The sequence below is a fragment of the Falsiruegeria mediterranea M17 genome, assembly GCF_900302455.1.
Classification (GTDB): Bacteria; Pseudomonadota; Alphaproteobacteria; order Rhodobacterales; family Rhodobacteraceae; genus Falsiruegeria; species Falsiruegeria mediterranea.
Window position 1 is genome coordinate 1 of the sequence record NZ_ONZG01000002.1, and the last position, 56,186, is coordinate 56,186.

Consider the following 56,186-nt stretch of genomic DNA (forward strand, 5'->3'; position numbering starts at 1 on the left):
CGAAGCACAAATCCTGATCGAACAATGGAGAAAAAACTACAACACGAAACGTCCACATAGTGCCCTAGGTTATCGCCCGCCAGCGCCCGAAACCATCGTCCAGATGGACCAAAGGCCAATCATGCACTAACAATCAAACCGGACCACTCAGGTGGGGCTGATCAGCACCACAAGATCGATTAGGCAACTTTTTGGTGATTGCCCTCACCTGCCCCACAAAAGTTTTGACCAGCTCGTTGGCTTACAATGGTTTGGGGGGCTCTCAAAATCCAGTTCCCTTGCCGCAAATCGGCAAGGGAACCTTCTTTTTCAAGACAGTTGCATTAGAGGAGAAGGGACCCATCCGAACATTCACTGAACCCACCAAGCGTCGTTGCAATGAGCCAAGTTACCTGGTCGCGACGCTGCGAGGGTTCAACCACTCGTAAACCCGCAATCCGGACGGCTCAGTTCTTCCCTCTCTTGTTGCCTGCTCAGCTACTCGCTTTCTACGGCACACGAATGTCGCGTTTTGGAAACACTTGGGATCTCAAGATTGCCAGCAACAACAACCTGATTTCGCCCCTTGTGTTTCGCCATGTAAAGCAGCTCATCCGCCTGCTTAAGCAGAGATGCCCCATCGACAGAAACTGCGCCGAGTGCCGACAGCCCGATACTCACCGTCAGGTGTATCCTGTGGGCATCTGCTTTGATTTCCTGCTGCATAACGTTTTTGCGCAGGCGCTCGCACGCGATGAAAGCACCGGAAAGATCGGTTTCAGGGAAGACAAGAGCAAACTCCTCACCGCCGAGCCGACCAACAAGGTCAATTGTTCGGAACTCTCTGATCAGCATCCTGGACAACTGTTGCAGAACCTTGTCCCCCGCATCGTGGCCATAGGTGTCATTGATGCGTTTGAAATGGTCCACGTCCAGCATCGCAACGGAAAGTGGCTGCCCAATTTCGACGGCCCTCTGAAAATTCGCCTCAAGCGTTTTCAGAAATGGCCTGCGGTTTGAAACTTGGGTCAGAGGGTCGGTGTTCGCTTCGATCTGCAGAAGATCATAAGCCTTTGTTAATTCGCGGATGCTCAGTATTCCAACAAGCTTCTTGTCCTCAAGTACTGGCATGTGCCGGAACGAATGGTCGTTCATCAACCGCAGCACAAAAGCTACCTCGTCCTCGGGGCTGCAAGAAACGACCGATTTGGTCATCACCTCCGAGACAAGTTGTTCCCCCGCCAACGGATCCGTGCTGGCGACAACTGGGACCAAATCCCGCTCAGAGACTATTCCAATCATCTCGTTGTCGTCATCGGTAACAACCAAGGCGCCAAGTTTGTGCTCAAGTAAAAGCTGAGCGGTGTCCCTCAATGTGAAATCAGGACCGACGCCCTTAACGTCAGTTGATCTCTTAGACAGCAATAATGTTTCGACTTTCACGTTCCACTCCTAGCTAACCCAGGAGGCAGGATAGCGGGAAACCGTAAACTACAGCTGAAGACGCTCGGGGTGAGAACAGAGGATGTGTCGAACAGAGGCAGCGGCAAGCACAGTTCCGTCTTTCCGACGAATCCGCCAAGGTCTTGCGCCACCACCAGCCGGGCGCAATACCGCCACTTTCGATTGATCAAGTGCATGACTTTACCAGCCATGCCCATACCCATTTGCAACCGAAGCTTCACCCTTGGAACGGATCAATACCGCTGTATTACAAGGTTTTTTTAGACACCAAAGAGATAGGATGGTGGGTGATAAGAGATTTGAACTCCTGACATCTTCGATGTGAACGAAGCGCTCTACCACTGAGCTAATCACCCATTGGGCGGGGGTTTAACCCTACTCCGCCGCCTCTGCAAGAGGTTCTTTTTCGTCCGGACCGGTCGAATTGCTCTGGCGCAGTTTGCACACGATCACGCGGCCATTGTCCTTCTCTTCAACCCGGTTGATGCGCAGTTTGCCCAGCGGTTGCAGGTTCAATTCGCGCCCCGACGCAATCGCTTCGCCCAAAACGGCCAAGGCGGCTTCGATCGCCGGTTTTGCGTCTTTTTTCTTGATACCGGCTCTGTCCACCACCAGGTCGATCAGCTCGCGCTTTTTCATCTCGGGGCCATCGATGGAGGGCACCTCGACATCAGCGGCGGTGGGCTTGATGACCTTGGGCAATTCCGTTTCTGCAACAGACGCCGTCTCGGTGACTGGGGCCTTGGGGGCGCCCGATTTGGTGGTTGTGGTTTTGGGGGTTGCAGCCTTGGTCGGGGTACGGCGCGCGGGCGTTTTGCGCGGCGTGCGCGTGGTTGTTGTGGTGCTCTTAGCCATGGGATGCCTCATACCTGCGTTTTTATTTTCTGTTGCCAGCATAGCGACAAAAACCCTTAAAAACCAGAAAACATAGGCGAAAGTTTCCAATCCGTCACATATCGGCCCCAGAGCGCTGTTCAAAATGACACCAACGAAAAAGGGCGGACCGTGTAGACCCGCCCCTTGCCAAACCTTTCACGCCGGTCAGTGCGCCGTGGCCGAGGCACCGTCACCGCTGATGATCGACGCTTTGGCGGCGGCAGCCTCTTCGGCGGCCTCGTCCCAATCGATGGGCTCCGGCTCGGCCGTCAGCGCGTGTTTCAGAACTTCGGACACATGGCTGACCGGAATGATCTCCAGCCCCTCTTTCACATTGTCCGGGATCTCGGGCAGATCCTTTTCGTTCTCTTGCGGGATCAGCACCGTCTTGACGCCGCCCCGCAGGGCTGCCAGCAGCTTTTCTTTCAGCCCACCGATGGCGCTTGCATTACCCCGCAGCGTGACCTCACCCGTCATGGCGATGTCCTTGCGCACCGGAATGCCGGTCAGCACCGACACGATGGCCGTGACCATGGCCAGACCGGCGCTTGGCCCGTCCTTGGGCGTGGCACCATCGGGCACGTGGACGTGGATGTCCAGTTTGTCGAACTGTGGTGGCTTGACGCCGATCTGCGGGCTGATCGAGCGCACATAGCTTGACGCCGCCTCGATCGACTCCTTCATCACATCGCCCAGCTTGCCGGTGGTCTTCATCCGACCCTTGCCCGGCAGGCGCAGCGCCTCGATGCTCAGCAATTCACCACCAACCGAGGTATAGGCCAGACCGGTGACAACACCCACCTGATCCTCTTTCTCGGCCAGACCATAGCGGAACTTCTTCACGCCCAGGAAATCGTCAAGATTTTCAGCAGTTACCGTGACTTCTTCAGCCTCTTTCTTGACGATCTTGGTCAGCGATTTCCGCGCCACCTTGGCGATCTCACGCTCCAGGTTCCGCACGCCCGCCTCGCGGGTATAGGTGCGGATGATCTCGGTCAGCGCCTCGTCGGTCAGCTCAAATTCCTTGGCCTTCAGACCGTGGTTCTTGACCTGTTTGCCGATCAAATGCTGCTTGGCGATCTCACGCTTTTCATCCTCGGTGTAACCCGACAGCGGAATGATCTCCATTCGGTCGAGCAGCGGCCCGGGCATGTTGTAGCTGTTGGATGTGGTCAGGAACATCACGTTCGAAAGGTCATATTCGACCTCAAGATAGTGATCCATGAACGTGTTGTTCTGTTCCGGATCCAGCACTTCGAGCATCGCCGACGCCGGATCACCCCGGAAGTCCTGCCCCATCTTGTCGATCTCATCCAGCAGGATCAGCGGGTTCGTGGTCTTGGCCTTTTTCAAAGCCTGGATGATCTTGCCGGGCATCGAGCCGATGTAAGTCCGACGGTGACCGCGGATCTCACTCTCGTCACGCACGCCACCCAAGGAAATGCGAATGAACTCGCGCCCCGTCGCCCTGGCAACAGACTTGCCAAGCGAGGTCTTGCCCACACCCGGAGGGCCCACAAGGCACAGGATCGGCCCTTTGAGCTTCTTTGAGCGCTGTTGCACCGCAAGGTACTCGACAATGCGCTCCTTGACCTTCTCCAGACCATAATGGTCGGCGTCCAGAATATCCTGAGCCCGGACCAAGTCCTTTTTCACGCGGGATTTGGTGCCCCACGGGATCGACAGCATCCAGTCCAGATAGTTGCGCACCACCGTGGCTTCGGCCGACATGGGCGACATGTTTTTCAGCTTCTTCAGCTCGGCATCAGCCTTTTCGCGAGCCTCTTTGCTCAGCTTGGTCTCGGCGATTTTGGCTTCCAGCTCGGCAACTTCGTTGCCACCGTCCTCGCCATCGCCCAGCTCCTTCTGAATGGCCTTCATCTGCTCATTCAGATAATATTCGCGCTGCGTCTTCTCCATCTGGGATTTGACGCGGGTTTTGATCTTTTTCTCGACCTGCAGAACCGACATTTCGCCCTGCATCAGGCCATAGACTTTTTCCAGCCGCTCGCTGACGGAAAGCGTCTCCAGCAGCTCTTGCTTCTGCTCCACTTCCAGCCCCAAATGGCCCGACACCAGATCGGCCAGCTTGGCGGGCTCCGTGGCCTCGCCGACGGCGGCAAGGGCTTCTTCGGGGATGTTTTTGCGCACCTTGGCATAGCGCTCGAATTCATCACCCACCGAACGCAACAGTGCCTCGGTGGTGGTCACATCGCCCGGCATCTCGGTCAGATACTCGGCGCGGGCCTCGAAAAAGTTGTCATTTTCCAGGAAATCGGTAATCCGCACCCGCGCCTGACCTTCGACCAGCACCTTGACGGTGCCATCGGGCAGCTTCAGCAGTTGCAAAACATTGGCGAGGACACCGGCCTTGAAAATCCCGTCCTGTTCAGGGTCGTCGACCGAGGGGTCGATCTGGCTCGACAGCAGGATCTGCTTGTCGTCCTGCATCACCTCTTCCAGTGCGCGCACCGATTTCTCGCGGCCCACAAACAGGGGCACGATCATATGCGGAAACACGACAATGTCGCGCAGCGGCAGAACGGGGTAAGAGGAGTTGAGAGGCTCTTGCATGCTCTTTCCTTATCGTTGGCAAGACGGCACCGGTCCCTGATACAGGCAACACTCGGCCATCTCCGGTCATGGATTGATTAGGTGGGGCGATCTGCCCCCCATTTCAACCTCACGGTTCAATTCGTGACCAAGACAATGACCCGCCAGGCAACGGGCCGCAAGGCACGAATGACCCAAAGGTGAATTTTCAATGAAACGGGACGGTGGGCGGGGCGATGTGCTTGCACGAGCGACGTCCCGCCGTCCCCAAGTCACAATGGCTCAATATCCCCCTGCGCCCGCTGCGCATGGAATTCGGCCTGCCAGTCCTCAAATGTTCCGGCACCAATCGCATCACGCATACCCTGCATGATCTCCTGAAAATAATGCAGATTGTGCCAGGTCAGTAGCATGCCCGAGATCATCTCGTTCGAGCGATACACATGATGCAGATAGGCACGGGAATAATTCGAACACGCCGGGCACGAACACGCCTCATCCAGAGGTCGCGGATCATCCGCATGACGTGCGTTCTTGATGTTGACCACGCCACGCCGGGTGAACACCTGCCCCGTCCGGCCCGAGCGTGACGGCAACACGCAGTCCATCATGTCTATGCCGCGGGCCACCGCGCCCACGATGTCGTCGGGCTTGCCGACCCCCATCAGGTACCGCGGCTTGTCCTTGGGCAGATGATCTGGTGCATGGTCCAGACAGCCAAACATGGCCTCCTGCCCTTCGCCCACAGCCAGCCCACCGACGGCATAGCCATCAAACCCGATTTCCTTCAGAGCCTCCGCACTCTCTTCGCGGAAATCCGCCTCCAGTCCACCCTGCTGAATACCGAACAGGGCATGACCGGGCCGATCGCCAAACGCCTCTTTCGAGCGAGCGGCCCAGCGCATCGACAGGCGCATGCTCTCGGCAATCCGGTCGCGGTCTGCCGGCAAGGCAGGGCATTCGTCAAAACACATGACAATATCACTGCCCAAAAGCTTCTGAATTTCCATCGAACGTTCAGGCGTCAGCTCATGCTTGGACCCGTCTATGTGGCTCTTGAAGGTCACGCCCTTCTCGGTCAACTTGCGCAGCCCCGCCAGCGACATAACCTGAAACCCGCCGCTGTCTGTCAAGATCGGTCGGTCCCAGTTCATGAACTTGTGCAAACCGCCCAGCCGGTCGATCCGCTCGGCCGTGGGCCGCAGCATCAGGTGATAAGTATTGCCCAGCAGAATGTCCGCACCCGTGGCCCGCACGCTTTCCGGCATCATCGCCTTGACCGTGGCCGCCGTCCCCACCGGCATGAAGGCCGGCGTGCGGATTTCACCGCGCGGCGTGTTGATCACGCCGGTGCGAGCCTTGCCATCAGTGGCTTTCAACTCGAATGAAAAACGCTCGGTCATCATGGGTCCTTAGAGCTATTGCAGGCAGATACGCTCAGCCAGCAGGGTTTGCCCCATCGCCCCTGTCAATGCAAGCGATCAAGGCAGGCTGGCCACCTGCGCGGTAAACAAGTCCACAACGGCCGGACCATCGATGTCTCGGCACACGCGTACCTTGGCCCCAACGTCCACGGCCCGCGTCGCGCCAACGGCATCGCCGATCACATCAACCTGTACGCCCGTCTCGGTCATTTCGAACAAATGCGGATGGGTGCAGGCAATGACCGCTGTTGAATCATGCAGGCCACAGCCATCCTCTCCGGCGACGTTCTGGTAGAACTCCAGATAGAATCGCGAGATTTCCTGCAAGAACCCTCCCGTGGCCTTGGACACCTGGGCCAAAGCGTCAAAATCCTGGGCCTGATAGAGCGTCTGCAACGTCACATCGAGCCCCACCAGAACAATATTGCCCTCCGCGTTCAGAACCTCGGCCGCCGCCTGGGGATCATGATAGATGTTGGCTTCGGCATGCGCGGTGATGTTGCCCGGACAGAACACCGCCCCGCCCATGATCACCAACTGCGCCAAGTTCCCGAGGAACTCAGAATCCAGACGGATCGCATCGGCTATGTTTGTCAGAGGCCCAATCGCACAGACCGACAGGTCGCCACGATGCGCGCGGGCCATTTCGACCAGATACGCGGCGGCAGGCAAATGATGATCCGATCCGATCTGTGGCACATCCGTGAAATGCCCAAACCCCTCGTCCCCATGTACGTAAGCCGAGGGCCGATAGGTTTCGGCGCCATAAGGCAAGGCCGCCCCCGTCGCCACAGGCAGCTCTGCCCCCAACAGGTTCAGCAGATAGCGGGCATTTCGACTCGATTGTGCTACATGGGTGTTGCCGAACACCGTGGTCAGACCCAGCAGGTCAATGTCAGGGGCCGCATGGGCATAGGCAATCGCCATGGCATCATCAATGCCGGGATCGGTGTCGATAATCAGTTTCATGCGCGCCCTTTACGCCCATCAACACGGCCACACCAGCCCCGTTGGCTGCCAACGCACAGGTCAATTCCCCTTGTCAGCCGGGTCATTCCCCTCATACCTGTCTTGAAAATGGGCGACTCAACCCCCAAATGTATACCATTGTACACCAATAACTTAAGGAGCAGCTATGACCGAAGACCAGATCCTTGGCTTGATCACGCAGAACATCGTTCTGGTGCTGGGCGCCATCTTTATCGTGGTGGTCATCCTAAAAGGCATTAAGATCGTGCCGCAGTCCGAAAAATACGTTGTCGAACGCTTCGGCCGCCTGCACTCGGTGCTTGGACCCGGCATCAACTTCATCGTGCCATTCCTGGATGTGGCCCGTCACAAGATCTCGATCCTGGAACGCCAGCTGCCCAACGCGACGCAAGACGCCATTACCAAGGACAACGTGCTAGTGCAGATCGACACATCCGTGTTCTATCGCATCCTTGAGCCGGAAAAGACCGTCTACCGCATCCGCGACGTCGATGGTGCCATCGCCACCACCGTGGCCGGTATCGTGCGCGCCGAGATCGGCAAGATGGACCTGGACGAGGTACAGTCGAACCGCGCCCAACTGATCGGGCAGATCCAACACTCGGTCGAAACCGCCGTCGACGATTGGGGCATCGAAGTGACCCGCGCCGAGATCTTGGACGTGAACCTCGACCAGGCCACCCGCGACGCCATGCTGCAACAGCTCAACGCCGAGCGCGCCCGCCGCGCGCAAGTGACCGAGGCCGAGGGCATGAAACGCTCGGTCGAACTGCAAGCCGACGCCGAGCTTTATGCGGCCGAACAAACCGCCAAGGCCCGCCGTATTCAGGCGGACGCCGAAGCCTATGCAACGCAAGTCGTCGCCAAGGCCATCTCCGAAAACGGCATCGAGGCGGCGCAATATCAGGTCGCCCTGAAGCAGGTGGAATCGCTCAACGCGCTCGGCAATGGCAGCGGCAAACAGACCATCGTCCTGCCCGCCAACGCGATCGAGGCGTTTGGCGACGCCTTCAAGATGCTGAAAGGGGGAAAATGATGACCGATCTCTGGTCCGTCTGGTGGGTCTGGATGGCCGCCGCGCTGGCACTCGCGATCATCGAGGTGCTGGCGCCCGGTTTCATCTTTCTGGGCTTCGCCATCGGCGCAGCCCTCACCGGACTCTTGCTACTGATCCTGCCCGGCATAGGGTGGACCATCCCCATCCTCGCCTTGATCTTTGCCGCACTTTCCCTGGCCGCCTGGCTGATCCTGCGCCGCAGCTTTGCCCTGCGCACCGGTCAGGTGAAACACTTCGAGGATGACATCAACGGGTGACCCCTTTTGCCATCTGGCCTGCGGGCCGTCCATTTGGGCGGCCCTTTTACTTCCCCCCCTGCCTCTTCAATAAACTCCCGGGGTACTCCCGCGCCCGCGCCAACCTGACTGCGTCAGCTCAGCGAACGGCCTTGGGCCGGGCGCCGCGAGGCCCGGCCCAACGGGAGGAGGTTTTTCGTCAGAAAAATTGACGACGGGCGGGAGTACCCCTTTCATCCGACTTTTCGTCAAGGAACCGGCTCACGGTTGTTTCGTCCCACCCCACAAAATCCCGGTTCAGAAAAAAAAGCCCAAAGTTGCGTGTTGGCTCCATTCCCCATGCCATCCGGACCCGCCTACTCCCATCCACTCACCCATTGCCTGTGCCCGGGCATACATCCATCAGCCCCTGCACCTCATCCCGCTGTGTCAGAGCTTCGACCCATTCAACAGGTATCCCTCGGTCTCCGCCCATTCCATAGCAGGCCCCCAGGATCGCTCCCAGTACAATGGCTCGTCCACAGCTGTCGCCGCCTGCCAGAATGTTCTGCCGCACCGCCTCGGCATAGCTGCCTGTAACCAATAGGGAATGCATCACACTCGGAACGCCAAAGGCCAACTCACACGCCATCCCCACCTGGGCCGTGAACGCAGGCACGCTCTGATCCGTCGCCTGAACCGCTCGCGCCAGCCCCTCGGCAATCTCTGGCGTGGCCGCAGTTTGACCCGCCTGAACCACCTGGGCAGGCGCCGCGCCCTGGACCGCCGCCTGCAGCATCGCCGCCACGACCCGGCCATACGCCTCTGCGTGATCCGAATTGTTGGTCACCCGAATGGCCGACACGGCCTCATCCACCTGTCCAGCCGCGACCAGCGGCGGCAGTTTGGCGACCGCAGGCAGTTGCGTGTCGTCTGAGCCATAGAACGCCGCGGCCTCGACCCCACCCGTGCGCTCGGCCTGAGCCAGATTGTCAAGCGTGTCCCGCGTGGCCCGATCGACATAGCCCACATAAGCCCCGCCATACCCAAAATGCGCCCGAAACGTGGCCTCATAGGCCGCTTTGTCATAGATCCCGGTGGCTGCCAAAGACCGCAACATCACCAACATCTGCTCGCCATACTGCGATTGCATGCCCCTGGTCCGACCGCCATGAGCGAAATACCCCTTGGCGCCCTCAAAATCCGCGGCATCCGGCCCATGAAACTCTGGCCGCTCTCCGGCAACTGCAGCAATTCGCGCCTGATCATAAAGCCAATGCAATCCCATCGAAGCCGCATCCGCCACCAGCGCGCCCCAAATCATCGCCCGCGCCCGTTCGTGCCGCTCAGCCATACCGCAACCCTCCTGTGCTTTGCCCCAAACACCTAGAGAGCACACAAGCCCCTCGCAAGAGTTCAACTAAACCCTGAGCTGCACAAGCACGCTTTCATCAGCAACACTTTCGACAAGTCAATTTTCAGGACCAACGCATGATCGAAAGCATTGAACTCACCTGCGGCCCCACGCCGAAAGCAGACCCCATCAAATGGACCGAAAGCCCCGGAGTGACGATCTTTGTCGGGCCGAACAACTCAGGTAAAAGTGCGCTTTTGCAGGAGATATCGGAGAGTTTTACAAGCGAACGGCGAAGCAATCGTTCTGCCTTGAAGACACTGGAAATCAGCGCGTTCAATCAGGCAATGTTCGATGACCACCCGTAGTTCATTGGTAAGAAAGACGACGAAACGATCCCACTGGAGAACCAACAAACGAGTAAAGAAAACTGGTTCAGAAACCTTTCTGCAAACTGGGATCACGGTGGCCTTAGTTTTCGCCGCAGTCGCTTTCTTTGGATGGGTGGCTCCAATCGATTGCACATGCTTCAACAAAAGCGAAACGCAAACCTTTTGCACCCTACAGGTCCTCTGTCCCGGCTTCACGTAAATGACGAGGATCGCACCGCTTTTCAGTGCGCGGTATTCTCAGGCCTCAAAATCTATCCCGTAATAGACAACTTGACCTCATACGGGTCTCTCGAACTGGCGTTTTCTCGAAAACAGCCAAACCCTTCGGCTGAGCGATCAACTAACGATGACCAACGTACGTTTCTAAGTGAAACTCTCCGCGACAAAGAGGTCAGCGATGGATGCAGAGCTTACACAGGGATATTGGGCGCACTCTATTCCGGCCCTTACAAAGTGGTACTGATCGACGAACCCGAGGCTTTTCTGCATCCACCTCTCGCGCGCCTTGGGCAAGCAAATTGCTGAGCAGGCTCGAGCGCGGAACATCTATGTCGCCACCCACAGCGCCGATTTCCTGATGGGCGCCGTTGAATCCGGCGTCTCAGTCCGAATTGTCCGCTTGCAATATCAAGACGGCGTCGCTACCGCTTGCATGCTTGACAGCGATGATCTGAAACAGTTCATGACCGCCCCCCTCTTGCGATCCGCAAACGTTTTGTCTGGCCTCTTTGCCCAATCCGTCGTTGTAACCGAAGCCGACACCGATCGCGCCTTTTACCAAGAGATCAACACCCGCCTATTGACGGAAGGCAAAGGCCGAGGGGTCGAGAACGCTGTTTTCCTCAATGCGCAGAACAAGCAGACGGTACCACGCATCGTCGGCCTGTTGCGTAAAATGGGCGTTCCTGCAGCCGGGATCGTCGACTTGGACGTTGTTGCGGAAGGCCGCACGCCATGGGTCAATCAAATGGAGGGAATTGGGGTTCCAAGTGCCCTGCGATTACCATTCGAGTCGCTGCACAAGACAACCTTTGACCACCTGAAGAACGCCAGCACTAACCCCGACAAAAAGGGGTACAAAACCGAGGGTGGCACTGCTCTACTGTCGGGCCAGAACAAAGAAGCCGCTGACTCCTTGTTCTCTCAACTCGCCACCTAGGGCCTCTTCGTCGTTCCGAATGGAGAAGTCGAGGCATGGCTGAGTACTCTCGACATACCGCGTTCCAAACATTCCTGGCTCCGTCAGATCTTTGGCAAAATGGGAAGCGATCCGACCTCCCCAGACTATATCCACCCCGCGCACGGCGACGTCTGGGACTTTATCGCCGCTTGCAACGCGTGGCTGACCAACCCTACCCGCAAAGGGATGATTCCCCCTCAATAGGCCCGCTTCATGCAGCAGCGCAGCGCATTTTGTCGGTGCACGGGTAGTGCAAGCGTTGTGCACCTCGGGTTTCGCCCATTCCTTTGCACCTGCGGCATAAAACACGCGACCTCTGGACGGCCCATAGTGCTTTCCCTATATAATCACTCAGGAAGCAGATCGAGGCCCTGATGACCCATTCGACCGAACCCATGGAAGGCGCACCGCTGATTGCGCCGTCCTCTGTCAGCCACCCGCTCTATGACGCCGTGGTGGATGCCTGCCGGAGTGTTTATGACCCGGAGATTCCGGTCAACATTTATGAACTTGGCCTAATCTATACCATTGATATCAATGCCGAAAACGAGGTCCGGGTGATCATGACACTGACCGCGCCTGGATGCCCTGTCGCCGGTGAAATGCCCGGTTGGGTTGCAGATGCCGTTGACCCGCTGCCCGGTGTCAAACAAGTCGACGTCGAGCTCACCTGGGAGCCGCCCTGGGGGATGGAAATGATGTCGGACGAGGCCCGGTTGGAACTGGGCTTCATGTAAACCGCATTAGGGTACACCCGAATTTATCCACAGAAATCAACGGGCTGTCACAAAACCTTTGTGCGCCCGTTACCTTTCCGACGGATCGCTGTCATACTTGCCGAGCAAGGTCTTGACCATCAATGACCGTCGGAGATGACCCCATGCGCCACACCCTGGCCTGCGCCGCATTGCTGCTGTGCCCCACCGTCGCCCTTGCCGTTGGCGGCGACCAACCTCATGTGGGTGAACCCGCCCTCAGCTATGGCGACCGCCCCGCCTACCTGGTCGACAAGCTCCCTGAGGGTGCGCTAAAGACCAAGCTACAGTCCTGCGAAGGCCAAGCCCCCAAGCGCAGCCTGTTTTCGATTGGCCACCGAGGCGCGCCGCTGCTCTACCCCGAGCACACAGTAGAATCGAACATCGCTGCCGCCCGCATGGGGGCCGGCATCCTGGAATGCGATGTGACTTTCACCAAGGATCACGAGCTGGTCTGCCGCCACGCCCAAAACGATCTGCACACCACCACAAACATCCTGACCAGCGATCTGTCCGAGACCTGCACCGTACCGTTCTCGCCCGCCTCTGACAGCACGCCCGCAACCGCCGAGTGCCGGACGTCCGAGTTGACGCTGCAGCAGTTTCGCACCCTCAAACCCAAGATGGACAGCGCTGACAAGACCGCGACCACGGCAGAGGACTATCAGGGCGGCGTCGCACCTTGGCGGACCACGCTTTACACCGATGGCGCACGCAGCATGACCCATGCCGAATCCATCGCGCTGTTCCGCGATCTGGGCGCCAAGTTCACCCCCGAGCTGAAATCGCCCGTCGTCGAGATGCCTCATGACGGCTTCACTCAGGCTGATTATGCGCAGAAGATGATCGACGAATATAAGGTCGCCGGTGTGCCAGCCGAGGACGTCTGGGCGCAGTCTTTCAACCTTGAGGACGTGTTGTATTGGATTGAAAATGAACCGGAATTTGGCAAACAGGCGGTGTTCCTGGATGCCTCTTACCGGGTCAAGGGGTTTGACCATACCGATCCAGCAACCTTTCTGCATGACTTCGCCGCGTTAAAGGCAAAAGGCGTCAACTACATCGCGCCACCTCTGTGGATGCTGCTGAGTGTAGAGGGCGGCAAGATGGTGCCCTCGGCCTGGGCCAAGGCCGCCAAGGAGGCCGATCTGAAGATCATCACTTGGACCCTGGAACGGTCTGGCCCGCTGGCAAATGGCGGCGGGTGGTACTTTCAGTCGGTCAAGGACCTGACCAACAACGATGCCATGTATCTCCAGGTCCTGGATGCACTGGCACAGGACGTGGGCGTCGATGGCGTGTTTTCGGATTGGCCCGCCACGGTGACCTATTACGCCAATTGCATGGGCCTCTGATCCCCCACCCCCATCAGGCCCGTCACCGGAACCGTTCCCGCCCCCCAGGGAACGGTTCCTTTTTTGTTGAACCGCTGCCCCTTGAGCCCAGAGCGAGGCCGTCCTAGATTAGGGACAACGCGCAAACGGAGATCAACATGTTCGGCATTCCCGGCAAACAGGCTGTCACGATGACACCCAAGGCGGCGGCCCAGATCGCAAAGCTCATGGCCAAGGATGGCCACTCGGGCCTGCGCATCGGCGTCAAGAAGGGCGGCTGTGCGGGCATGGAATACACCATGGAATATGTGACAGAAACCGATCCGCTGGACGAAGTGGTCGAGCAGGACGGCGCACGCGTGATGATTGCGCCAATGGCGCAGATGTTCCTGTTTGGCACTCAGATCGATTATGAGGTCTCGTTGCTCGAGGCTGGGTTCAAGTTCAGCAACCCCAATGTTGTGGATGCCTGCGGCTGCGGTGAATCGATCAAGTTCAAGGATGTCGACGAACTGCAACAGGACGCCTGACGCGCTGTTCTTTTCCTGAAACGGGGCGCTCCCGCCCGTCGTCAATGCCCCTGGCGGGGCATCTCCTCCCGTTGGGCCAGGCTCATGTGGGCTTTGCCCGCATGAGCCTGGCCCCCGCCGTCCGCAGGACGCAAGGCCGATAGGCCGCGCAGCGGAGCAATGTCATGCGTTCTGATTTTGCAGATGCACATAGGTCTCGTCATAGCGCCGGGTCAGGTGCGCGCCCGCGGTGATCACCTCGCCGGATCCCGGTGGGGCGACGTTGGTGTCAAAGGACGGGTTGAAGAACAGCGGCACCGACAGGCGTTCATCCGCGCTTCCCACCACACGGTGCTCTGTGGCCTTGACCTGCCCCGCCGTCCAGAACTCCAGCATCTCGCCAAAGTTGATCACATACTCACCCGGCTGCGTGGTCACCGCATCCCAGGTGCCATCCGCCCTCTTCACCTCGAGCCCCGGCACTCCGTCGGTGGCCAGCAGGGTCAGGCAGCCATAGTCGGTATGGGCCGCGATCCCGAAATCCCGGGCCCCAGCCCAAGCCGGCCGTTCCGGATAATAGTTGCCCCTGAGCAGCGCCATCGGTGGATCGAATGCCGCGTCAAAGGCCGCCGCGTTCTGACCGACCACATGCGCAATCGCCCGCAACACTTCCATCGCCACACCTGAGGCCTCCTGGAAGTAAAGCTGAATGTCCTCGCGAAACCCCTTTGGCGCGTCCGGCCACTGATTTGGCGCATAAACGCTCAGGTTTCGGGCATGGACCGGGTGGTCTGGCACCAATTCATAGCCGCAGTCAAACACCTGTTTGTAGTCAGGATTGGCCTTGGGATCGACCTGCTCGGATTGCCCACCGCCCCAACCCCGGTTGGAGCCGGTGTGCGCCATGTCTACCGCGCTTTTGGCGGCCTCGGGCAGGACAAAGAACGCGCGATACATCTCGATCACCTGCATCACGCGCGCGGCGCTGATCCCTGTGTTGGTGATCTTTAGAAACCCAACCCCCCGCACAGCTTGCGACAGCCGGTCAAGCTCGGCTTCGTCCCGGGCCTTGAGCAACTGCAGATCCAGGTTTTCGAGCATCGCGTACCTCCCGCCGCCTTGAAAAGCCTGACGCGGCCTCTATCGGGTGCCCTTCTCGGGAGCAACCGGAATTGTCACCCCGCCCGGGCGATGCTATCGGGGGTGGGATAGAACCACAGAATATTGAGGCGAGGGCATCACATGCGGCGCAAACTGGCGGCAGGCAATTGGAAAATGAACGGTATCAGCGCGAGCCTCACCGAGTTGGAGAGCCTGGCCACGGTCCATGCAAACGCCGGTGTCGACATCCTGATTTGCCCGCCTGCCACCCTGATACACCGCGCTGCAGAGACCACCAAAGATACCGGCATCCGGATCGGCGGGCAGGACTGCCATGCCAACGCCGCTGGCGCGCACACCGGCGATATCGGCGCGCAGATGTTGAAGGATGCCGGCGCCACCGCCGTGATCGTCGGCCATTCAGAGCGGCGCGAGGATCATGACGAGCGAAACGAGGACGTGCGCGCCAAGGCCAAAGCCGCCATCGACGCCGGGTTGACGGCCTTGATCTGTCTGGGCGAGAGCCTGGCACAGCGCGAGGCAGCCAACACCCTCGACATTATCGCAGGTCAGATGTCCGGCTCGATCCCCGATCTCGCGACGGGCGAAAACATGGTGATCGCCTATGAACCGATCTGGGCCATAGGCACCGGTAAAGTGCCCACGCTGGAACAGATCGGCGAAGTGCATGACTTCATCCGCACCCGTCTGGAACGCCGCTTTGGCGAAGGCGTGGGCCGCTCGATCCGCCTGCTTTATGGCGGATCGGTCAAACCCGCTAACGCGGCAGAAATATTTGCGGTGCCAAACGTGGATGGCGCTCTGGTCGGCGGTGCCAGCCTGAAGACCGCAGATTTCTCGCCAATTATCTCCGCTCTTGAGACATCCTGAGGGACTGACGAACACCACCTCTGGTAAGAGGCCAAACGGATACCATGTTTGATGTGATCGTTGGAGACATCAGACATGGACCATCCGCTTGAAACACTGATCGACAGGATTGTTGCAAACTCCGCCCGACGTGGAGACCTGGACAACCTGCCTGGGGCCGGCAAACCGCTGACCGATGCGCATCTTGGCAAGGACGCTGTGCTCAACCGCATCATGACGGAACATCAGGCGAAACCTCAGGCCGTTGTGCTGAACGAGCAAATCCGCCAATCCCGCGCCCGCCTTCAGACATTGACCGACCCAGATGAGCGCAAGGCGGAAATGAAGACGCTCGCCGATCTTCAGACGCGCTATGCGTTGGAACTCGAAGCCACGCGCAAATACGGCTGAGCAACAAAAAAGGCGCCGAGGAACCCCGGCGCCTTTGAAGACGAAATCTGCCTCTACTTCGTTATGATCTCGGGGCCCATCACAGCGTTCGGGATGACCGTGCTGAGCCATGGGATGTAGGTGATCATGATCAGGAAGACGAAGAGCACCGCCAGGAACGGCAGGGCCGCCCGCACAACGCTCATCATCGGCATGCCTGCCACGCCAGAGGTCACGAAAAGGTTCAGACCCACCGGCGGGGTGATCATCCCGATTTCCATGTTCACCACCATGATGATGCCCAGATGGATCGGATCGATGCCCAGTTCGATGGCAATCGGGAAGACCAGCGGCGCAACGATCACCAAAAGACCCGAGGGCTCCATGAACTGACCACCAATCAGCAGGATCACGTTCACCACGACCAGGAACATCACCGGACCAAAGCCCGCCGACAGCATCGCATTGGCGATATGCTGCGGGATCTGCTCGTCCGTCAGCACGTGCTTTAGGATCAACGCGTTGGCGATGACGAAGAGCAGCGTGACGGTCAGTTTGCCCGCCTCGAACAGCGTGTGCTTGGTATCCGCGTGGAAGAAGGCCGTGACCAGAGCAATTGGCTTGCGCAGCAATGCGGTCTTGGGCGCATCTTCTCCATTCGATAGCGGGCCCATGTCCTTGTAGACAAAGCACGCGATGAAAAAGGCATAGACAGCCGCCACCGCAGCAGCCTCGGTCGGGGTAAAGATACCGCCATAGATGCCGCCGAGAATGATCACGATCAGGAACAGACCCCAGCCCGCATCGCGCGCCGACTGGAAAATCTCGCCCCAGCCCTGCCATTCGCCCTTGGGCAAGTTCTTGACCTTGGCCATGACATAGATAGTCACCATCAGCATGATGCCCGCCATCAGGCCCGGGATGATGCCCGCCAGGAACATGCGTCCAACCGAAACCTCGACCGCCGCCGCATAGACCACCATCACGATGGACGGCGGGATCAGAATGCCAAGCGTACCGGCGTTACAAATGACGCCTGCTGCAAATTCCTTGGTGTAGCCTACCTGCCGCATGCCCGCGATCACGATGGAACCGATGGCCACAACCGTCGCCGGAGAAGATCCGGACAGGGCCGCAAAGAGCATACAAGCAAAGACACCGGCAATTGCCAGACCACCGGGCAGATGACCCACACAGGCGATCGAGAAGCGGATGATCCGCCGCGCTACGCCGCCCGTCGTCATGAAGGACGAGGCCAGAATGAAGAATGGGATCGCCAGAAGGGTAAAGTGACCCTCGAACGCTTCGAACAGAGTACCCGCGACCGAGGCCAGCGAACTGTCGGAATAGACCAGCAGGAACAGGGTGGAACTCAGGCCAAGTGATACCGCAATCGGCACACCGATCAGCAACAGGCCGATCACCATCGAAAACAGAAGAACGACGTCCATCACTCATGCTCCCCTTGCTGAGCACGGACGGCTTCCAGCTCGTCCTCTACTTCGTGGCTGGCGACCAGCCGGTCGGTTTCGCCACGCAAGATCTGCATCGCGGCTTGCGCAAAGCGATAAACCAGCAGCAGCATCGACAATGGCAACACCAGGTAAGGCACCACTTTGGGCATCTTTTCATAGGCGTCGCCGTAGTTGATCAGATCCTCGAGAAACCGCAGCATTCCGATCATCGGCACGTCCTGCACCTCATAGAACGACTGGCTGCGCGCCTTCATGTCGAACCCGGTCGGGAACCAGCGGCCCGAAGTGGGCGGCAGGTCCGCAAAGACGGCCCAATAGTCATAGGCGCCCTTGAGCATCAGCAGCGAGAAGATCAAGCAGGCCGCGACCGCGATCAAGGCCAGCGCGCGTCGCGCGGCTGGCGCCAGCATGTTCACAATGGCGTCGACACCAAGGTGTGCGTGTTTCTTGACCGCGTACGAGGCGCCCAGCAGAACCAGCCATGCGAACAGAAACACCGTCGCTTCCAGCGCCCACAGAATGTTCGAGTTGAAAGCAAAGCGCGCAACGACGTTTGCGAAGGTGATAATCGTCATCAGCCCTAGAAGCGCCGCAATCACGGTCTCCTCAAGCCGGTCGACAAACCCGGGTGACCCGGTGGTCTGACCAGACATCTCACTGTCCTCATTTTGTTTTGGATTTTTGGGTTTGAGGCGGGCCGATCAACCGGCCCGCCCGCGCGCGCATCCAACACTCCCCAGCTTCGGACGCGGCGCTATCTGATGAGATCAGAAACCGGCGTTGATCGCCTGTGCTGCGTCGATCTTGTCCTGACCCACGTCGCCTGCAAATTTGTCCCAAACCGGCTTCATTGTGTCGACCCAGGCCTGACGCTGCGTGGCGTCCAGCTGACGGATGGTGCCGCCTGCATCAATGATTGCCTGCTTGGCCCCTTCGTTTACGGCAAAGGCTTCGCTGTTGCGGGTCTCTGTAACTTCGCTCAGGATGGTGGTGAACTGATCGCGCACGGCAGGATCCAGGCTGTCCAGCCAGTCGACCGAAGTCACGACCAGATAGTCGATGATGCCGTGGTTGGTTTCGGTCACACCGTCCTGAACCTCAAAGAACTTCTTGCCGTAGATGTTCGACCAGGTGTTCTCCTGCCCGTCCACAACGCCCTGCTGCAGCGCGCCATACACTTCCGAGAAGGCCATCTTCTGCGGCGAACCACCGATAGCTTCCATCTGGGCCACCAGAACGTCCGACGACTGAACCCGGAACTTCAGGCCGTTTGCATCGGTCGGCGCGACCAGCGGCTTGTTGGCCGACATCTGCTTCATGCCGTTGTGCCAGAACGCCAGTCCCTGCAGACCGCGGCGCTGCATGCTGTCGAGCATAGCCTGACCGTCATCCGAGGATTGGAACGCATCCACGGCTTCGATGTTCTTGAACATGAACGGCAGGTCGAACAGGCGGAACTGCTTGGTGAACTTTTCAAACTTCGACAGCGATGGCGCGGCAAGCTGCACGTCGCCCTGCAACATGGCTTCGAGCACTTTGTTGTCGTTATAGAGCGTGGAGTTCGGATAGACTTCCATGCACATGGTGCCGTTCATCTCGTCGTTGACGCGTTGCTCCAGCAGCGAAGCAGCGATCCCCTTGGGGTGCTTGTCGGTGTTGGTGACATGCGCAAACTTGACGACGATCTCGCCGTCATCACAGGCGGCGAAGCCAGCGGTGGCGGTGACGCTCAAGGCCAGTGCCGTCGCGGCGGTTGTTAGAAATTTCATCTGCTCTCTCCCTACAGATTGTCTGAACCAGATTGGCAAACGCCGAAGAACGGCGTGCTGAACGAAGTGAACCGACTCACGGGCAACAGCTCAACGATTTGTAGGGAACTGGCACAGCTACAGAGTTTTACCTTTTATTTTCATATCACTGCGAGAAAACCTGACGACTTCGAAAAACGCCGCTTTTTCCTGATGTGCGAATTTCCGCACATCCCGCCCGCCACTTGTGCGAAAAACCGCACAGGCAGACGAATCACCTTTCCGAATCACGGTGCCACAGGCCGGGCCCGACAGGGGTCGGCCTGCCCAGACAAAGTAGATATGCCCAAGTCTGTTCGGGCACATCTTTGATGTGATCCGCAGACGCGGGAGCGCCCCCTCTACCGGCGATAGTCCTCGGGCCGGATCCCATAACGGGTCAGCTTGTCATAAAACGTCTTGCGCGGCAGTTTCAGCACCTTGGCCGCCTCGGACGCCTTGCCGTTGTTGCGCCCAAGGGCAGACACCAGCAACGCCCGCTCAACCCGCGCCAACTGCTCCGCCAGACCCAGCTCTGCCGCCTGCGCCACATCCTCGGGCATGCCCAGAACAAAGCGCATCGCAGCTGACATCAGCGAGCGCGCGTTGCCAGGCCAATCCTGCGCCATGAGCGAGGCCAGATGGTCCGGCGTGATCTCGGGCGCGTCGATGCCCGCCTGCTCGGCGGCCTGCGCCACGTAATGTCGGAACAGGACCGGTATATCCTCGGGCCGCTCGGCGAGGGATGGGATGCGCACCCGCATCACATCCAGGCGATAAAAGAGATCGGCATTGAACACCCCCTGCGCCGCCAAGGCGCCCAGATCTGCAGTGGTCCCAGCCAAAATGCGCGCGCCTGCGCCCTGCTCGATCAACTCAAGCGCGGCGTATTGCGTCGCCTCGGGCATGGCCGAGACCTCATCAAGGAACAATGACCCACCCGAAGCCTCGTCACACAGCCGCGCAAACTCCTGTGCGCTCAGCCCGGCGGCGGGACGTTTGACAAAAGGACCCTGGCCTGCAGGCGACATCAGGTGCACCACCTCGGCCACCTTTGAAATGCCGCTCCCAGCCGGTCCGGTCACCAGCACCTCGGCCCCCGTGCGCGCAACCGACCGCACCCGCGCGCGTAACTCTTCGGATTGCGACGACGTGCCAAAGAGCATTCGCGCCGCCGGATCGCCGGTCTCCAGCTGCAATTTCAACGCCCGGTTTTCCAGCACCAGTGCTCGCGTGCGGCTGGCCCGCTCCAGCACCGCCAACAGATCCGAACTGGCACATGGTTTTTCAAGGAATCCAAACGCCCCCTGCCCCATGGCCTTGACCGCCATCGGGATATCGCCTTCTCCGGTCAGCAGGATCACCGGCAGCTCGGCATCCACCTCTTGCGTGTAGTCGAGCAGGTGAAACCCGTCCCGTCCCGGCATGCGGATGTCCGACAGGATCACCCCATCGAAATCGGGTCTGATGTGATCCTTGGCAGCCACAAATGACCCCGCCGTCAGCGCGTCATAATCTGCCAGCTCAAGCGTCTGCGACAGCGCCTCACGCACGGCGGCATCATCGTCGACCAGTAAAACCCTGCGTGTCATGCCGCCTGCTCCTTGCCAAAAGGCTCCAGTTCCACCGTGAACACCGCGCCCTGGTCCGTGTTGGCCCCGCGGATATTGCCGCCAAAGCTCTGTACCAACCCGTATGAGATCGAAAGCCCCAATCCCATCCCCTCGGAACTGCCAACCGCCTTGGTGGAATAGAAGGGATCAAAGATCTTTTCAGGCTCTTCAATCCCGGGCCCGGTGTCCGACACTATGACCTGCAACCGATCACCACCGTGAACAGCAATCTCGATCTGTTTGTTGTCGGCATCCGCCATGGCATCCACCGCGTTGTTGATCAGGTTGACGAACACCTGCCCCAACCGCACTTCGCCGCCCCAGGCATAGACCGGCGTCAGCGGGCGGGACCAATGCAGCGCGACACCTTCTGCCTTGAGGTGCGTGGCCGTCAGTTCGACGACCGTGTCAATCACGTGCACAAGATCAACCTTGCCCATCGGTTCGCTTTCGTTGCGGGCAAAGGCGCGCAGGTTCTTGATGATCCGGGCCATGCGCGCGGCCATGTCCGAGATGCGCCCCAGATTTTCACCCGCTTTCTCAGACCGCCCCCGATCCAGAAAGGCCGCACCATTGTCGGCAAACTGCTGAATCGCCATCAGCGGCTGATTGAGCTCATGGCTGATGCCCGCCGACATCTGCCCAAGTGCCGACAGCTTGCCCGCCTGCACCAGATCCGCTTGCGCGCGTTTGAGCGCCGCTTCGGCCTCTTCGCGCTCGGTCACCTCGCGGCGCAGTTGCACGTTGGTGTCCTGCAAGACCCGCGTTCGATCCGCCACGCGGCTTTCCAGATCCGCATTGGCCAAGGCCAACGCCCTTCGCCGTTCCGAGGCCAGGAACAGCAGTGCGCCAAACGCCAAACACAAGGCTGCCAAAGCGGCCGCCTGAAGTCCTGCGATCCGAGCTGCGGGGGCAACATCCACGATAATTTCGCCCGTCATGCCGATCTGAGGCAGGCTGACGGTGGTGTGCAGACCTGCGCGCGGCACATGTGGCCCCCAATTGAGCTGCCAGATCTCATGCTCGCCCACATCAACGGACGCAAAAGCAGGCGCATCGCCCGTGGCCGGGCCCAGACCGATCTGCCCCGCCTCGCGCTGCCAGAACAGCAGCTCGGGCCGGTTCGAGATAAAAACCTCTCCGGTGTCATCGGTGAAGAACACCGGCGGCAGCGAGCCACGCCATGTCTGTTCCACATCCTCCAGATCGGCGACCACGATCAGCACGCCGCGCACCGGACCGTCCGGCTCAAACGCGGGCGCGGCATAGAAATAGGCGCGTCGCCCGGTTTGGGGCATGACCTCGTGATGGGTGCCAAGCGCGCCCTGCAGTGCGCGTTCGAAATAGGGTGTCTGGGACAGGTCCTGCCCCGCCAACCCCTGGGCGGCGGCCAGCACTCGACCGTTGCGGTCGGCAAAGGCAACATCCAAAGCCCCGGTCTTGTCGGCAATTGCCACCATCAGCGTATTGGCCTGGGCCTGCATCTCGGGGCTGTTGTCGAGGCCGCGCAACCCGGGATGCGTCGCCGTCAGCACCGCAAGTTCCTGATAAATCTGCAACTGGGTGCTCAACCGGTCGCTGGCCAATGCCAGATCGGCCTCGGCCCTAAGCCCCAACTGATCCAGCGCCTGACGATAGCCATAGGTCCAGACGCCCGCGGCAAGGGTCGCCACCACGCCAAAGAACCCAACGATGATCCAGCTGCGCTGACGCCAATATCCCTTCATGTCCCTAGTCTTAGCAAAGCTGCTCTTGCATTGACCAGAGGCGCGCGGCACACCCGGGATATGAAGACCTTGCACCAAAACCCGACGGAACCGGAATTTGTCCAAGATCCCTATGCTTTCTACCGTGCAGCCCGCGCCGATGGGGATCTGCAGTATTGGGCCGACTACGACATGCCTGCCGCTTTTACCCATGACGCGGTGCAATGCATCCTGCGTGACCGCCGCTTTGGCCGCGAGGTTCCACCCGAGATGGCCAAGCCCGGTCCGGCGCACCTGGCCCCCTGGCTCGCGATCGAGGCGACCTCGCTGCTCGAAGCGGAACCGCCCCGCCACACGCGGCTGCGCGCGTTGGTTCTGCGCGCCTTTACCTCGCGCGCAATTGGTTCGCTGCCGCCAGACGTCGAAACCTTGTGTCATCACCTTATCGATCAATTCCCCAGCGACCCCTTCGACCTGCTCGACGCCTATTGCACCCAAGTGCCGGTGATCACGATCTGCCGTCTGTTGGGCGTGCCCGAGGAAATGGCGCCGGATCTGCTCAACTGGTCCCACGCCATGGTCGCGATGTATCAGGCCAGCCGCACACGTGAGACCGAGGACGCCGCCGCACGCGCCTCGACCGAGTTTGCGGATTTCCTGCGCGGCTACATCGATGAACGCCGCAGTGACCCCCGTGATGACCTGATCACCCGGCTGATCACGGCCGAGGAAGAAGGCGAGAAGCTGAACACCGACGAGCTGATCGGCACCTGCATCCTGTTGCTGAATGCCGGGCATGAGGCAACGGTGCATGCCCTGTCGAACGGAGTGAAGACCTTGCTCGAAACTGGTTCGGTCGACGCGCTCTTTGGCGATGCCCTGGACGAAACGGTCGAGGAAATCCTGCGTTACGACCCACCCCTGCATATGTTCACGCGCTATGCGTATGAGGATTTGCAACTCTATGGGCACGACTTCAAACGTGGTGATCAGGTGGCGCTTCTGCTGGGGGCTGCAAACCGCGATCCGGTGATTTGGACCGACCCGGACAGGTTTGACCCCAGCCGACACATCCAGACAAACACCAGCTTTGGCGGCGGGCTGCATTTCTGTGTCGGCGCTCCGCTCGCGCGTCTGGAAATGCGGATCGCCCTGCCGATCCTGTTTCAACGCTGCCCTGATCTGTCGCTGACGCAAGCGCCGGAGTACGCCAACACCTACCATTTCCACGGCCTCACCCGGCTAGAGGTGGCAAAGGGTTGAAATGACGGTGCTTCGCCCAAGCTATGGAGAAGAGCACCAAAACCGCATAGAGCGCCTGTGCCCACCCCAACCGATTTGAACCGTTGGCAAATTTCTGATGGTCGCCTGCTTGGCGACGAGATCGCCATCGTGCGCGGCTATTGCCAGGCCTTGGTGGGTATGGGCGTTCCGCTGGCGCGGGTGCGGGTGGCACAGCAGTATTCCAATCCGATCCTAAGCGCCTGAGGCATTATCTGGACGCCCCAGAACACCGAGAAACACGTTGTCCCGTCGACCATCCAGGACACCTCAGCCTGGGAGGGCAGCCCGTTCGAACATGTCATCACCACGCGCACATCCCTGCGCAAACGGATCATGGCCCTGGACCTGAGCCGGGAACACGACGCCTATGCCGAACTCGCGGCAGACGGGGCGACGGATTTCTTCGCGATGGCGCTGGAACATGGCGATGGATCGGTCCAAGGCTCCAGCCTGACGACGCATCATCCCGATGGGTTCAGCGACGCGGACATTCAGGCGTTTGAAGTCACGCGCCATGCGTTGGCCGCAGCGATGGAACCGATTGCGATGCGCGAATCTCAGCAGAGACTGTTGCGCACCTATCTGGGCGATGGTCCGGCTGTTGAAATCGGGGACGGCCACATCAAAAGCGGCGAGAACACCTCGGTTTCAGCAGCGATCCTGAGCGCCGACTTTGGCCCGGTCACATTCGGCAACATCGGCAGCCCCGACCGGTTGGATTACACCGTTTTTGGCCCGCCGGTGAACATGGCGAGCCGGGTGCAGGCGCTTAGCAAAGGCGTGAACCACCCGGCGCTGTTCACCTCAGCCCTGGCCCAGAACCCGCAGGCAAACACCTCCAGCATTGGACATCATGACATCCGCGGCGTCGCCGACCCAGTCGAACTGTTCCGCCTATAGCGGCAGCATCGTGGTTGATTTGATCTCTTCCATCGACAAGAGCGCTGTGACGTTGTGCACCCGCACCTCGGAAATGAGCGCCTGATAAAAGGCATCATAAGCCCGCGCGTTCTGCACCCGCACTTTCAGGATGTAGTCGATGTCGCCCGCCAGCCTGTGTGCCTCTTGCACTTCGGGGCGATCCCGCAGGGCTTTGAGAAAGGCTTTCTGCCACTCGGCCTCATGCTCGGACGTGCGGATCAGGACAAAGAAACAGGCCTCGAACCCAAGCGCCTCGGCATCCAGTTGCACGGTCTGCTGACCGATCACACCAGCACCGCGCAGCTTGCGGATGCGATTCCAGACCGGCGTCTTTGAAGACCCCACGCGAGACGCGATTTCGTCCAGCGACTGGCTGGCGTCGCGTTGCAGCTCAGCCAGAATTTTCCGATCTGTGTCGTCTATTCGTACCGACATTCCTGTTTTCCCTCTCATTCGAAACCGGCGTTCCGTTTCGCCGAACATCAAAAACGCTTGTCCTTATTTGATCGCCCATATGGCGCATTGTCGGGAATATTTCCTATATTGAGACCCAAGTCAAACACACCACAGGGACCAACAATGTCCACGACCACGCACCATATTACACAAGGCCACGTCGACTTTGTCGGCGCGGGTCCGGGTGATCCCGAACTGCTGACGCTGAAAGCCATGCGCGCGTTTGAGATGGCGGATGTGGTCATGCACGATCGCCTGATCAGCGACGATATTCTGGCGCTTGCAGGCAAGACCGCTCGTCTGGTCGATGTGGGCAAGGCAGGTTTTGGACCCTCGTGGAAGCAATCGGACATCGACGCGCTGCTGGTTGAAACCGCCCTCACCGGTGCCCGTGTGGTTCGGCTCAAGTCCGGCGACCCCACTGTCTTTGGTCGTCTGGATGAAGAGATTGAGGCGGTTGAGGCTGCTGGCGTCACCTGGCGCATCGTGCCCGGCCTGACAGCCGCGTCTGCCGCTGTTGCAGGCATCGGTCAGAGCCTGACACGCCGTGGTCGCAATTCCTCGGTTCGGTTCCTGACCGGCCATGACATGAAAGGCTTTGCGGATCACGACTGGGCCGCTTTGGCGCGATCGGGCGAGGTCGCAGCGATCTACATGGGCAAGAAATCGGCCCGTTTTATTCAGGGCCGCCTGATCATGCACGGTGCCGATCGCGCGACGCCCGTGACGCTGGTCGAAAACGCCTCGCGCCCTGATCAGCGCGTCCTGGTGACCACGCTGGACAAGCTGCCCACCGATCTGGCGACCGCCGAAATGGACGGCCCCGCCCTGACCCTATATGGCCTCGCGCCCCGCGACGCGGCGCAAGCCCTGACCCAATTGAACAAGGAATTTGCCTGATGGCCCGTGCCTTTTCCCCCAAGATCGTCACCGCCAACCACCTGCTGGAAGGTGACGTGATTTATCAAACCGCCGATGATCGCTGGTCGCGCCATATTTCCGAGGCCGAGCTGATCACCGACGAGGCGCATGCGCAGCTTCGGCTGCTGGATGCCTCGCGGCAGGCAAACGTGATCGTGGGGGCCTATCTGGCCGATGCGGTGTCCGGAGATAACGGCCCCGAACCCACCCACTTTAGAGAGGACTTCCGCCGTACCGGGCCGTCGAACTACGTGCACGGCAAGCAGGAAACCTCTACGCAGCCCCGGGCCTGATCGGCCCCTTCTCTCTCCCCTCAAAAGGCCCCATGTCCGGGGCTGCAACAAGGACAGCAAACCATGTATCGCTACTCCGAGTTTGACACCGCCTTTCTTGCCGAACGCAACGCTCAGTTCCGCGCCCAGGTCGAGCGCCGCATCGACGGCTCGCTGACCGAAGATGAATTCAAGCCGCTCCGCCTGATGAACGGCCTGTATCTGCAGCTGCACGCCTATATGCTGCGGGTGGCCATTCCTTATGGTACGCTCAACAGCGCGCAGATGCGCCAACTGGCCCTGCTGGCTGAAAAGTGGGACAAGGGTTACGGCCATTTCACCACGCGTCAGAACATCCAGTACAACTGGCCCAAGCTGAATGACGTGCCGGACATGTTGGACGCGCTGGCCGAGGTTGGCATGCACGCCATCCAGACCAGCGGCAACACCATCCGCAACGTGACCGCCGACCACTTTGCCGGTGCTGCGGCTGATGAGGTTGCCGATCCGCGCCCCTATGCCGAGCTGCTGCGCCAGTGGTCGACCGATCACCCGGAATTCCAGTTCATGCCGCGCAAGTTCAAGATCGCCATCACCGGCTCGGAAAACGACCGCGCCGTGATCAAGGCGCATGACATCGGCCTGCAACTGGTTGAGCGTGACGGTGTTCTGGGCGCCAAGGTCATCGTGGGTGGCGGCCTGGGTCGGACACCGATGATCGGCAAAACCTTGAACGAATTCATCGCCTTCGACGATCTACTGGCGTACCTCGAAGCCACCGTTTCCGTGTGGAACCAGATCGGCCGCCGCGACAACAAGTACAAGGCCCGCATCAAGATCACCGTGCACGAGCACGGCATCGACGACATCCGCGCCCGCGTGGACGAGCGTTATGCCCAAGTGCGTCCGCAGTTCAAAGGCGTCGACATGGCGCTGCTGGACGAGATCAAGACGCACTTTGCCCTGCCCACGTTCCGCGAGGCCTCCGTGGCCACGTTCGAAGGCGCCTATACCAATGATCCGGTCTTCCGCTCGTGGGTCGACACCAACATCGCGCCGCACAAGAACGCGGACCACGCGATCGTCACGATCTCGATCAAGAAGCACGGCAACACGCCGGGTGATGCGACCGCTGAACAGATGCGCGTGATGGCCGATCTGGCGCAGGAGTTCGGCTATGACGAACTGCGCATTAGCCACGAGCAGAACGTGATCCTGCCGCATGTCCACAAATCGGACCTGCCCGCGATCCATGCACGTCTGAAAGAGCACGAACTGGCCACCGCCAACATCGGTTTGATCAGCGACATCATCGCCTGCCCCGGCATGGATTATTGCGCGCTGGCCACGGCACGTTCGATCCCGGTTGCCGAAACCATCGCGACCCGCTTTGACGAGCTGAAGCTGGAACACGACATCGGCCACCTGAAAATCAAGATCTCGGGCTGCATCAACGCTTGTGGGCACCACCACGTGGGTCACATCGGCATCCTGGGCCTGGACCGGGCTGGCGTCGAAAACTACCAGATAACTCTGGGCGGCGACGGTTCTGAAAACGCCTCCATCGGTGAACGTGCTGGTCCCGGCTTCTCGTATGACGAGATCGTGCCTGCCATCGAGCGTCTGGTTTTTGCCTACCTCGACCTGCGCGACAACGCGGATGAGACGTTCCTGCAGACCTACCGTCGCCTTGGTTTGGCGCCGTTCAAAGCGGCCCTTTACCCCGAGGCACAGGCCGATGCCGCTTGACGAGATCCAGACGGAACTGGGAGCGGATCGTCAGGCCCTGACCGACAAGGTCGAGGCCCTGAACGGCCGCTACCGCCACCACAGCGCCACCGATGTCATGCACGGGGCGCTGACCCAGGCGGGCGACATCGCCCTGGTGTCCAGTTTTGGCGCGGAATCAGTGGTCCTGCTGCACATGGCGGCGGTCATCGATCAGTCGGTTCCAGTGCTGTTTGTGGACACTCAGATGCTGTTTGCCGAGACGCTGGTCTATCAGGCCGAGGTCGCGGAACGATTGGGGCTCAAGGATGTGCGCATCATCCGCGCTGATGCTGAGGATGTGGCCAAGCAAGACCCCTACGGTGCCTTGCGCCTGAGCGACACCGATGCCTGCTGCACGCTGCGCAAGACGATCCCGTTGCAGCGCGCCCTGGGTGGTTTTGACGGCTGGATCACCGGTCGCAAGCGGTTTCAGGCGGGCACCCGCGCCGCGCTCGACTTTTTTGAGGTCGAGGACGGAACCGGCCGGATCAAGGTCAATCCGCTGGCCCACTGGGCGCCCGAAGATGTGCGCGCCTACATGGAAGAAAACCGCCTGCCCCGGCATCCGCTGGTGGCCCAAGGGTACCCTTCAATCGGCTGTGTGCCGTGCACCTCGAAGGTCAAACCCGGAGAAGATCCCCGCGCCGGACGCTGGCGTGATCAGAACAAGGAAGAATGCGGCATCCATTTTGTCGACGGCAAGATGGTGCGCGTAGGAGATAAGACATGAACGTGATCGTAAGCGACGAGGGCTTTCAGCCCGACGACTGGACCGACGGCTTTGTCACCCTAGACGATGCCGCAAATGACGTGGTGGCACTGGATGTGGCATCCGACACCAACCCTGACGAATTGATCGACCGCCTGGGTGCGGCCAAGATGGTGCGGGTCGATTTCCCGTCCTTTGCCGATGGGCGCGGGTTTACCATTGCCCGTACCCTGCGATTGAAAGGCTTTACCGGACGCCTGCGCGCCAAGGGCCATGTTCTGGCCGACCAATACGCCATGGCGCGCCGTTCTGGCTTTGACGAGGTCGAGATCGATCAGGACCTGGCCAATCGCCAGCCCGAGGACCAATGGCTTGCCCGCGCCAACTGGAAAGACCACGATTATCAGGCCCGCCTGCGCGGATAATCCTGCGTCATAGCCAGCTTGTGAACCAAAGGGGGCCGTTTGCCCCCTTTTCCTGACTTGGATCAACGATTAAACGGAGTTGTCGGTTTAGAGCACCGGCAGATATAACGATGACAGAGATGAAATCCGTGACCGACGCACCCGCCGTTAAGGCCCCCGTTCTCCCCGACGCCCAGACCGTCACCGATGTGAAGCACTGGACCGACAGCCTGTTCTCCTTCAAGGTGTCGCGCCCTGCCTCGCTGCGCTTCCGCTCGGGAGAGTTCGTGATGATCGGCCTTTTGGGCGACAACGGCAAGCCGCTGTTGCGGGCCTATTCCATCGCCTCGCCGTCCTGGGACGAAGAGCTGGAGTTTTATTCGATCAAGGTACAGAACGGCCCGCTCACGTCAAAACTGCAGCACATCAAGCCCGGCGATCAGATCATCCTGCGACCCAAGCCCGTTGGCACCCTGGTGCATGACGCCCTGCTGCCCGGCAAGCGTCTGTGGTTCTTTGCAACCGGCACCGGCTTTGCACCCTTCGCCTCGCTCCTGCGTGAACCGCAGACCTATGAGGACTACGACGAGGTCGTCATCACCCACACCTGCCGCGAAGTGGCCGAGTTGGAGTACGGTCGCCAGCTGATCGAAAGCAACAAGCAAGACGAGATGCTGGCAGAACTGATCGGCGAAGGCTTTGCCGACAAGATCCGTTACTACCCGACCACCACCCGCGAAGAGAGCCCCAAGATGGGCCGGATCACCGATCTGCTGACCGACGGCACCGTGTTCAAGGATCTGGGCATCGACCCGATCAACCCGAAAACCGATCGCGGCATGGTCTGCGGCAGCCTGGCCTTCAACAAGGATATTACCGAAATCCTCGAAGGGTTCGGCTTGGAAGAAGGAGCAAACTCGGACCCGAAACAGTTCGTGGTTGAAAAAGCCTTTGTTGGCTAAGCCCCATATGTACTGAACTGAAACGCCCCCGGAACGAAAGCTTCACCACGAAAGCTTCATCCGGGGGCGTTTTGCTTGTAGACTGCCCTCCTTCGTTTTCGACATTGCGGGGCACAAGACATTCAACGCCGCCTGACCACCATCCTGATGGCCGACATGGCCGGATACAGCCGCCTGATCGAGGCGGATGAGGACGGTGTCCTGGCCCGGCAGCGCAGCTATCGCAAAACCCTGATCGACCCCACGATTGCCGAAGCGCACGGTCGTATCGTCAAGACCACAGGCGACGGGATGATGGTCGAGTTTACCAGCCCCCGCGCCGCCGTCACCTGTGCTCTGGCAATCCAGTCGGGCATGATCAAACACGAAGAAAACGAGCCGCACGACACGCGCATCCAATACCGCATCGGCATCAACATCGGCGATGTGGTGGACGAGGACGGCGATCTCTTTGGCGACGACATAAACGTGGCCGCACGGCTGGAACAGATGGCAGAACCGGGCGGTGTCTGCCTTTCGGACGCGCTGCATCAACTGGTGCACAGCCACCTGGATGTGGCGTTTGCCGATCTTGGATCACAAAGCGTCAAGAACATCTCGCGCCCAATCCGGGTCTGGCAGTGGACACCAATCGAACGCGAAAGATACAGCGACGCCCGAGAGCTGTCCCGCAGCCAGCAGATCGAATTCTGCGTCGCCCCCGATGGGGTTCAACTTGCCTATGCGCGTGTAGGCACAGGATCACCCGTGCTCAAGATGCCCAATTGGCTCAACCATCTGGAATACGACTGGTACGACCCGATACGGGGACCGATGTTGCAGGACATGGCCCGTGCCCACCAGTTCATCCGCTTTGATCAGCGTGGCAACGGCCTGTCGGATTGGGAGGCCGAGGACATTTCCGAAGACGCGATGGCGACGGATATCGAAACTGTTGTCAAAGCTGCGGGATTGGAACGGTTCGCGGTCTTTGCCGTATCGCAAGGCTGTGCCTTTGCAGTGCGCTATGCCGCAACTCATCCGGAACGGGTCCGCTGCATGGTCATGTACGGTGGCTATGCCCGTGGCAGCCTGCGCCGTGGAAAACCGGATCAGGAAGCTTTGCACGCTGCCACGACCGATGTCATTCGCGCCGGGTGGGGATCTGTCACCCCCGCCTTTCGGCACATGTTCACCGAGATGATGATGCCAACCGCAAGCGCCGCCCAGAAAGAGAGCTTTGACGAGTTGCAACGCGTCGCCTCCTCTCCGGAAAACGCGGCGCGTGTAAACGACATGAACGCGCGGTGTGATGTCAGCGATCTGGCACGTCAGATAAAGGTGCCAGTGCTGGTTCTCCACGCCGAAGGCGACAAACGCGTCCCCGTCGAAGAAGGCCGCCGTTTGGCCGCCCTGATCCCAGGCGCGCGGTTTCAAACTCTGCCCGGCGACAACCACATGCTGCTTCCCGGAACGCCTGCTTACGACAGTTTTAGTCGCAGTTTCCGCGAATTCATGGCAGAGCATCATGATTGACTGTAAAACATACATGATTTCGGCGGCTTTCAGCGATGATGCCGCTTGCAGAGCGGCCCGACGCAGTCTAAATTCCAACATCGAAATTCTGCCACTACCAAAGGAATGATCCCATAGCCCGCAGACCGCACAACGCGCCGCCGCAACGCGACACTGGCCCGCGCGTCAACGACAAGATCCGTGCCCCCGAAATCCGCCTGATCGGCGCCGATGGTGATAACGTCGGTGTGGTTCACCCCGCCAAGGCCATGCAGATGGCCGCAGACGCGGGTCTGGACCTGGTCGAAATTTCGCCCAATGCCAACCCTCCGGTCTGCAAGATCATGGACTTCGGCAAGTTCAAGTATGAACAGCAGAAGCGGGAAAGCGAAGCGCGCAAGAAGCAGAAGATCATCGAGGTGAAAGAGGTCAAATTCCGGCCCAACACCGACACGCATGATTATGACGTGAAGATGCGCAATGTGTTCAAGTTCCTGGAAAACGGCGACAAGGTCAAAGTGACCCTGCGTTTCCGCGGCCGTGAAATGGCGCACCAGAACCTTGGTCGTGAGCTGCTGGAACGCGTGGCTGCTGACGTCAAGGAAATCGGCAAGATCGAAAACATGCCGAAGATGGAAGGCCGCCAGATGATCATGATGATCGGCCCGCTGCCCCAAAAGTAAGCGACCGTTCCAATCTAAATTGAGGCGCCCCGTTGCATCCGCGACGGGGCGCTTTTCGTTTCACCCAAGAAAATCATTTGGTTTCAAGGGCTCTTTCCCCTAGGCTTTCGATATTCATAGCCGGAGGGGAGACCGGATGACCTACCGCATTATTTCTGCGGCGGTGCTGTGTGCCATGCTTGGCCCGCAGCCCTTGATCGCCCAAGACACGTCAGACACGGCCCAGGCCGAAGCCTCTGCCGATCAGGAGGCACAGACACTGCTGACGCAGGACGAACTGCAAGAGCTTGTTGGCCCTGTGGCTCTCTATCCTGACACTCTGCTCATTCAGGTTCTGGTGGCGGCGACCTATCCGCTCGAAGTGGTCAAGGCTGACCGCTTTGTTCAGGACAACAAGGAGGCGGAAGATCTGGAAACGCAGATCGAGGCGCAGGGTTGGGACGAAAGCGTTACCGTGTTGGCCACCGCCTTTCCGGACGTGCTGGCCGACATGGCGGTGCATGTTGAATGGACCGAAACCATCGGCACCGCGATGCTGGCCCAGGACGATGACGTGATGGCAGCAGTACAAGACATGCGCAAGATCGCCGAAGACGCTGGCACCTTGACCAGTGGCGACGAACAGACGGTCGAGGTCACGCAGGACGCGGGCGAAGAGACCATCATCATCCAGCCGACCGATCCCGAAGTGGTCTATGTCCCGCAATACGAACCCGAGACGGTCTATGTCGACGATGGATCTGACGTAGGCGATGCCGTGGTTGCTGGTTTGATCACCTTTGGCACCGTGGCGCTGATCTCAGAGATATTTGACGATGATGACCACTGGAACGATTATTGGGGCTGTCGGAATTGCGGCGGTTGGAACGGTAATCCGATCATCCGCAACCCGGACATCGACATTGATATCGACGGTGACGTGAACATCGGTGACCGCGACAACATTGGCTGGGACCCGGGCGACGAGCGCCGCGACAAGGCCCGCGACGAGATTGGCAAGCGCCGTGGCGACGGCGCGACAACAATGCCGGTCAAGAAACCCGATCGCGGCGACGAAATGCGCCAACGTCTGTCGAAAGAAACCGGAGCCGCCGATATCTCGCGCCCCGGTGCCGACCGCGATATTCAGCGCCCCGAACAGCGCGCGCCGGACGCTCGCCGGGATGCGGTGGACAGAACCAGAGCAAAAGTGCCTGAAGGGACAAAGCAGAAGGCCAAGGCCAAGGCGCAGTCACGCCCCAAACAAGCCGCGCGTCCCGCAGCCCCCCGAGCGCAGGGTGGTGGCAACCGCGGCGCCGCCATGCAACGGCGCGCCTCCTCTGGTCAGCGGGCCCAGGCAGGCGCCGCGCGTGGACACGCCTCACGTGGCGGCGGACGGGCAAGGAGATAAGTCATGAAAACCAGAACACTTTCCGCCGCCCTTGGCGCACTTGCCTTGTCCCTGGCCCTGCCCGTTCAGGCTGCTGAAAACCCGGCTGGGTTCGCCTCTCCGCAAGCGGCCCTGGACGCAATGATGGCCGCCGTCGCGGCACAGGACACGCAGGCCTTGCTGTCAGTCTTCGGCAACGATGCCGAAGAGCTGTTGTCGTCTGGCAACCCTGACCGCGACCAGCAAAACCGGCTAGAGATCCTGAACATGTACGGCGAAGGATATCGCTTCCTCCCGTCTGATGACGGACATGTCACGTTGCTGCTTGGCGCAGACAGCTGGCCGTTTCCCATCCCCATTGCACGAACAGATGCGGGCTGGGCTTTTGACATCGTAGCCGGCGAGGATGAGATCCACGCCCGCCGCATCGGCCTGAACGAGCTGGAAACCATCGAGATGCTGCAAGCCTATGTGGTGATCCAGGCCGAGTACCGCCTGACCGATCACGACGGCGACGGTGTGATGGAATTTGCCAGTTCGCTTCTGTCCTCTCCTCAAGGCCGGGACGGTCTGTTCTGGGCTAATGAAGATGGCCCGCTGGGGGAACGCATCGCGATTGCCTCGCTTGATGGCTACAATGACGGGCAGGACGATCAGGACCCCGAACCCTTTGGCGGCTACTACTTTCGCATCCTGACCGGACAGACCGACAACGCTCCGGGCGGCGCCATGGACTATCAGGTCAACGGACACATGGTGGCCGGTCACGCCATGCTGGCGGTGCCTGCAGATTATGGCAACAGCGGCATCACCAGCTTCATGGTGGGCGAGAATGGCATCATCTATGAGGCCGACCTGGGTGAAAACACGCTGGAGGCCACCCAATCTCTGACTTCGTTAGATCCTGGTCCCGATTGGGCACCTCTGGAGTAGCGGCGAAGATACGCCCGACATGCAGGTTTGACTTGACCCAAACAGCCGACCCGTGAACGATGGTTAAGCCGGGATAAAATTGCGACCCACTACAAAAATTTAGAACATTGTTCCGCACCGGTGATTTTGCATGGGAGGACCGCAAATGAATTTAAGACCTGATCCGACGTTTCACCCCTCGCCCAAACTCGCGATGGAAGCCCCGCCCGAGACTCTGGCGTTTACCTTGATGCTCAGTCCGGATTTCTCGCAACCTGACGGGTTGGCCGTGGTGAATGTGGACCCCAAGTCGGACGACTATGGCAAAATCGTTCACAAGGTGATGATGCCAAACAAGGGCGATGAGTTTCATCACTTTGGCTGGAACGCCTGCTCTTCTGCCCTGTCACCCTTGACCGGTCACGCCTTTCTGGAACGGCGTTACCTGATCATCCCTGGCATTCGTTCGTCGCGCATCTATGTGATCGACGTCAAGGAACCGCTTGAGGCCAAGATCCACAAGATCATCGAACCCGAAGAGGTGTTCGCCAAGACCGGCTATTCCCGTCCCCACACCATCCATTGCGGCCCCGAAGGCATCTATGTCTCGACCCTGGGGGGCGGTGGCCCGGATGGCACCGATGGCCCGCCGGGCATCTTCATCATGGATTGCGAAACCTTTGATATCATTGGCCGCTACGAAATGGACCGCGGTCCGCAGGACAAGCACTATGACTTCTGGTGGAACCTGCCGCGTGACTACATGGTCAGCTCGGAATGGGGTCTGCCGCCACAGTTCGAAAACGGCATCGTCGCCGAGGATCTGTTGAGCAACAAATACGGTCATTCGATCCACTTCTGGGATCTGCGTGCACGTAAGAACGTCCAGACCATCGACCTGGGCGAAAATCACCAGATGGCGCTGGAAATCCGGCCTGCCCATGACCCGGTCAAGCAATATGGGTTCTGCGGCGTGGTGGTCGACACCACCAACCTGCAAGGCGCGATCTTTACCTGGTGGCGCAAAGATGATGGCACGTTCGAGGCTAAGAAGACGATCACCATTGACCCGCAACCGGCTGATCCCGATGACCTGCCGGACCTGCTCAAAGGGTTCTCGGCCGTGCCGCCGCTGGTCACCGACATCGACCTGAGCCTGGATGACAAATACCTCTATGTCGCCTGCTGGGGCACCGGTGAGATGCATCAATACGATGTCTCGGACCCGATGAACCCGACACTAGCGGGCAAGGTCGACATCGGCGGCATCGTCAAGAAAACCAAGCACCCGAATGGTCAGGACTTTGGCTATGGCCCGCAGATGGTCGAGATCAGCCGCGATGGCAAGCGGGTCTATTGGACCAACTCGCTCTATTCCACCTGGGATGATCAGTTCTATCCCGGCGAACGCGGTGCCGCGATGGTCATGGCAAATGTGGGCGAAGGCGGCGGGTTGACCCTGGACGACAATTTCTGGGTCGAATTCCCTGATGGATATCGTTCACACCAGATCCGGCTTGAGGGCGGAGACTGCTCGACCGACAGCTTCTGCTACCCATCCGTCTGAACCCGGAGTTTAAGGTTTGGAATCGATCATGACGACAACGGCTGGCCTTTGGCTGGCCGTTGTTCTGAGCGGGCTTTATCACGGCCTGAACCCCGGCATGGGCTGGCCCCTGGCGGTGTCCTCGGCGTTGATGGAGCAACGCCCGCGTGCGCTATACGGCGCTTTGGGTGCTCTGGCGATTGGGCATTTCCTGGCGATGCTGGTGATCCTGCTGCCGTTTTCGCTGATGACGCTTCTCTTAGATTATGAACGCCAACTCCGACTTGGGGCGGGGGTCATCGTTGTGGCCCTTGGCCTCTGGCTGCTGATCACGCGTAAACACCCAAGGTTTCTGTCCCGCATCCCGCCCACGCAATTGGCGCTATGGTCGTTCCTTGTGGCGCTGGTTCATGGCGCGGCGCTGATGCTGGTGCCGATCTACCTGGGCCTTTGCCGGATTGAAGAGCTGGACGCAGGCCACCGCGCTGCGGCGGACTTGATGGGGCGCAATATGTTGCTGACACTGGGCGTGGCTGTGGTTCACACGGCTGCGATGATCATCGCTGGCGGCGGGTTGGCCGTCGCTGTGTATCGTTGGTTGGGTTTGCAATTCCTGTCACGCACTTGGTTCGACCTCGAAGCCATCTGGGCGCTCAGTTTGATCCTGGTGGGCGGCATCGGTATCTACACCGCCCTGCCCATCTAGGCGACGTCGCGTTCGCCCTGCCACCATTTGATGGCATCGACATAGTCAAACAGCAAAGAGATCAAGTCGACAGCCAAGAGCAAAAGCAAAACCTGAAGATAACCGCCACTGACCCCGCCTTGCAGCTGCCCAGAAATCACTCCCAACAGGGGTGTCCAAAGAAGGATATGAGGAAACGCCATAGCTTTCGAAAAACCCCGCTCGAACAGCAAGATCGGCAGATTCAAAACCATGCCACCAATTGCCAACACGGCAATCGTCACGCCGCCCGGTTGCCCCAGAAACGCTAGTGGCAGCAGGTTCACTGGCATCAGGATCACCCCAACCCAGATCTGTACCCATAGTGGGAGCCTGCGAAAACTGGCCCAGATTTCGGTGATCATGGCACGCTCTCTCATGGCAAAAGCCGCGCAGTTTCCCGCGCGGCTTTCTTCAAATTTGGCAAAGCTCACCCGCAGGCAGCAACCGCCCGCTTGGTCATCACGCCAACCAGATGCGCGCGGTACTCTTTCGAGCCGTGCAGATCTCCGATCATATTGGCGGGGTTGATGCTCAAATCCATCAGCGCATCGCCGCTGAAGTTCTTGTTCAGCGCCTCTTCGGCCTCGGACCAGCGGAACACGCCATCCTCGGACGCACCGGTCACAGCCACCCGCACGCCGTCGGCGTATTTGGCGACATAGACACCCACAAGCGCAAAGCGCGAGGCTGGTTGGACGAACTTCTGATAATTCGCCGCCTCAGGGATCGGGAACCGGACCGAGGTCACGATCTCTCCCTCATCCAAGGCTGTGGTGAACATGCCCTGGAAATAGTCGTCCGCTGCAATTTCACGCGCGTTGGTCACAATCGTTGCACCAGATCCAAGCGCCGCTGCCGGATAACAGGCCGACGGATCATTGTTGGCCAGAGAGCCCCCACAAGTGCCGCGATTGCGCACCGCCGGGTCACCGATATGGCTCGCCAGATCTGCGAGTGCCGGGTAGTGCGCGCCTGCCTCAGCTGCGACAGTGGCGTGGGTGGTCCCGCCGCCTATGCTCACAGCGCCATCCTCGGCGCAGACGCCCTTCATCTCAGGAATTGCCGCCAGCGACACCAGTTTGCTGGGTGATGCCAAACGCTGCTTCATGGTCGGGATCAGCGTCTGCCCCCCACCCAACGCCTGAGCGTCTTCAGCCCCAAGTGCTGCAACCGCATCTGCGATCGTGCTGGGCTGTTCATAGTCGAAATTGTACATTTCGGTCCTCCTTCAAGAAGTTCGGGAAACGCCCCTTCTTCTTGCTGAAATAATTCCGAGGGGTGCCAGGGATTGACCCCTTGCACCCACTCTCTCAACTCAACCGTTCATCGCGGCCCAGACACGGGACGGCGACACCGGCATGTCGATATGGCCGATGTCCTTGCCCCCCGATTGCAGCGCATCGATCACCGCGTTCACCACCGCAGGCGGTGAACCAATGGCCCCGGCCTCGCCACAGCCTTTGACCCCAAGCGGGTTGTGGGTGCAGGGCGTCTGGCTGGAATGGTCCACGGTATAGAACGGAACGTCATCAGCGCGCGGCATAGCGTAGTCCATGTAGGACGCGCTCAGCAGCTGGCCGTTGTCGTCATAGACGCAGTTCTCCAGCAGCGCCTGACCGATACCCTGACCGATCCCGCCATGCACCTGACCGTCCACGATCATCGGATTGACGATGTTGCCAAAGTCATCCGCCGCCGCGAACCGTTCGATGGTGACCTTCCCTGTTTCCGGATCGACCTCGACCTCGCAGGCATAAGCGCCAGCGGGATAAGTGAAGTTCGCCGGATCATAGAAGGCGGTCTCCTCCAACCCCGGCTCGATGTCTTCGAGCGGGAAGTTGTGGGGGACGTAGGCCGTCAGCGTGACATCACCCCAAGCGACCGATTTATCGGTGCCCGCAACGGTGAATTGGCCGTCTTTCAGCTCGATATCCGCGTCGGATGCTTCGAGCAGATGCGCCGCGATCTTCTTGGCCTTATTGATGATCTTCTCGGTCGCCCGAACCATGGCCGAACCGCAGACCGCGAGCGAACGCGAGCCATAGGTGCCCATGCCAAACGGGATCTTTGAGGTGTCACCATGCACGATCTCGACCTGACTTTCGTCAATGCCGATCATCTCGGCCACGACCTGCGGGAACGCAGTCTCATGCCCTTGACCGTGACTGTGTGCGCCCACCATGACGCTGATCGAGCCGGTGGCATTCACCCGCACGGTTGCCGCGTCATACAGGCCAGCCCGTGCGCCCAACATGCCAACGATGTTTGACGGCGCGATGCCGCAAGCCTCGATATAGCAGTTGACGCCCAAGCCCCGCAGCTTGCCATTGGCCTCGCTCTCGGCCTTACGCGCGGCAAAGCCCGCGATGTCGGCGGCCGCTTCCAGCTTGTCCATGGTGCCGTTGTAGTCGCCGGTGTCATAGGTCAGCGCCACAGGCGTGTCATAGGGGAACTCGGTGATGAAGTTCTGACGACGCAATGCGATTGGGTCGACGCCCAATTCACGCGCGGCTTTGTCGATCACCCGCTCCAACTGGAACGTCGCCTCGGGGCGACCCGCGCCGCGATAGGCGTCAACCGGCACAGTATTGGTGAACATCGCCTTCACGTTCACCTGGATCATCGGGGTCTTGTAGTTCCCCGCCATCAGCGTGCCGTGCAGCCAGGTCGGAACCGAGCTGGAGAAGGTCGACAGGTATGCGCCCATGTTGGCATGGGTGTTGGTGCGCAGACCGATAAAGTTGTTGTCGCCGTCCAACGCCAGTTCGATGGTGGTCACGTGATCACGCCCATGGGCATCCGACATGAACGCCTCGGACCGGCTGGCCGTCCATTTGACCGGACGGTTGCAGGCCTTGGCCGCAAAGGTCACAAATGCCTCTTCCGCGTAGTGGAAGATCTTGGTGCCAAACCCGCCGCCCACATCCGGGGCCACAACACGGACCTTGTGCTCGGGCAGACCCAGCACAAAGGCGCACATCAGCAGGCGGATCACGTGGGGGTTCTGCGAGGTGGTGTAAAGCGTGTGCTCATCCGTGCCACGGCTGTAATCACCCACGGCGACGCGCGGCTCCATCGGGTTGGCAACCAAACGGTTGTTCACCAGGTCCAGCGTCGTCACATGCGCCGCATTGGCAAACGTGTCGGACACAACCTGTTCGTCGGTTTCCCCCAGCACCCAGTCATAGCAGATGTTGGACGTCAGATCGTCGTGTACCTTGGTCGAACCCTCGGCAGCTGCCGCTTTCATGTCCACAACTGCGGGCAGTTCAGCGATGTCGAGCTCGATCGCCTCGGCCGCATCGCGCGCCTGTTCCAGCGTCTCGGCCACAACGGCCGCAATCGGGTCGCCCACATGGCGAACCTTGCCTTGCGCCAGGATCGGGTGTGGCGGCTCCTGCATTGGCTCACCATTGCGGTCGGTGACCTGCCAGCCGCAGGGGATGCCGCCCACGCCTTCGAAATCGGCGCCGGTAAAGATGCGCACGACGCCGGGCATGCCGGCGGCGGCCTCGGTTCCGATGCTGTTGATGGTTCCATGCGCAATATCAGAGCGCAGGAAATACACATGGGCCTGCCCATGTACGTTGATGTCGTCGGTATAATTACCCTCGCCGGTCAAAAAGCGCACGTCTTCGCGGCGCTTTGAACTGGCTCCGATGCCGCTGTCTTTGGGCATAGCTTGTTCTCCTCCCTGGATACCGGATCGGGCACCATAGCCCACCGGTCATAGCTCCGGGCGCATCTCCTCGAATTCGCCCGTGCCGGAAATTCGCTTGTGCTTATTCGGCAGCGATTGCGCCGACGTCCTGACCCGATGCCGCCATGATCGCCTTGACGATGTTGTGGTAGCCGGTGCAACGGCAGATGTTGCCTTCAAGATGCGCGCGCACCTCGGCCTCGGTCGGTTTGGGGTTGTCCTTCAGCAGCGCGGCTGCGGACATCACCATGCCGGGCGTGCAGAACCCGCATTGCAGGCCGTGGTGGTCCTGAAACGCCTGCTGGATCGTGTTCAGCGTCCCGTCCGGGGCCGCCTGCCCCTCAATCGTGGCAACCTCGGCGCCGTTCGCCTCCATCGCCAGCATGTTGCAGGATTTCACCGCCTCACCGTTCACATGGACCATGCACGCACCGCATTGCGCCGTGTCGCATCCCACATGTGTGCCGGTCAGTGACAGGTGATCCCGCAGAAAGCTCGACAGCAGCGTGCGGCCTTCGACCTCACCGCTGGCAGTCCGGCCATTCACGGTCATCGTGACCTGTGTCATTCGTCTCTCCCCTTTTGGCTTATCTAGCTGGGGAAGAGTTAAACACGGGTCCAAGCATTTGAGAACAAAAATTTTTGACCGTTTGGTTTAGGTCAAAATGAGAATTGTCTATACCTAGAGCAGAGTTATTGCCGGGCAAGCTTGTCTGGGTTTCAACCCAGCGTCACTTACGTTTTCCTGCGCGAGGCTGTGGCCGCGTCGGGATTTCCTTGAGCAATCCCCCCACCCCCATCGCAGCAATGTCATCGCCCGTGACGGTGATTCCACAAGCCACACGGCTGAGAACCCAGTCGGCCCCGTTTAGCGCAGGGGACCGCGCGCACCCCGGCAGGCCAATCACTGGCCGCGCTCCGATCCGCCCGGAAAACAACAAGTTGCCGGGATCCACAGGCATGCCAAACCGGTCCACCTGCCCCCCAGCTGCGCGCACCGCACTGGGGGCAACATCGTTCACATCCGAGGTGGCAGAGCCGGTCAGGATCATCGCTATCTCGCCCTCAACGCGCGCAACGGCTTGGGCCAACTCCGCCGTGTCGTGCCGCACGATCTGCACATCGCTCAGGTCCATGCCAAGCGCCTCGACCCGGCCCCGGATCGCCTGAATGCCCTTTTCGTTTGGCGGCCCGCCGGGAATGTCCGTGACCACCAGACCGGCGGTCTTGTAGGTCGGCGCGATCAGCCGCACCGCATCCCGCGCCGCGTTACAGGCCGTGATCACATCCGCTTCTGGAACAGCGTATGAGATCACCTTGATCGTCGCGACCATGCCGCCATCGGTCATTTGCTGCATCTGCGGCACGGTGGCGACGGTGATCATCGGATGCACCCGGTTGAACGCCTCGATCGCCGACACGTCGAGTTCGACCACACCCGGCCCATCTGCCAACAGATTGACCCGCCCGGTGAAAGGGGCTGTCACGCGCAGACCTGCGGATTGCGGATCGCTGGCCAAGGCCGCTGCCAAACGCCCCGCCGCTTCATCCTCGTGCAGATCGCCCTGTTCCAGCCGGGCAACCGTGACCTCATTGATCCCGGCGGCGCGCAGTTCCGTCAGATGATCGGCCTCTAGCCAGATCCCCTTGCGGAGTTTCCGTTTCGTCGTCGTCACCGAATGCGCCAGAATGGCCCCTTGAGCCTGTTCCAGCGGGACGGGTCCGAATTTCATGCCTTGCCCCGCAGCACAGCCGTCATTTCGCCCAAAATCGCCACCGCGATCTCGGACGGACCTGCCGCGCCGATGTCGAGACCGATGGGTCCATGGATGCGATCAATCTGATCGGTCGTGAACCCCGCCGCCTGCATACGCTCCACCCGCTTGGCATGGGTGCGGGTTGAACCGAGCGCTCCGATGTAAAACACATCCGCGGCCAAGGCAGCCTGCAATGCGGGATCGTCCAGTTTGGGGTCATGGGTCAACAGCACCAGCGCCGTGCGTGGATCAAGGCCCAACTTGGCCACCGCCTCATCCGGCCAGTCGTGCAGGATCTGCTCACCCGGGAACCGCTGATCCGAGGCAAAAGCCTCGCGCGGGTCGACAATCACCGGATCGTAGCCTGCAATGCGTGCCATCGGCACAAGGGCCTGGGCGATATGCACCGCGCCAACCACGATCAGGCGAAGGGGCGGGTTGTGAACGGCCACAAAGGTGTCACCATCCTCCGCAAAACCCGACCGATCCATGCGCATCCGCTCGGCATATCCATCGCGCACCAGCCGCCGTTTGCCAGTTGTGATATTGACCTCATAGGCCACCGCATCACGCCCGGCGCGGATCTGGACCAGCTCGGCCAGCATGTCTTCACTCAGCACCTTGCCCACCGGCTCGACCAGCACCCGGATGGTGCCGCCGCAGGCCAACCCCACGGCAAAGGCATCCTCGTCGCTCACGCCAAACTCCAACAGCCGCGCCTCGCCCTCTTCGATGGCTTCGATTGCCTCGACAATTACCGCGCCTTCGACACAGCCACCCGACACGGACCCTTCGATCCGACCATCGCCGCCGATCACCAGTTGCGAACCAACCCGTCGCGGCGCGCTGCCCCAGGTCTGCACCACCGTCGCCAGGGCCGCGCCAACCCCCTTGCGATGCCAGGTCAGGGCGGTCTCGGGGCTGCTGTCAAATCTGTCCATCACGTGGCTCCTGCGGCGTCATGCCTGCACAACATAAGGACAAATTCCGCAAAGAAAAGCGACCCGGCGGGGAACGCGTGGTCCGCCGGGCCGCAACTGCGGGACAACCCGACCCTTTGCGTCTGACTTGAATTGCTTGTTCGCTGTCTCACGCTACGCTCGAACGCGAAAAGCAATGCATGTCCATGTTTAAACGCAAAGGGCCGGGATAGCGCGGGATGCCCCGCAGGCAGAGGGCCCATCGGGGCGGGCCCTCTGTTCCAGTGTTACTCAGCCGGTTGCACCTGCGCCGGGGCGCCGGTCAGTCGTTCGGGCAAGGCAAAGGCCAGCGCAACAAAGCCAAGGCCCAGAACCAGCCCCAGGATGTCCCCCGGCAAAGCAGTCAGCCCGTCGTATTTGGCACCGGGCACCGCGCCAAGCGTGACTTTGCCGCCTGCAATCGCGTCCAGCAGACCCGAGGATTTCCATGCCGGATAGGTCACCATGTACGCGGCAACGCCCAACAAACCGCCCGCGATGAAGAACAAGGCATCCTTGCGGCCCGAAGCGGCGGCGACCACGCCGGTGCCCGGGCAAAAGCCGGACAGAGCCCAACCAGCGCCAAGGAGCAGACCGCCCAGAAACACGCCCCCATAAGCAGCTTTGACCGACATGTGGCCCACATCAACAAGGCCCAGCATCTGGCCGCCAAACATCAGGACCGAACCAACCCCAATGGCCAGCACGATCGATTTGGCCAGATTCAGATTGGTCAGGTTCAGCATGGCCCCGATAAAGGACGGGTTCGACGCGCCAACGCGATCAAGCACCGCGCCAAAGGCGGCGCCAATCACAAGTGCAAGTAGAATGGTGGTCATGGCTCAGGCCTCCTTTTTGAAGAGCATCAGGGACACGGGAACAGCCGCAGCAAAGGCGCCAGCGGCAAAGATGTAACCGGACACGGCCGTCTGCATCATGCCCGACATCATGTGCCCCGACGTGCAGCCCCCCGCGAGACGTGCGCCGTAGAGCACGATGAACCCGCCAACAAAGGCCGCCGTGTAGCGCTTGATCCGGCAGTCGCCGAAATTGGCCCGCCACAGCGCAGGGACCCGACGATCCCCCGCCGGGATACCGCCACGCGCCAAGGCTGACAGTAGCCCGCCAATCATCATCGCGATGACAAACACAAAGCTGTAGTTCAGCGGGTTCGACACCGCCTTGGCGTATTTGCCGCCTGATTTCGCCAGATAGGCGTTGGTCGAGGTAAAGCCGTCTTCGGTCTGCGTCACCAGTCCAGGGTTCACTGCATCCGCAACGATCCCGTCCAGGATCACAAATTGCGTCGACACGCCAATCGGCTTGACCAGCCACACGGCGGCAAAAAACACCAGCCCCAGCAGCAGCCCGCCAACCTTCCAGTTCAGTTGCATGGGATTTCCTTTCCAAAATCACATTCCGATTCTGAAATATGATATACATTCCATTTTCGGAATGATTTAGATCAAAGTGACGCAGGCCACGCCCCGGGGTTGTGCGATTCTTTTGCGCAGCCTATCGTGACGATGCCTAACCTTATGGCATGGTGCGGTTTTTCCTCGCCCAAGACTTTTCCGATCCATACTCAATTTCAGGAGCGTTCCATGTTGAAACACTTGCCCAAACTGGCTGCTGCGGCCTGCGTGCTTGCCGCGACAACGGCCCAGGCTGAAAAATTCGAACCCTACGGCGCGGTCGAAGGCTGGAACATCTATGCCGACACCGAAAAGAAATCCTGCATGATCGAAAGCAAGGATGACTTTGGCAACGTGGTGCAGATGGGGCTGACCGCAGACCGTGGCGTGGCCTACATTGGTGTCTTCACCCAAGCCGAAACCAACATCAAGAAAGGCGACAAGGAAGCCGTCGCCATTGTCTTGGGCGACAAGATCTATGTCGGTGAAGCCACCGGCATGCGCGGCAACATCACCAAAGGGTATTCGGGCGGTTATGTGCTGACCGACGATCCGGCCGTGATCGAGGCTGTGGCCAAGGAATACGTCATGTCGGTGTTTCCGGAAAAGGAATACGGCTTTGTCGTGAACCTCAAGGGCACCTACAAGGCGATCGAAGCCGCAGCCAAGTGCAACCAGGAACAGCTGCAGTAAGCAGCATTAGGGAAGCGCGGCCATCAACCGCGCTTTTTCGCCCACATCATCGGGGCGCGAGATCACCTCGGCCAGCTCTTGCAACGAGGCAATGGAATGACCCGCGCGGAAGCTGTCTACATGAGGCAGCATCGCCGCGATCCCTTGGGCCTTGGGTGCAAACCCCTCCCACCGCAGAAGCGGGTTCAGCCAGATCAGCCGCCGCGCCGACAGGTGCAGGCGCTGCATCTCGTGACTCAGCTGATCGGGTGCATCCCGGTCCAGCCCGTCGGTGATCAACAGCACCACTGCCCCCTGCCCCATCACACGCCGCGACCAGTCACGGTTGAACTCGTGCAGGCAAGAGCCAATCCGCGTGCCGCCCTCCCAATCCTGCGCCTCGGCGCCCGCGGATTTGAGCGCCGCGTCCACATCGCGCTGCGCCAAATGGCGGGTGATATTGGTCAGGCGTGTGCCAAACGTGAAGGCATGCACCTTGGCCCAGCCGGCCCCCTTGGCGTTGCTCACAGCATGGAGGAAATGCAGGATGACGCGGCTATACTGACTCATCGACCCTGAAATATCGCAAAGCACCACCAGATTGGGCCAGCGTGGGCGTGGTTTCAGCCGTGAGATGTCATGAATTTCACCGCCCTGCCGCATCGACGCGCGCAGGGTGCGCCGCCAATCCACGCGTGTCCCGCGCAAGCTGGCCATACCACGCCGCGACGGGATCGGCTTCACCGGCAAGGACAGCTGCGCCAGCATGCGCTTGGCCTGAGCGATCTCTTCGGTGCTCATCAGTTCGAAATCCAGCGTCCTGAGCCGCTCTTCACCAGACATGGTTCGCGAGGCGTCGATCTCGATCTCGGTTTCTTCAGAAGACTCGCCCTCTTCCTGCGGTGGAGCTTCCCGCTCTACCCCATCCAGCAGCGCCTCGGCCGCGCGGCGCTCGGCCGCCTGGGCCTCGCGATCCTCTTGCACCCCGCGAATGGCAGGCAACATCGCGGCCATCATCTGCTCCAGATACCGCGGGTCACGCCAATAGAGGCGAAAGATCTGGGCAAAGACCTCGCGGTGTTCGGGCTTGTTCACGAAACAGGCATGCAGGGTCCAGTAAAAGTCGCGCTTCTCGGTGAACCCCGCCGCCTCGACCGCGTGAATGGCGTCAATCACCCGCCCCGGTCCTATGGGCAGCCCGGCCTTGCGCAGGGCACGCGCGAAATGGGTGATGTTCTGAGCGAGCTTGGGTTGCTCGGGGATGTCCAGGGGGATCTGCTCTGCCATGTCACGCCCATACGGGGCTCTGCCCCCCGCCTTCGGCTCCCCCCGGAGTATTTTTGAAAAGATGAAACATCAGGCCGGAGCAAGGCTGGCGTGGGCTTGATCCAGGATGCGTTTGGCCTCGGAGCCTTGCATCTTCTGAATATCATCCTGGTATTTCAGGATCGCTCCAAGCGTGTCTGCGATCACCTCGGGGCTCAGGTTGATGACATCCAGCGCCAGCAGGCATTTGGCCCAGTCGATGGTTTCCGCTACGCCCGGTTTCTTGAACAGATCCTCGGTCCGCAATTGCTGGACAAAAGCCACGATCTCACGAGACAGGTTTTCGGCCGCCTCGGGCGCGCGGGCGTTCAGGATTTCCACCTCGCGCTCAAAATCCGGGTAGTCGACCCAATGGTAAAGGCAGCGGCGTTTGAGGGCATCATGCACCTCGCGCGTGCGGTTTGAGGTCAGGATCACCACCGGTGGTTCAGGCGCTTTGATGGTGCCAAGCTCGGGGATAGTGACCTGAAAATCGCTGAGGGCTTCGAGCAGGAAGGCTTCGAACGGCTCATCCGTGCGGTCCAGCTCATCGATCAGCAACACCGGCGCGCCGTTTTCATCCGGGCGCATCGCCTCCAGCAGTGGACGCTCCACCAGGAACTCGTCCGAAAACAGCTCGGTCTGCAGCGCCTTGCGGTCAGCCCCGCCAGATGCCTCGGCGGTACGGATCGCAACCATCTGTGCGGGAAAGTTCCATTCATAAACAGCGGAGGAGGCATCCAGCCCCTCGTAACACTGCAACCGGATCAACCTGCGCCCCAAGGCCGCGCTGAGCGCCTTGGCAATCTCGGTCTTGCCGACGCCCGCCTCACCCTCCAGAAACAAGGGCCGCCCCAGCTTGAGCGACAGGAACACCACGGTCGCCAGCGCCCTGCCGCAAACATAGCCTTGGGCGGTCAACTGCTCTTGGACCGCATCGATCGAATTTGGAATGGTCATGCTCTCTCCCCTTGATGCCCAGATGGGCACGAGCGTGCGCTGCTCGTCAACCGCTCTTGCGGTCGCATTCGAAAGCAAACTAGATCGCCGTGACCCGCTGTCCAAGAGTTTGCGAAATGTTGACGGATTCGCGCGCAAATGTCATGAATTGGGAAACAATCAGCGCCCAAAGAATGGCGCCCAACAGGTATGGATCGGGGCAGACGTGGTGAAGAGTGGACCGGCATATGGGCCGGAGGAGAGCCGGGCATGAAAATCACGGCCGTGACCTGCGTCAAGAACGAAGGGCCCTTCCTGCTGGAATGGATCGCCTTCAACCGACTGATCGGGGTGACCGATTTTCTGTTTTATTCCAACGACTGCACGGATGCGACCGACCGCCTGTTGGACCTGTTGCAGGACCGTGGCATCGTGCGGCATCTGCCCAACCCCGCCGAGGGGCGCAACTATCAGATGGAGGCGCTCAAGGCCGCCGCGCATGAGGACATCGTGGTCGATGCTGATTGGGTTTGGATCGCGGATGTGGACGAATTTTTGAACATCCACGCAGGCGATCACACCATCCCGGCGCTGATTGAGGCTTGTGGCAACCCGCAGGCCATCAGCCTGTCGTTTCAGTTCTTTGCCAATGACGGGATCGAGGACTTCGAAGACAAGCCCGTGATCCAGCAATTCACCCGCTCGCACAACCCCGATCTGTGGGGCGGCGAAAGCGCGGCAGAGGTCAAGACCCTGATCCGAAGCGATTTTCCCCTTCAATACTACGGCGCACACCGCCCGTTCTTTCGCAAGAAGCTGCCGCCGAAAAAACGGCCCAGCTGGACTGACGGCTCGGGCCGGGATGTGCAGCACCGGTTCAAGGTGGCCGCAAACCCGCGCCGCATTCGCAAGTTTCCGGCCCGCGGCGCGCGGGATTTGGCGACGCTGAACCACTATGCGCTGCGCAGCCTCGACAGCTATCTGGTCAAAAACGATCGGGGCGACGTAAACCGCGAGCACCGCAATTTCGACGACAGCTATTGGCGCGACCGCAACGACCCGGCCTGGCAGGATTTGAGTATCCAGCGCTATCTGCCCGATCTGGAGCGCGAGCTGGCCACCTTGAAATCCGACCCCGAGATCGGCGCGTTGCATGACGAGGCGGTGGCGCTTCACCGTGCCAAGCGAGACGAACTGCTGAAGATGGCGGAATACCAAGCCATGCGAGATCAGCTGCGCGCGGCCTCGACCCTGCCACCTGCCGAAGAGAAATTGTTGCAACGACTGGGACTGACCGCATGAGCCGCTTGCGCGTGATCAACCTTGGCCTGCCGAAATCGGGCACCACCACATTGGGACAGGCACTTGCGGCCTCGGGGTTGAAGGTGGCGGATTGGAAAATCCATGACCACCAGACCGAGATCGAAGAGCTGCGCAATGATTTCGTCGGACGCTTGATGTATCGCGGCTATTTCAAGAAGGGCGACCCGCTTCATTTCATGCATGAATTCGACGCCTTCACCGAAATCAGCATGATTGCCCGTGGCTTCAACGAATGGCCGCAGACCGATTGGGGGTTGCTCAGCACGATCATCGACAAGCATCCCGGCGCCAAGTTCCTGTATTCCAGTCGCCCGCCCGAAAATCTGGTGGATTCTATGTTACGATGGTCAAACCTGGGCAAGCGCCGTCTTCCGATGTACCAGGTGCCCGGCATGCCCGAGGGTTATGGCTATGAGGTGGATGAGCTGATCCGATGGATCGACGGACATCAGAGGTTCTGCCGCCGGGTTTTTGAAGGCACCGACAAGTTTCTGGAATACGACATCACCGACCCTGACGCTCCGCAACAGATTGGTGAGTTTCTGGGGATCGAAATCAAATGGTGGGGCAAGGCCAACGACCAGGCGGAACGCATCGCCGAGAAATTGGCGGCAGGAAAGAAACCCTGATGCGACTCTATCTTCATATCGGTCCCGAGGTAGCTGGCGCTCAAGCGCTGCAAGAGGTCCTGTCATCCAAGCGCGAGCAGCTGCGTTCAAAGGGCGTTTTGTACCCGCGCAGTCCTGGCAACAAAGGCCATACCCGGTTTTTCATGGCGATGACCGATCCGGATCATGTCGACCCACTGCGGTTCAATCGCGGGTTTGCCAGCCCCCAGAAACAGGCGCAACTGCGCGAAGACATGATGCATGGCTTGCAAGGCGAGATCGCGCAGGCTCGCCCGGACGTGGTGATCCTGTCAGCGCCGCAACTGGCGACATCCATTCACCGTCCGTCCGAGATGCAGCGCATCCATGATATTCTGCGCCCCCTGTCCGATGACATCCGGCTGTTGACATATGTCGATGATCCGGCCCGATTGCTGTTGAACCACTACGCGGCGCAACTGGCCGAGGGCCGCGCCGCCCCATTGGATCTGGAGCTGAGACTGTTGGACAGCCCCGATTGGTGGTCGGCTTGTGTGACGGCAATGCCCCGGATCGACCCGATGGCAGGTGTGTTCGAAGAAACCCAAGGCCCGGCCTTTTGGCTGGACACCCTCTCCTTGCAAAAGCAATGGGAGGCTGTCTTCGGCGCTGGTGCCTTGAATGTTCGGCCATATGCTGACGATCTTTTTGCACCCGACACGATCACCGATGAAATTCGCGCTGCATTCGACATCTCGGAAACGATCGGCCGAGGACAGGCCCTGCCCGAAAACGCACCCATGTCGGCCGCATGGATGACCCGCGCGCAAAAATTCAATGCCATTCTGCTCAAGCTTTTGGCGCAGGGTGAGCGCCATGTCCCTCGTCAGTTGTGGCGCAGTCTTGTGTCAGAAATCGCCGTGCCCGGCTCGGCGCCCAACCCAGGTAGCCTGTCACAGGTTTCCAAGCGGTTCCAAAAGACCAACAGCACCCTGGCGCTGCACCACCCAGAACTTGATGACGACACTTTTTTAGCCGCTCAGCCTTGTGATCCCTGGGTCGAAGCAGACCCGGAGCGTGGATTTCGAGCGTCGCAATATCTGTTGTCGTTTCTGTTTCGCATCGAAAAGGCGACAAAAGACAAGTTTGCTCAACGGCTCGAAGAGCTGGCGGACCGCGGCGCGGTTTCAACCGCTCCCACCCCACCGCCAGCCCCGGCCGACGCACCGCCTGTCGATGGCTTGACCGAAACCGCCAGGGCGCTGATGCCGCCGCAGGCCGTTCAAAACTTCGAGAAGCTGAAAACCTCTTCGTTTGCCCCGCACAACCGATTGGGCGCGGTGGATGAAGAACAGCTTGCCGCCGCGTACACGCAGGTCCCCCCGCGCGATCTGCCCAAGGGGCGCAGCGGCAATGTCATCGTGGGCTGTATGAAAAACGAAGCCCCCTACATCGTGGAATGGGTCGCTTATCACCGGTCGATGGGGGTCGACAATTTCCTGATCTACACAAATGACTGCTCGGACGGCACGTCCGAAATCCTGGACCGATTGCAGGACATGGGCGTTCTGCAGCACCGTAACAACGATGACTGGAAGGGCAACTCGCCCCAGCAATACGCGCTCAACCAGGCCCTGAAAGAGCCGGTGATCAAAAACGCCGACTGGATCTTGCACATTGACGTGGATGAATTCGTGAACGTGCGCACCGGCAACGGCACTTTGCAGGATTTCTTTGATGCGGTGCCGGATGCCACCAATGTGGCGATGACCTGGCGGCTGTTTGGTCACAACAACATAAACCATCTGGCCGATGAGTTCGTGATCGATCAGTTCGACACCTGCGCGCCGAAATTCTGCCCCAAGCCACATACGGTCTGGGGCTTCAAGACGATGTTCAAGAACATCGGCGCCTATGAAAAAATCAGCTGCCACCGCCCCAACAAGCTGGTCGAAGACAAGCGCGGCGATGTCCGATGGGTCAACGGCTCGGGCCGCGACATGACCGGTGAGGCCGTGGACAATGGCTGGAGAAACTCCAAGAAATCAATTGGCTACGACCTGATCCAGCTCAACCACTATGCCCTGCGCAGTGCCGAAAGCTATCTGATCAAACGGCAAAGGGGGCGCGCCCTGCATGTGGATCGTTCCATCGGGTTGAATTATTGGATCCGCATGGATTGGTCGGATTATCGTGATGTCACCATCAAACGGAACCTCCCCCGCCTGCGCAGCGAATATGACCGGCTGATGCAGGATGAAACCCTGCGCAGCTGGCACCTCAAGGGGTTGGAATGGCACCGCGCCAAAGCTGTCGAATTACACGGCATGCCGGAATTCGAAGAATTGTATCAACAGGCCCTGAGGGTCAAACTGACAGAAACCGAGCGCGTGGCCTATGCGCTTGCCTTGGACCTGGAGAGCTAAGTGATGGTCGAGACGCAAAACTCGCAACCCCAAGATCAAAACCCGTCAGACGACCAACCCAAACGCAAACGGATGCATTGGTGCCGGGACATGAGGTTTCCCGGCGATATCATCTCGTTGCCCGCACAGGTGCGTCGGTCCCTGCGCAGGGGTCATTATGAACATGGCGAAGCAGAAGCCGCGCTCAAATTGATCCGCAAAGGAGATGTGGTGCTGGAACTGGGGGCTGGAATCGGTTTCATGTCGACCTTGATTTCGACCCAGACCCGCGCCCAAGCGGTACATTCCTTCGAGGCCAATCCCGGTTTGATCGACTATATCCGCGAGGTTCACAGGCTGAATCGCGCAAAGAAAGCCCATCTGCATCACGCCGTTCTGGGCGATAGGGACGGCATGGCCACATTCTATTGTCGCGAGGACATCCTGTCCTCCTCACTCGACCCCACGGATGGCGGCGCCGATACCACACCGGCACAGGTTCCGATGCGCGATGCCAATGCCGTTTTCGCCGAGATCAAGCCAACGGTTCTGGTCTGCGACATCGAAGGCGCCGAAGTCGATCTGCTGCCGAAATTGAACCTCAGCGGGTTGCGCGCCTTGCTGATCGAGTTGCACCCACAATGGATTGGCAGCAAGGGTATCAAGGACATCTTTCAGTTGTTGCATGAACAGGGCTTGGTCTTCTTCCCCAAATTTTCGTCGGGAAAAGTGGCGGTGTTCCGCAGCAACTGGTAACCCCGATGCGTGTGCTTGCCGTCCTGACCGTCCGAAACGAGGGGGCTTTCCTACTGGAATGGCTCGCCCACCATCGTGCGGTGGGGTTCACCGATTTCCTGGTGTTTTCAAACAACTGCCAGGATGGCACCGACCGCATATTGGATCGTTTGCAAGAGCTCGGACATCTGACGCACTTACCCAACGATGGGCCTTATGACAAACGAGGTATCCAGTTCACCGCGCTCAAGGCGGCCGGAAAGCACAAACTTGTCAAAGAGGCCGATTGGATCCTGCCGTTGGATGTGGACGAGTTCGTCAACATCCACACCGGCCAGGGAAAGGTCACCGACCTGATAGCCGCCCTGCCCGACGCCACAGCCATCACGCTGACCTGGCGCCTGTTCGGCAATGCCGAAACCATCCGGTACGAGGATACGCCCGTGACGCAGACCTTCACGCGGTGCGCGCCTGCGGTGATGTTCTGGCCCTGGCGGGCATCAATGTTCAAAACGCTCTACCGCAACGATGGCATCTATTCGAAACTGGGGGTCCACCGCCCGCGCAGCCCTGACCTGGACCGTCTGGATGCGGTCCGCTGGTTCGACGCCAACGGGCGCGAGTTGGACGAACAGTTCAAGCTCAAGCGCCTGTTTTCCAACTATGGGCGCGACAACTATCAGATGGCGCAACTCAATCACTATCCCTTGGGCGCGATGGAAAGCTATGTGCTCAAGGCCGATCGCGGCCGCGCCGTGCACTCTGAGCACATGCTTGATGTCGACTATTGGGTGGAACGGAACTTCAACACCGACACCGATGACACAATCCAGCGTTATGACGAAAAAAGCACCCAACTGCGGCACGAGCTGCACGCGGATCCGATGCTCGCAAAGCTGCACAAACGCGCAGTCGACTGGCGGCGAAACCGCTTTCAGAAGTTGATGGAGCAGGAACCCTACCGGGCGCTTTTGGCACGGTTGATGATGACTCCACCCTCTCGCCCGATCAGCGCTGCTACGGCGCGAACACTGACGGGTTTCGCCAACCTGGGGCGTCTGCGGGCCAAATCCCAGCAAAGCGGAAACGACCCGAAACCGACCTGAGTTTTTCCCATTTTGGCCTCATTCTCAGCCTAGAGCTATTGGAAACAACTGGCCCGTAAAGCGGCTGGAGTTTCGAGGATGAGTAAATGCAGGACGCAAAAACCAGTATCGACACCTCTATTGCAGGCTACCGACGCGCCGTATGGAAGCGCAAGCTGCTAGAGCAGGCCGATGCCGAAGGCATGTCGCAGGAATTGGGCGAAGACCACTTCGCGACTTTCATCGACCGCGACGCCACTCTTGTCGTCACGTTTGAGACGATGCAGGGCATTCGCGCCATGTCGGAAACCCAACAGCCGTTTGGATTCGACTTGGTGAAGACGCAAAACTGGTCGCATCTGTGCATCGTTTCGGATGGCGACACCTGGTTTCGCGATCCCAAGGTCTATGGCTTTTTCGACCGCCTGATCGACGACGGCTTTTTCGAAGATTTCGACCGCGTGGTATTCTACGGCGCGGGCCCGTGCGGCTATGCGGCCGCTGCCTTTTCAGTTGCCGCTCCGGGCGCGACCGTGGTTGCTGTTCAGCCCCAGGCGACGCTGGATCCCAACATGACCGAATGGGACGATCGCTTTGTCGAGATGCGCCGCACCTCATTCACTGATCGCTACGGCTATGCGCCCGACATGCTGGATGCCGCCGATCATGCCTTCATTCTGTATGACCCTCAGCAGACGTTGGATGCGATGCATGCAACTCTGTTTGAACGCCCGAACGTCACCCGCCTGCGCATGCGCAACATGGGGGGTGAGCTGCAGTCGCGCCTGCTTGACATGAACCTGCTCTATCGTCTGCTCGCGATGGCAGGGACCGGCAAGCTGAGCGCGCGCAGTTTTTTCCGTCTCTACCGCGCCCGCCGGTCCTATCCGCGGTACCTGCGCGGCCTCGTGGGGCAGTTGGATTCGGCCGAGCGGTTCTATCTCAATACGCTGTTGTGCCGGAACGTGACCGCGCGCATGCCAGCGCGCCGGTTCCGGGCGCGGCTGGAAGAGCTGGAACAGATGGCCCAACAAGGCACTTTTGCCCCGCCGCCCCCAGCCGCAGGCTGAGCCCACCGAAATCCAAGGAAAACCCCCGGGCCATCAGGCTTGGGGGTTTTCCGTTCGGACCCGCTGTGCTAGCCGGGGCACATGACCCAGAGCCTCACGATCCGCCGCCCCGACGACTGGCATCTGCATCTGCGCGATGGCGCAATGCTGCAGGCCGTCCTGCCCGAAACCGCCCGCCATTTTGCCCGCGCCATCATCATGCCGAACCTGGTGCCGCCCGTGGTCAAAGGGGCCGATGCTGCCGCCTATCGCGATCGCATTCTGGCAGCCATGCCCGAGGGCATGACCTTCGAGCCGCTGATGACGCTTTATCTGACCGAAGACACCGACCCCGAGGACGTGGCCGCTGCCCACGCCAGTGGTCTGGTCAAGGCGGTCAAGCTTTACCCGGCAGGGGCCACAACCAATTCGTCCTCGGGCGTGAAAGACTTCGACAAAGTTCGCCCGGTGCTGGAAAAGATGGCCGAGATCGGTCTGCCGCTCTGCTGCCACGGCGAGGTCACGGACCACGACATCGACATCTTCGACCGTGAAGCGGTGTTCATCGACCGTGTGCTGGATCCGGTGCGCAAATCCACCCCCGGCCTGCGCGTCGTGATGGAGCACATCACCACCGCCGACGGTGTCGACTATGTCAAAGCCAACGAGGCCGATCTGGGCGCCACCATCACCACGCACCACCTGATCATCAACCGCAACCACATCCTGGTTGGCGGGATCAAGCCGCATTACTACTGCCTGCCCGTCGCCAAACGCGAAGAGCACCGCCTGGCGCTGGTC

The 56,186-nt window shown here is 59.9% G+C and carries 57 protein-coding genes and 1 tRNA gene (1 of these 58 running past the window's edge); 34 read left to right on the plus strand and 24 right to left on the minus strand.

Going from position 1 to position 56,186, the window contains the following annotated elements; translation table 11 throughout:
* The coding region (locus TRM7615_RS03270) for an integrase core domain-containing protein (protein ID WP_165821352.1) at window positions 1-130 on the plus strand (130 nt) is incomplete at its 5' end.
* A 347-nt stretch (window positions 131-477) separates the two neighbouring features.
* On the opposite strand, the gene TRM7615_RS03275 is transcribed toward TRM7615_RS03270, so the two are convergent.
* From TRM7615_RS03275 to TRM7615_RS03300, 6 genes are all read right to left on the minus strand, one after another.
* On the minus strand, window positions 478-1,422 hold the full coding sequence (locus tag TRM7615_RS03275) for a diguanylate cyclase (RefSeq protein WP_108785497.1): 945 nt from the start codon (window positions 1,420-1,422) through the stop codon (window positions 478-480).
* Window positions 1,423-1,724: 302 nt separating this feature from the next.
* A tRNA-Val gene (locus TRM7615_RS03280) sits at window positions 1,725-1,799 on the minus strand.
* Between the two features lie 19 nt (window positions 1,800-1,818).
* Window positions 1,819-2,298 (minus strand): HU family DNA-binding protein, encoded by a 480-nt coding sequence (locus TRM7615_RS25860; protein WP_235824009.1) that lies wholly within the window; start codon window positions 2,296-2,298, stop codon window positions 1,819-1,821.
* Window positions 2,299-2,484: 186 nt separating this feature from the next.
* Entirely contained in the window at window positions 2,485-4,893 is a 2,409-nt protein-coding gene (gene lon, locus TRM7615_RS03290; RefSeq protein ID WP_108785498.1) for an endopeptidase La, read from the minus strand.
* A 251-nt stretch (window positions 4,894-5,144) separates the two neighbouring features.
* The gene (tgt, locus tag TRM7615_RS03295) at window positions 5,145-6,275 is read right to left on the minus strand and encodes a tRNA guanosine(34) transglycosylase Tgt (protein WP_108785975.1); all 1,131 of its coding nucleotides are present in this window, start codon (window positions 6,273-6,275) and stop codon (window positions 5,145-5,147) included.
* 78 nt (window positions 6,276-6,353) lie between these two features.
* On the minus strand, window positions 6,354-7,265 hold the full coding sequence (locus tag TRM7615_RS03300) for a nucleoside hydrolase (protein ID WP_108785499.1): 912 nt from the start codon (window positions 7,263-7,265) through the stop codon (window positions 6,354-6,356).
* Window positions 7,266-7,431: 166 nt separating this feature from the next.
* Here TRM7615_RS03300 and TRM7615_RS03305 point away from each other — a divergent pair, with 166 nt between their 5' ends.
* Window positions 7,432-8,322, plus strand: a complete 891-nt coding sequence (locus tag TRM7615_RS03305; RefSeq protein WP_108785500.1) for an SPFH domain-containing protein — start codon at window positions 7,432-7,434, stop codon at window positions 8,320-8,322.
* Complete coding sequence (locus tag TRM7615_RS03310) at window positions 8,322-8,600, plus strand: hypothetical protein (RefSeq protein ID WP_108785976.1); 279 nt, start codon at window positions 8,322-8,324, stop codon at window positions 8,598-8,600. Before TRM7615_RS03305 ends, TRM7615_RS03310 begins: the two co-directional genes overlap by 1 nt.
* A gap of 349 nt (window positions 8,601-8,949) precedes the next feature.
* On the opposite strand, the gene TRM7615_RS03315 is transcribed toward TRM7615_RS03310, so the two are convergent.
* A complete protein-coding gene (locus TRM7615_RS03315; RefSeq protein WP_108785501.1) occupies window positions 8,950-9,912 on the minus strand; it encodes an ADP-ribosylglycohydrolase family protein in 963 nt (320 codons plus the stop codon).
* 137 nt (window positions 9,913-10,049) lie between these two features.
* Between TRM7615_RS03315 and TRM7615_RS03320 the strand changes: the two genes are divergently transcribed.
* The 6 genes from TRM7615_RS03320 to TRM7615_RS03340 all read left to right on the plus strand — a co-directional run bounded on the left by TRM7615_RS03320 (window position 10,050) and on the right by TRM7615_RS03340 (window position 14,103).
* Window positions 10,050-10,280 (plus strand): hypothetical protein, encoded by a 231-nt coding sequence (locus tag TRM7615_RS03320; protein WP_108785502.1) that lies wholly within the window; start codon window positions 10,050-10,052, stop codon window positions 10,278-10,280.
* Between the two features lie 156 nt (window positions 10,281-10,436).
* On the plus strand, window positions 10,437-10,829 hold the full coding sequence (locus tag TRM7615_RS26195; RefSeq protein WP_370739764.1) for an AAA family ATPase: 393 nt from the start codon (window positions 10,437-10,439) through the stop codon (window positions 10,827-10,829).
* Window positions 10,810-11,463: a TOPRIM nucleotidyl transferase/hydrolase domain-containing protein gene (locus tag TRM7615_RS03325; RefSeq protein WP_108785503.1), complete on the plus strand. Its 654-nt coding sequence runs from the start codon at window positions 10,810-10,812 to the stop codon at window positions 11,461-11,463. Before TRM7615_RS26195 ends, TRM7615_RS03325 begins: the two co-directional genes overlap by 20 nt.
* 395 nt (window positions 11,464-11,858) lie before the next feature.
* Complete coding sequence (locus tag TRM7615_RS03330) at window positions 11,859-12,221, plus strand: SUF system Fe-S cluster assembly protein (RefSeq protein ID WP_108785504.1); 363 nt, start codon at window positions 11,859-11,861, stop codon at window positions 12,219-12,221.
* A gap of 143 nt (window positions 12,222-12,364) precedes the next feature.
* Window positions 12,365-13,594, plus strand: coding sequence for a glycerophosphodiester phosphodiesterase family protein (locus tag TRM7615_RS03335; protein ID WP_108785505.1), 1,230 nt, complete (start codon window positions 12,365-12,367; stop codon window positions 13,592-13,594).
* Between the two features lie 137 nt (window positions 13,595-13,731).
* Complete coding sequence (locus tag TRM7615_RS03340) at window positions 13,732-14,103, plus strand: HesB/IscA family protein (protein ID WP_108785506.1); 372 nt, start codon at window positions 13,732-13,734, stop codon at window positions 14,101-14,103.
* Between the two features lie 162 nt (window positions 14,104-14,265).
* Here TRM7615_RS03340 and TRM7615_RS03345 read toward each other — a convergent pair whose 3' ends face one another.
* Window positions 14,266-15,183: an isopenicillin N synthase family dioxygenase gene (locus TRM7615_RS03345; RefSeq protein ID WP_108785507.1), complete on the minus strand. Its 918-nt coding sequence runs from the start codon at window positions 15,181-15,183 to the stop codon at window positions 14,266-14,268.
* A 141-nt stretch (window positions 15,184-15,324) separates the two neighbouring features.
* Between TRM7615_RS03345 and tpiA the strand changes: the two genes are divergently transcribed.
* Together tpiA and TRM7615_RS03355 are read left to right on the plus strand one after the other, a co-directional pair.
* Entirely contained in the window at window positions 15,325-16,074 is a 750-nt protein-coding gene (gene tpiA / locus TRM7615_RS03350; protein WP_108785508.1) for a triose-phosphate isomerase, read from the plus strand.
* Between the two features lie 75 nt (window positions 16,075-16,149).
* Window positions 16,150-16,464, plus strand: coding sequence for a DnaJ family domain-containing protein (locus TRM7615_RS03355; protein ID WP_108785509.1), 315 nt, complete (start codon window positions 16,150-16,152; stop codon window positions 16,462-16,464).
* Window positions 16,465-16,517: 53 nt separating this feature from the next.
* Here TRM7615_RS03355 and TRM7615_RS03360 read toward each other — a convergent pair whose 3' ends face one another.
* The 5 genes from TRM7615_RS03360 to TRM7615_RS03380 form a co-directional block, all read right to left on the minus strand.
* A complete protein-coding gene (locus TRM7615_RS03360) occupies window positions 16,518-17,894 on the minus strand; it encodes a TRAP transporter large permease (RefSeq protein WP_108785510.1) in 1,377 nt (458 codons plus the stop codon).
* Window positions 17,894-18,571 (minus strand): TRAP transporter small permease, encoded by a 678-nt coding sequence (locus TRM7615_RS03365; protein WP_108785511.1) that lies wholly within the window; start codon window positions 18,569-18,571, stop codon window positions 17,894-17,896. Before TRM7615_RS03365 ends, TRM7615_RS03360 begins: the two co-directional genes overlap by 1 nt.
* A gap of 114 nt (window positions 18,572-18,685) precedes the next feature.
* Window positions 18,686-19,687, minus strand: coding sequence for a DctP family TRAP transporter solute-binding subunit (locus TRM7615_RS03370; protein ID WP_108785512.1), 1,002 nt, complete (start codon window positions 19,685-19,687; stop codon window positions 18,686-18,688).
* A 380-nt stretch (window positions 19,688-20,067) separates the two neighbouring features.
* Window positions 20,068-21,297, minus strand: a complete 1,230-nt coding sequence (locus TRM7615_RS03375; RefSeq protein WP_108785513.1) for a sigma-54-dependent transcriptional regulator — start codon at window positions 21,295-21,297, stop codon at window positions 20,068-20,070.
* Window positions 21,294-23,045 (minus strand): sensor histidine kinase, encoded by a 1,752-nt coding sequence (locus TRM7615_RS03380; protein ID WP_108785514.1) that lies wholly within the window; start codon window positions 23,043-23,045, stop codon window positions 21,294-21,296. Before TRM7615_RS03380 ends, TRM7615_RS03375 begins: the two co-directional genes overlap by 4 nt.
* A gap of 60 nt (window positions 23,046-23,105) precedes the next feature.
* Here TRM7615_RS03380 and TRM7615_RS03385 point away from each other — a divergent pair, with 60 nt between their 5' ends.
* The 3 genes from TRM7615_RS03385 to TRM7615_RS03390 all read left to right on the plus strand — a co-directional run bounded on the left by TRM7615_RS03385 (window position 23,106) and on the right by TRM7615_RS03390 (window position 25,208).
* Window positions 23,106-24,287 (plus strand): cytochrome P450, encoded by a 1,182-nt coding sequence (locus tag TRM7615_RS03385; RefSeq protein WP_108785515.1) that lies wholly within the window; start codon window positions 23,106-23,108, stop codon window positions 24,285-24,287.
* A 57-nt stretch (window positions 24,288-24,344) separates the two neighbouring features.
* Window positions 24,345-24,512 (plus strand): hypothetical protein, encoded by a 168-nt coding sequence (locus TRM7615_RS25430; RefSeq protein WP_165821356.1) that lies wholly within the window; start codon window positions 24,345-24,347, stop codon window positions 24,510-24,512.
* A gap of 129 nt (window positions 24,513-24,641) precedes the next feature.
* A complete protein-coding gene (locus TRM7615_RS03390) occupies window positions 24,642-25,208 on the plus strand; it encodes an adenylate/guanylate cyclase domain-containing protein (RefSeq protein WP_108785516.1) in 567 nt (188 codons plus the stop codon).
* Here TRM7615_RS03390 and TRM7615_RS03395 read toward each other — a convergent pair.
* On the minus strand, window positions 25,203-25,664 hold the full coding sequence (locus tag TRM7615_RS03395; protein WP_085795215.1) for an Lrp/AsnC family transcriptional regulator: 462 nt from the start codon (window positions 25,662-25,664) through the stop codon (window positions 25,203-25,205). The genes TRM7615_RS03390 and TRM7615_RS03395 overlap by 6 nt on opposite strands.
* Window positions 25,665-25,808: 144 nt before the next feature.
* Here TRM7615_RS03395 and cobA point away from each other — a divergent pair, with 144 nt between their 5' ends.
* From cobA to TRM7615_RS03455, 12 genes are all read left to right on the plus strand, one after another.
* The gene (gene cobA, locus TRM7615_RS03400) at window positions 25,809-26,585 is read left to right on the plus strand and encodes a uroporphyrinogen-III C-methyltransferase (protein ID WP_108785517.1); all 777 of its coding nucleotides are present in this window, start codon (window positions 25,809-25,811) and stop codon (window positions 26,583-26,585) included.
* The gene (locus TRM7615_RS03405; protein ID WP_108785518.1) at window positions 26,585-26,899 is read left to right on the plus strand and encodes a DUF2849 domain-containing protein; all 315 of its coding nucleotides are present in this window, start codon (window positions 26,585-26,587) and stop codon (window positions 26,897-26,899) included. The genes cobA and TRM7615_RS03405 overlap by 1 nt, the downstream gene beginning before the upstream one ends.
* Window positions 26,900-26,962: 63 nt before the next feature.
* Window positions 26,963-28,627 carry a nitrite/sulfite reductase gene (locus TRM7615_RS03410; protein ID WP_108785519.1) on the plus strand — a complete coding sequence of 555 codons (1,665 nt, stop codon included), beginning with the start codon at window positions 26,963-26,965 and terminating at the stop codon, window positions 28,625-28,627.
* Window positions 28,617-29,378 (plus strand): phosphoadenylyl-sulfate reductase, encoded by a 762-nt coding sequence (locus tag TRM7615_RS03415; RefSeq protein WP_108785520.1) that lies wholly within the window; start codon window positions 28,617-28,619, stop codon window positions 29,376-29,378. Before TRM7615_RS03410 ends, TRM7615_RS03415 begins: the two co-directional genes overlap by 11 nt.
* Window positions 29,375-29,782 carry a DUF934 domain-containing protein gene (locus TRM7615_RS03420; RefSeq protein ID WP_108785521.1) on the plus strand — a complete coding sequence of 136 codons (408 nt, stop codon included), beginning with the start codon at window positions 29,375-29,377 and terminating at the stop codon, window positions 29,780-29,782. Before TRM7615_RS03415 ends, TRM7615_RS03420 begins: the two co-directional genes overlap by 4 nt.
* 110 nt (window positions 29,783-29,892) lie before the next feature.
* A complete protein-coding gene (locus TRM7615_RS03425; RefSeq protein WP_108785522.1) occupies window positions 29,893-30,723 on the plus strand; it encodes a ferredoxin--NADP reductase in 831 nt (276 codons plus the stop codon).
* A gap of 147 nt (window positions 30,724-30,870) precedes the next feature.
* A complete protein-coding gene (locus TRM7615_RS03430) occupies window positions 30,871-32,238 on the plus strand; it encodes an alpha/beta fold hydrolase (protein WP_268877542.1) in 1,368 nt (455 codons plus the stop codon).
* Between the two features lie 200 nt (window positions 32,239-32,438).
* A complete protein-coding gene (gene infC / locus TRM7615_RS03435; RefSeq protein WP_235820351.1) occupies window positions 32,439-32,900 on the plus strand; it encodes a translation initiation factor IF-3 in 462 nt (153 codons plus the stop codon).
* A gap of 136 nt (window positions 32,901-33,036) precedes the next feature.
* Window positions 33,037-34,290 carry a DUF3300 domain-containing protein gene (locus TRM7615_RS03440; protein ID WP_108785524.1) on the plus strand — a complete coding sequence of 418 codons (1,254 nt, stop codon included), beginning with the start codon at window positions 33,037-33,039 and terminating at the stop codon, window positions 34,288-34,290.
* 3 nt (window positions 34,291-34,293) lie between these two features.
* Window positions 34,294-35,202: a DUF2950 domain-containing protein gene (locus TRM7615_RS03445; RefSeq protein WP_108785525.1), complete on the plus strand. Its 909-nt coding sequence runs from the start codon at window positions 34,294-34,296 to the stop codon at window positions 35,200-35,202.
* A 145-nt stretch (window positions 35,203-35,347) separates the two neighbouring features.
* Window positions 35,348-36,748: a selenium-binding protein SBP56-related protein gene (locus tag TRM7615_RS03450; RefSeq protein WP_108785526.1), complete on the plus strand. Its 1,401-nt coding sequence runs from the start codon at window positions 35,348-35,350 to the stop codon at window positions 36,746-36,748.
* 28 nt (window positions 36,749-36,776) lie between these two features.
* Complete coding sequence (locus TRM7615_RS03455) at window positions 36,777-37,433, plus strand: hypothetical protein (RefSeq protein WP_181892931.1); 657 nt, start codon at window positions 36,777-36,779, stop codon at window positions 37,431-37,433.
* Here TRM7615_RS03455 and TRM7615_RS03460 read toward each other — a convergent pair.
* From TRM7615_RS03460 to TRM7615_RS03495, 8 genes are all read right to left on the minus strand, one after another.
* A complete protein-coding gene (locus TRM7615_RS03460) occupies window positions 37,430-37,816 on the minus strand; it encodes a hypothetical protein (RefSeq protein ID WP_108785977.1) in 387 nt (128 codons plus the stop codon). The two genes, TRM7615_RS03455 and TRM7615_RS03460, sit on opposite strands and share 4 nt — an antisense overlap.
* Before the next feature lie 65 nt (window positions 37,817-37,881).
* Window positions 37,882-38,670: an FAD binding domain-containing protein gene (locus tag TRM7615_RS03465; protein ID WP_108785528.1), complete on the minus strand. Its 789-nt coding sequence runs from the start codon at window positions 38,668-38,670 to the stop codon at window positions 37,882-37,884.
* A 99-nt stretch (window positions 38,671-38,769) separates the two neighbouring features.
* Complete coding sequence (locus TRM7615_RS03470; protein WP_108785529.1) at window positions 38,770-41,133, minus strand: xanthine dehydrogenase family protein molybdopterin-binding subunit; 2,364 nt, start codon at window positions 41,131-41,133, stop codon at window positions 38,770-38,772.
* A gap of 103 nt (window positions 41,134-41,236) precedes the next feature.
* Window positions 41,237-41,722 (minus strand): (2Fe-2S)-binding protein, encoded by a 486-nt coding sequence (locus tag TRM7615_RS03475; protein ID WP_108785530.1) that lies wholly within the window; start codon window positions 41,720-41,722, stop codon window positions 41,237-41,239.
* Between the two features lie 163 nt (window positions 41,723-41,885).
* Window positions 41,886-42,887 (minus strand): molybdopterin-binding protein, encoded by a 1,002-nt coding sequence (locus tag TRM7615_RS03480; protein WP_108785531.1) that lies wholly within the window; start codon window positions 42,885-42,887, stop codon window positions 41,886-41,888.
* Entirely contained in the window at window positions 42,884-43,852 is a 969-nt protein-coding gene (locus TRM7615_RS03485) for an XdhC family protein (RefSeq protein ID WP_108785532.1), read from the minus strand. The genes TRM7615_RS03480 and TRM7615_RS03485 overlap by 4 nt, the downstream gene beginning before the upstream one ends.
* 266 nt (window positions 43,853-44,118) lie before the next feature.
* Window positions 44,119-44,709, minus strand: a complete 591-nt coding sequence (locus tag TRM7615_RS03490; protein ID WP_108785533.1) for a DUF6691 family protein — start codon at window positions 44,707-44,709, stop codon at window positions 44,119-44,121.
* A 3-nt stretch (window positions 44,710-44,712) separates the two neighbouring features.
* A complete protein-coding gene (locus tag TRM7615_RS03495) occupies window positions 44,713-45,264 on the minus strand; it encodes a YeeE/YedE thiosulfate transporter family protein (RefSeq protein ID WP_108785534.1) in 552 nt (183 codons plus the stop codon).
* A 210-nt stretch (window positions 45,265-45,474) separates the two neighbouring features.
* Here TRM7615_RS03495 and TRM7615_RS03500 point away from each other — a divergent pair, with 210 nt between their 5' ends.
* Complete coding sequence (locus TRM7615_RS03500; RefSeq protein ID WP_108785535.1) at window positions 45,475-45,978, plus strand: hypothetical protein; 504 nt, start codon at window positions 45,475-45,477, stop codon at window positions 45,976-45,978.
* Between the two features lie 6 nt (window positions 45,979-45,984).
* Here the strand turns inward: TRM7615_RS03500 and TRM7615_RS03505 are convergent, their stop codons facing one another.
* A complete protein-coding gene (locus TRM7615_RS03505; RefSeq protein WP_108785536.1) occupies window positions 45,985-47,244 on the minus strand; it encodes a vWA domain-containing protein in 1,260 nt (419 codons plus the stop codon).
* A 69-nt stretch (window positions 47,245-47,313) separates the two neighbouring features.
* Window positions 47,314-48,222 (minus strand): AAA family ATPase, encoded by a 909-nt coding sequence (locus tag TRM7615_RS03510; protein ID WP_108785537.1) that lies wholly within the window; start codon window positions 48,220-48,222, stop codon window positions 47,314-47,316.
* A 249-nt stretch (window positions 48,223-48,471) separates the two neighbouring features.
* Here TRM7615_RS03510 and TRM7615_RS03515 point away from each other — a divergent pair, with 249 nt between their 5' ends.
* From TRM7615_RS03515 to pyrC, 7 genes are all read left to right on the plus strand, one after another.
* Window positions 48,472-49,503: a glycosyltransferase family 2 protein gene (locus tag TRM7615_RS03515; protein WP_108785538.1), complete on the plus strand. Its 1,032-nt coding sequence runs from the start codon at window positions 48,472-48,474 to the stop codon at window positions 49,501-49,503.
* Window positions 49,500-50,153 carry a sulfotransferase gene (locus TRM7615_RS03520; protein WP_108785539.1) on the plus strand — a complete coding sequence of 218 codons (654 nt, stop codon included), beginning with the start codon at window positions 49,500-49,502 and terminating at the stop codon, window positions 50,151-50,153. The genes TRM7615_RS03515 and TRM7615_RS03520 overlap by 4 nt, the downstream gene beginning before the upstream one ends.
* Window positions 50,153-52,537: a glycosyltransferase family 2 protein gene (locus TRM7615_RS03525; RefSeq protein ID WP_108785540.1), complete on the plus strand. Its 2,385-nt coding sequence runs from the start codon at window positions 50,153-50,155 to the stop codon at window positions 52,535-52,537. The genes TRM7615_RS03520 and TRM7615_RS03525 overlap by 1 nt, the downstream gene beginning before the upstream one ends.
* A 3-nt stretch (window positions 52,538-52,540) precedes the next feature.
* Window positions 52,541-53,272, plus strand: a complete 732-nt coding sequence (locus TRM7615_RS03530) for an FkbM family methyltransferase (protein ID WP_235824011.1) — start codon at window positions 52,541-52,543, stop codon at window positions 53,270-53,272.
* A 5-nt stretch (window positions 53,273-53,277) separates the two neighbouring features.
* Window positions 53,278-54,357 (plus strand): glycosyltransferase family 2 protein, encoded by a 1,080-nt coding sequence (locus tag TRM7615_RS03535; protein ID WP_108785541.1) that lies wholly within the window; start codon window positions 53,278-53,280, stop codon window positions 54,355-54,357.
* An 86-nt stretch (window positions 54,358-54,443) separates the two neighbouring features.
* Window positions 54,444-55,406 carry a phosphoadenosine phosphosulfate reductase gene (locus TRM7615_RS03540; protein ID WP_108785542.1) on the plus strand — a complete coding sequence of 321 codons (963 nt, stop codon included), beginning with the start codon at window positions 54,444-54,446 and terminating at the stop codon, window positions 55,404-55,406.
* Window positions 55,407-55,487: 81 nt separating this feature from the next.
* A protein-coding gene (pyrC, locus tag TRM7615_RS03545; RefSeq protein ID WP_108785543.1) for a dihydroorotase crosses the window boundary here: on the plus strand, window positions 55,488-56,186 show its 5' portion. The gene runs 339 nt beyond the window's last position; the window shows 699 of its 1,038 coding nt (coding positions 1-699); the start codon lies at window positions 55,488-55,490; the stop codon falls past the right edge of the window.

What these genes read in the sequence shown, in the direction of transcription:
- TRM7615_RS25860 (WP_235824009.1), bottom strand. Translation starts at nt 2,298, where the DNA reads ATGGCTAAGAGCACCACAACAACCACGCGCACGCCGCGCAAAACGCCC.
- lon (WP_108785498.1), bottom strand. Translation starts at nt 4,893, where the DNA reads ATGCAAGAGCCTCTCAACTCCTCTTACCCCGTTCTGCCGCTGCGCGAC.
- tgt (WP_108785975.1), bottom strand. Translation starts at nt 6,275, where the DNA reads ATGACCGAGCGTTTTTCATTCGAGTTGAAAGCCACTGATGGCAAGGCT.
- TRM7615_RS03300 (WP_108785499.1), bottom strand. Translation starts at nt 7,265, where the DNA reads ATGAAACTGATTATCGACACCGATCCCGGCATTGATGATGCCATGGCG.
- TRM7615_RS03305 (WP_108785500.1), top strand. Translation starts at nt 7,432, where the DNA reads ATGACCGAAGACCAGATCCTTGGCTTGATCACGCAGAACATCGTTCTG.
- TRM7615_RS03310 (WP_108785976.1), top strand. Translation starts at nt 8,322, where the DNA reads ATGACCGATCTCTGGTCCGTCTGGTGGGTCTGGATGGCCGCCGCGCTG.
- TRM7615_RS03315 (WP_108785501.1), bottom strand. Translation starts at nt 9,912, where the DNA reads ATGGCTGAGCGGCACGAACGGGCGCGGGCGATGATTTGGGGCGCGCTG.
- TRM7615_RS03320 (WP_108785502.1), top strand. Translation starts at nt 10,050, where the DNA reads ATGATCGAAAGCATTGAACTCACCTGCGGCCCCACGCCGAAAGCAGAC.
- TRM7615_RS26195 (WP_370739764.1), top strand. Translation starts at nt 10,437, where the DNA reads ATGCTTCAACAAAAGCGAAACGCAAACCTTTTGCACCCTACAGGTCCT.
- TRM7615_RS03330 (WP_108785504.1), top strand. Translation starts at nt 11,859, where the DNA reads ATGACCCATTCGACCGAACCCATGGAAGGCGCACCGCTGATTGCGCCG.
- TRM7615_RS03335 (WP_108785505.1), top strand. Translation starts at nt 12,365, where the DNA reads ATGCGCCACACCCTGGCCTGCGCCGCATTGCTGCTGTGCCCCACCGTC.
- TRM7615_RS03340 (WP_108785506.1), top strand. Translation starts at nt 13,732, where the DNA reads ATGTTCGGCATTCCCGGCAAACAGGCTGTCACGATGACACCCAAGGCG.
- TRM7615_RS03345 (WP_108785507.1), bottom strand. Translation starts at nt 15,183, where the DNA reads ATGCTCGAAAACCTGGATCTGCAGTTGCTCAAGGCCCGGGACGAAGCC.
- tpiA (WP_108785508.1), top strand. Translation starts at nt 15,325, where the DNA reads ATGCGGCGCAAACTGGCGGCAGGCAATTGGAAAATGAACGGTATCAGC.
- TRM7615_RS03355 (WP_108785509.1), top strand. Translation starts at nt 16,150, where the DNA reads ATGGACCATCCGCTTGAAACACTGATCGACAGGATTGTTGCAAACTCC.
- TRM7615_RS03360 (WP_108785510.1), bottom strand. Translation starts at nt 17,894, where the DNA reads ATGGACGTCGTTCTTCTGTTTTCGATGGTGATCGGCCTGTTGCTGATC.
- TRM7615_RS03365 (WP_108785511.1), bottom strand. Translation starts at nt 18,571, where the DNA reads ATGTCTGGTCAGACCACCGGGTCACCCGGGTTTGTCGACCGGCTTGAG.
- TRM7615_RS03370 (WP_108785512.1), bottom strand. Translation starts at nt 19,687, where the DNA reads ATGAAATTTCTAACAACCGCCGCGACGGCACTGGCCTTGAGCGTCACC.
- TRM7615_RS03375 (WP_108785513.1), bottom strand. Translation starts at nt 21,297, where the DNA reads ATGACACGCAGGGTTTTACTGGTCGACGATGATGCCGCCGTGCGTGAG.
- TRM7615_RS03380 (WP_108785514.1), bottom strand. Translation starts at nt 23,045, where the DNA reads ATGAAGGGATATTGGCGTCAGCGCAGCTGGATCATCGTTGGGTTCTTT.
- TRM7615_RS03385 (WP_108785515.1), top strand. Translation starts at nt 23,106, where the DNA reads ATGAAGACCTTGCACCAAAACCCGACGGAACCGGAATTTGTCCAAGAT.
- TRM7615_RS03390 (WP_108785516.1), top strand. Translation starts at nt 24,642, where the DNA reads ATGGCCCTGGACCTGAGCCGGGAACACGACGCCTATGCCGAACTCGCG.
- TRM7615_RS03395 (WP_085795215.1), bottom strand. Translation starts at nt 25,664, where the DNA reads ATGTCGGTACGAATAGACGACACAGATCGGAAAATTCTGGCTGAGCTG.
- cobA (WP_108785517.1), top strand. Translation starts at nt 25,809, where the DNA reads ATGTCCACGACCACGCACCATATTACACAAGGCCACGTCGACTTTGTC.
- TRM7615_RS03405 (WP_108785518.1), top strand. Translation starts at nt 26,585, where the DNA reads ATGGCCCGTGCCTTTTCCCCCAAGATCGTCACCGCCAACCACCTGCTG.
- TRM7615_RS03410 (WP_108785519.1), top strand. Translation starts at nt 26,963, where the DNA reads ATGTATCGCTACTCCGAGTTTGACACCGCCTTTCTTGCCGAACGCAAC.
- TRM7615_RS03415 (WP_108785520.1), top strand. Translation starts at nt 28,617, where the DNA reads ATGCCGCTTGACGAGATCCAGACGGAACTGGGAGCGGATCGTCAGGCC.
- TRM7615_RS03420 (WP_108785521.1), top strand. Translation starts at nt 29,375, where the DNA reads ATGAACGTGATCGTAAGCGACGAGGGCTTTCAGCCCGACGACTGGACC.
- TRM7615_RS03425 (WP_108785522.1), top strand. Translation starts at nt 29,893, where the DNA reads ATGACAGAGATGAAATCCGTGACCGACGCACCCGCCGTTAAGGCCCCC.
- TRM7615_RS03430 (WP_268877542.1), top strand. Translation starts at nt 30,871, where the DNA reads ATGGCCGACATGGCCGGATACAGCCGCCTGATCGAGGCGGATGAGGAC.
- TRM7615_RS03440 (WP_108785524.1), top strand. Translation starts at nt 33,037, where the DNA reads ATGACCTACCGCATTATTTCTGCGGCGGTGCTGTGTGCCATGCTTGGC.
- TRM7615_RS03445 (WP_108785525.1), top strand. Translation starts at nt 34,294, where the DNA reads ATGAAAACCAGAACACTTTCCGCCGCCCTTGGCGCACTTGCCTTGTCC.
- TRM7615_RS03450 (WP_108785526.1), top strand. Translation starts at nt 35,348, where the DNA reads ATGAATTTAAGACCTGATCCGACGTTTCACCCCTCGCCCAAACTCGCG.
- TRM7615_RS03455 (WP_181892931.1), top strand. Translation starts at nt 36,777, where the DNA reads ATGACGACAACGGCTGGCCTTTGGCTGGCCGTTGTTCTGAGCGGGCTT.
- TRM7615_RS03460 (WP_108785977.1), bottom strand. Translation starts at nt 37,816, where the DNA reads ATGATCACCGAAATCTGGGCCAGTTTTCGCAGGCTCCCACTATGGGTA.
- TRM7615_RS03465 (WP_108785528.1), bottom strand. Translation starts at nt 38,670, where the DNA reads ATGTACAATTTCGACTATGAACAGCCCAGCACGATCGCAGATGCGGTT.
- TRM7615_RS03470 (WP_108785529.1), bottom strand. Translation starts at nt 41,133, where the DNA reads ATGCCCAAAGACAGCGGCATCGGAGCCAGTTCAAAGCGCCGCGAAGAC.
- TRM7615_RS03475 (WP_108785530.1), bottom strand. Translation starts at nt 41,722, where the DNA reads ATGACACAGGTCACGATGACCGTGAATGGCCGGACTGCCAGCGGTGAG.
- TRM7615_RS03480 (WP_108785531.1), bottom strand. Translation starts at nt 42,887, where the DNA reads ATGAAATTCGGACCCGTCCCGCTGGAACAGGCTCAAGGGGCCATTCTG.
- TRM7615_RS03485 (WP_108785532.1), bottom strand. Translation starts at nt 43,852, where the DNA reads ATGGACAGATTTGACAGCAGCCCCGAGACCGCCCTGACCTGGCATCGC.
- TRM7615_RS03490 (WP_108785533.1), bottom strand. Translation starts at nt 44,709, where the DNA reads ATGACCACCATTCTACTTGCACTTGTGATTGGCGCCGCCTTTGGCGCG.
- TRM7615_RS03495 (WP_108785534.1), bottom strand. Translation starts at nt 45,264, where the DNA reads ATGCAACTGAACTGGAAGGTTGGCGGGCTGCTGCTGGGGCTGGTGTTT.
- TRM7615_RS03500 (WP_108785535.1), top strand. Translation starts at nt 45,475, where the DNA reads ATGTTGAAACACTTGCCCAAACTGGCTGCTGCGGCCTGCGTGCTTGCC.
- TRM7615_RS03505 (WP_108785536.1), bottom strand. Translation starts at nt 47,244, where the DNA reads ATGGCAGAGCAGATCCCCCTGGACATCCCCGAGCAACCCAAGCTCGCT.
- TRM7615_RS03510 (WP_108785537.1), bottom strand. Translation starts at nt 48,222, where the DNA reads ATGACCATTCCAAATTCGATCGATGCGGTCCAAGAGCAGTTGACCGCC.
- TRM7615_RS03515 (WP_108785538.1), top strand. Translation starts at nt 48,472, where the DNA reads ATGAAAATCACGGCCGTGACCTGCGTCAAGAACGAAGGGCCCTTCCTG.
- TRM7615_RS03520 (WP_108785539.1), top strand. Translation starts at nt 49,500, where the DNA reads ATGAGCCGCTTGCGCGTGATCAACCTTGGCCTGCCGAAATCGGGCACC.
- TRM7615_RS03525 (WP_108785540.1), top strand. Translation starts at nt 50,153, where the DNA reads ATGCGACTCTATCTTCATATCGGTCCCGAGGTAGCTGGCGCTCAAGCG.
- TRM7615_RS03530 (WP_235824011.1), top strand. Translation starts at nt 52,541, where the DNA reads ATGGTCGAGACGCAAAACTCGCAACCCCAAGATCAAAACCCGTCAGAC.
- TRM7615_RS03535 (WP_108785541.1), top strand. Translation starts at nt 53,278, where the DNA reads ATGCGTGTGCTTGCCGTCCTGACCGTCCGAAACGAGGGGGCTTTCCTA.
- TRM7615_RS03540 (WP_108785542.1), top strand. Translation starts at nt 54,444, where the DNA reads ATGCAGGACGCAAAAACCAGTATCGACACCTCTATTGCAGGCTACCGA.